Genomic DNA, 57,671 nt, shown 5'->3' with positions numbered 1-57,671 from the left:
TTATTCATTATTCCAAAAATTTATGAGAAACCTAATTTGGGCGACCCTGTCGGCCCTTTGTATCATTAGTTATGGCTGTACTTCAAACGGCGAACGTCTCAGCGATACCCAAGACAGTATCCGGACAATCCCGGTTCTTCAACTATCTCCCTCAAAGACAGACCTTCACCGAGAGTACGTAGCCGATATCCAGGCAGTCCGCAACGTGGAGATATATGCCCGCGTGCGTGGTTACCTGGAAAAAGTGTATGTAGATGAAGGGAAGGAAGTGAGAAAAGGTCAGGTCCTTTTTCGTATTAACAATGAGGAATATGAGGCACAGCTGGCCAAAGCAAAAGCCAATCTTCAGAATGCGATCGCCGACGCAAAAGGCGCAGAGCTGGAACTGAAAAGGGTGAAGCTGCTGGTAGAGAAAAACGTGATCTCGAAGACGGAAGTGGAAGTGGCCGACGCCAAACTGGCCGCCGCCAATGCGAAGATTGAAGAAGCCCGTTCCGAAAAATCCAATGCGGCCATTCAGCTGGCCAGGACCGAGATCAAAGCGCCTTTTGATGGCATGATCGACCGGATTCCGCACCGGATGGGAAGCCTTATCAATGATGGGACGCTGCTCACTACCATTTCCGATACCAAGTCCGTATACGCTTACTTCAATGTTTCCGAAAATGAATATCTCGAGTATGTAAAAACAAGGGGTAAAGCGCACAACGAAAAGGCCATCGTAGAGCTGGAACTTGCGGACGGCTCTTTTTTCAAACAAAAAGGCGTCATCGAAACCATGGAAGGTGCATTCGACGAAGGCACCGGCTCCATCGCGTTCAGGGCGCGTTTTACAAACCCGCAAAAGCTGCTTAAACATGGTTCAACCGGCACGATACGGCTGACCAATACCATTGAAAATGCGATCCTGATACCCCAGAAAGCTGCATTCGAGATTCAGGATAAAAATTTCGTATACGTACTGGGTAAGGACAATAAGATCAAAACGCGCAGTTTCGTGCCTCAATCCCGGTTATCAGGATATTATGTAGTGAGCTCTGGTTTGGAGCCAGGCGAAACCATTGTGTGTGAGGGACTTCAGGGACTGAAAGACGGCGCTACAATTAAGCCGAAATTAACGGCTCCCGGTCATTTCAAAGTGCCTGCCGCCAAAGCTGCTTTGACTGTGCGATAGGATTTTCTTCAACCTGAACTTAACATCATGTTTCAAAAATTTATAGAGCGCCCGGTACTATCACTGGTGATCTCCATTTTTATCACATTACTGGGGCTACTGGCTGTCGTTGATCTCCCGGTGTCCCAGTTCCCCGATATCGTACCTCCTTCAGTAGTGGTTACCGCCACCTACACGGGGGCCAATTCCGAAGTTTGCGTGGACGCCGTCGCCGTGCCTTTGGAAAAAGCCATCAATGGTGTTCCCGGCATGACTTACATGACATCGGTTTCCGGCAATGACGGGGTTACCACCATCACCATTTCCTTCAATGTGGGTGTCGATCCTGACCTGGCGGCCGTGAATGTGCAAAACCGCGTGCAAACTGTGATTGACGAGCTTCCCGAGGAAGTGATCAAGGCTGGGGTGACCACCGAAAAGGAGGTTAACAGCATGCTGATGTACCTGGATATCATGAGCTCGGATTCGTCGGTGGCAGAAGATTTCGTTTACAACTTTGCGGATATCAATGTCCTGAAAGAACTCAAAAGGATCGATGGCGTCGGACGGGCGCAGATCATGGGCAGCAAGGATTATTCCATGCGGGTTTGGCTCAAACCCGACCGTATGAACAGTTACAATGTCTCCGCCGATGAAGTAGTGCAAGCAATCCGCGGCCAGAACGTAGTAGCTGCGCCGGGCAAAACTGGTGTTAGCTCAGGACGTGAAGTACAGGCATTACAATATGTTTTAAAGTACACCGGAAAACTCTTCGAACCGGCGCAATATGAAAACATTGTGCTGCGCTCGAATCCAGACGGTTCCATGCTGAAACTGAAAGATGTGGCGGATGTAGAATTTGGGACCCTTGATTACGATGTCGCTTCCAAGTCTAACGGCAAGCCCTCGGCATCCATCATGATCAAGCAGAGGCCGGGATCTAATGCACAAGAGGTTATCGAAAATATCAAGACGAAAGTAGCAGAGCTGAAAGCCACCAGTTTCCCGCCGGGCATGGACTACTTTGTCTCCTATGACGTTTCGCGTTTCCTGGATGCGTCAATCCATGAAGTCATACGCACCCTGATCGAGGCATTTATCCTGGTAATCATTATTGTTTATCTGTTCCTTCAGGATTTCCGGTCAACGGTTATACCGGCGCTGGCGGTACCGGTTGCATTGGTCGGCACCTTCGCATTTATGCAGCTTTTCGGCTTTTCAATCAACCTCCTGACCCTTTTTGCGCTGGTGCTGGCCATTGGTATCGTCGTCGATAATGCGATTGTGGTGGTGGAAGCCGTGCACGCAAAAATGGCGGAGAAACATCTAAATGCCAGGGAAGCTACGACGGAAGCGATGAAGGAAATGAGTGGGGCAATTATCGCAATTACACTGGTCATGTCCGCCGTATTTGTTCCGGTAGCGTTTATGTCCGGTCCGGTCGGGATTTTTTACCGGCAGTTCTCGATCACCCTGGCTATCTCGATTGTGATTTCCGGTATCAATGCCTTGACATTGACACCCGCGCTCTGCGCTTTGATGCTGAAAAATTCACATGGAAAGCCGGCAAAAAATACGCTGCTAGACCGCTTTTTCAGAGGATTTAATAACGGCTATGATGGGGTTTCAAAAGGATACCGTAAACTGCTCTCCGCTATTGTGAGCAGGAGAGTGATCACAATCGGACTCCTTCTTGCATTCTGCATCGGGACTTATGGCATCAACACGGTCTTACCCACGGGCTTTATTCCAACGGAGGACCAGGGTGTCATCAATGTAAATGTCACTACGCCGGTAGCTTCCACGGTGGAGCGAACAGAGGCTGTACTCGATGAGATCCAGAAGGTAGCACAATCCCTTGGACCAGTTGAGTCTGTCTCGACATTGTCGGGCTATAGCCTGATCACCGAATCGTCCGGGTCTTCTTACGGCATGGCGATGATCAATCTAAAACCGTGGGACCAAAGAAAAGCCTCCGTGAAGGATATTATTGCCGAGCTTCAAACAAAAACAAGGTATATAACCGACGCCGACATTCAGTTCTTCCCGCCGCCGACCGTGCCGGGTTTCGGTAATTCCAGCGGATTCGAGCTGCGGGTGCAAGACCGCACTGGAAGTGATGATCTGCAGAAAACGGCAGAAATCACCAATCAATTTGTAAAAGACCTGATGGCCTCACCAGAGATTTCACTCGCCTTTAGCAGTTTCGACGCCAGCTTTCCGCAATATATGATCCATGTCGATGCGGATATCGCCGCCAAAAAGGGGGTGTCGGTCGATGTTGCCATGAGCACGCTGCAAACCCTGATCGGGAGTTTTTACGCCTCCAACTTTATCCGGTTTGGCCAGATGTACAAGGTAATGGTGCAGGCCGACCCGAGTTTTCGCAGAAACCCGGAAGACATATTAAAACTATATGTAAAAAATAACCGCGGGGAAATGGTGCCGTTTTCGACCTTCATCCGATTGGAGCGGGTTTACGGGCCGGAGCTGCTGACGAGGTACAATATGTACACCTCTGCAATGATCAATGGCGATGCCGCACCGGGATACAGCAGCGGCGACGCGATCAACGCAGTAGAGCGCATTGCGGCGACCAGTCTACCCAGAGGCTTTACCTATGATTGGTCGGGGATGACGCGCGAGGAGATCTTGTCCGGCAACCAGGCGATCTATATTTTCGGTATCTGTCTGATTTTCGTTTATCTGCTTCTTGCAGCGCAATATGAAAGCTTTCTGCTGCCTTTACCTGTGATCCTCTCGCTTCCGACCGGTGTTTTCGGTGCATTTCTAGCATTGAAGTTATTGGGTCTGGAAAACAACATTTATGCTCAGGTGTCTCTGGTCATGCTAATTGGTTTGCTGGGAAAAAATGCGATCCTGATTGTCGAGTACGCGATCATTCGCCAAAAGGAAGGCCGCTCCGTGATCGAAGCCGTACTGGAAGGGGCCACTGAAAGATTACGTCCGATTTTAATGACTTCTTTCGCTTTCGTCGCAGGACTGATCCCGCTGGTGATGGCCTCAGGGGCAGGTGCCGTGGGCAACCGTTCGATTGGAACTGCTGCAGCCGGAGGGATGCTGATCGGGACGCTCTTTGGGGTTATCATTATCCCTGGCTTATACGTGCTTTTTGCCAGAAACGCCAAAAGGAAACCCGTTATCCAACCTGTCACGGAAGAAGAAGAAATAAGCCTGAACTAATCGATTATTACAAAAGCAGCCTGGACTTCGGGGAAAGGCTGCTTTATTCAAAATATTCAAATGAGACATTTCAAAAAAATTGTAACCCTGCTTTCTGTCAGTATTTTCTTGCTGACTACCGGCTGCAAACTTACCCAGCCGGTAGTTCGGCATGCTGCCACACGCACGCCTGAAACTTTTGCCGGTGAAACAGATTCTACCGGAATTGGACACCTGGCCTGGAGATCCCTTTTCACGGATAGTTTGTTGAGCGCATTGATTGACACGGCATTGCAAAATAATCCCGATCTGAAAATAGCTGCACAAAGAATCGAAATGGCTCGTTCCGGTGTGCAGTTCGCCCAGGGCGCATTACTACCGAATGTCGGCGCCGAGATATCCGGGGGCGGCAGAAAATTCGGGGATTATACGATGGACGGCGTAGGGAATTATGACACTAATTTTTCGGAAAACCTCAATAGTGACCGCAAACTGCCCGCCCCATTCCTCCCTGATTATTTCGTGGGCCTGAGGAGTTCCTGGGAAATCGATATTTGGGGTAAACTAAAATCAAGAAAAAAAGCCGCTTACAATCGACTGCTAGCCTCTGAAAAAGGGAGACACACCATCATTACCGGTCTGATTGCGCAGGTCGCCAGCGAATATTACCGGTTGGTGGCCCTGGACAATGAGCTGGCTATCATCCGAAAAAACATTGTATTGCAGGAATCAGCCGTTGAAACGATTAAAATACAAAAAGAAGGCGGACGGGCAAATGAGCTGGCAGTACGGCAATTTCTTGCACAATTAATAAATACCCAAAGCCTGGAAGTTGAAACGCAGCAAAAGATCATTGCCGCTGAAAACAGCCTGAACCTGATGCTGGGCCGCTTTCCACAGCCCATTTCAAGGATTAAGCTGACCGACCAGGCTTTCCCGGACCGGATCAGCGCAGGTATTCCTGCCACGATGCTGAAACGAAGACCGGATGTGCAGCAAGCCAGGCTGGAATTGCAGGCATTTTACTCCGACCAGCAATCGGCGCAGCTCGCGTTTCTGCCATCGCTGAATATCACCGCACTGCTTGGTTTCAACGCTTTCAAAAGCAGCTTGCTCTTCGCGCCCGCTTCGCTGGCCTATGGCGCAGCCGCGGGACTTGCTGCTCCACTGATCAACCGGAAAGCTTTGAAGGCAAACCAAAAAAGAGCGGAAGCCGAAAGTCAGGCAGCATTGTTCAACTACAACAAAACCATTATCACAGGCTTTCAGGAGGTTAGCACCAGCCTGAAAAGGCTTGAAAACACCAGAAAAATCCTTGGGCTAAAATCAACCGAAGTCGAGGTTTTGCAGCAGGGCGTGTCGATTTCAAAAGACCTTTTCCTGACCGGCTATGCCTCCTATCTGGAAGTGATCATCGCCCAGCGAAATGTCCTGGATGCCGAACTTACGCTGACGGAAGTCAAAAGAAATCAATTCCTGGCCCTGATCGAGCTTTACCGTTCGCTTGGAGGCGGCTGGGAACAGGATCGATAATGCGTTTTTGCATTGTCTTTTTTAAACAAACCGCAGTTGAATAAGGGCTGCAAAAAAGTATGCGTATAGAACAAAAAGAAAATTCAAGAAGATTAATTATTGTAGCGTACCGACTGCCATTTAAGATTATAAACGAAAACGGCCAGAGCGAATTTCAGCAAAACTCGGGAGGCCTGGTTTCGGCGGTACTCTCGCTGGTCGACAGACAAAAAGAATCCTTTTTTGATGATGACCAGAAAATCCAGTGGATCGGCTTTTCCCAGAATTCACGGGAAGAATTAGAGGGTCAAAACCTTGCCAACGAATCCTTTGAGGCCCATCCGGTTTTTATTCCGGAGCAGATCCATGATAATTACTACGAAGGTTTTTGCAACAACCTGATCTGGCCGTTATGCCATTATTTCCCCTCTCTGGCGCGATTTGATGATGCCTACTTTCATGCATATCAGACAGCCAATGAACTTTTCTTCGCCAAACTGGCGCAGATCATCAGGCCGGGCGATGTCGTCTGGGTACAGGATTATCAGCTGATGCTCCTGCCGTCGATGATCAGGGCCAAATATCCCGGTAACCAGGTCGGCTTCTTTTTCCATATTCCTTTTCCGTCTTTCGAGCTGTTCAGGCTGCTGCCGGTTCAATGGCGTAAAGCACTCATGGATGGCATTCTTGGTGCCGATGTGGTTGGTTTTCACACCAACGATTATGTGGAGTACTTCCTCAAAGCTGCCAAGCTGGTCACGGGCTTCGGGAACAGGCTTCATTATATTAACATGGGAAGTAGGATCGTCAAGGTGGATTCCTTTCCGATCAGCATTGATTTTGAAAAATTCAATACTTCATTTGATGACCCTGCGGTGATCAGATCACGGGTCAGGGCCAGGTTATCATTGAGTGATAAAATCATATTCTCGGTGGATCGCCTTGACTATTCAAAGGGCATCCGCCACCGACTACTTGGCTTCACCCGGTTTTTGGACCAACATCCCGAGTGGCATGGGAAAGTCACCCTGGTAATGGTCGTGGTACCCTCCCGCGACACCATCGAGCATTACCAGAACATGAAGATGGAGATAGACCAGACCGTCGGCAGGATCAATTCAGACTATGGAAACATCGGCTGGCAACCTGTCATTTATCAGTACCGTTCCATGTCCTACGCCGAGCTGGTAGGCATGTACACCGCCAGTGATGTGGCTTTGATCACCCCTATTCGTGATGGCATGAACCTGGTCTGTAAGGAATATGTCGCAAGCCGGAAAGACACACAAGGTGTGCTCATACTGAGTGAAATGGCGGGCGCAGCCGCTGAGCTCGGTGAGGCGCTGATCATCAACCCGCTGGATGTTCAGGACATCTCGGATGCAATCCTGACGGCCTTCCAAATGCCTGTCGAAGAACAAACCAAAAGAATGACTGCCATGCGCGAGCGTATCCGGGAATACGATGTTTTCGCATGGACCAATGACTTTTTTACACAAATGAATATGCTGGAATTAGAACACGAAAGACTAAAACAGGTTTTCCTGACAAACAAGGGTATTGATAATGTCAGAATTGCATATCAGAACAGTGCCAGGCGGATCCTGTTCTTCGATTATGATGGTACGCTGGCGCCCATCGTGCCCGATCCTGCAAAAGCAATACTATCTCATGAAATCAAAACACTGATCCTGGAAATTGCCAGGCATAATACCGTCGTAATCATCAGCGGCAGGGACCGGCAATTCCTTGACCGGCATTTTGGGGAACTACCTGTCCACATCGTCGCCGAGCACGGTGCATTGTCGAAAACAAAAGAGGAAAACCGCTGGGTACTCAATGATAACTATGAGGAAAACTGGAAGGAAAGTATCCGCCCCATTCTTGAAATGTATGCAAAAAGATGCCCGGGCGCCTTTGTCGAAGAAAAGGAAACTTCGCTTGCATGGCACTATCGCGTCGCCGACGACGCAGACTATGCAGACCGTAGGGCAAGGGAATTATTATGGCAGCTCAAAAATTACATTCAGCCTGAGCTGAACCTACAGGTCATCGATGGCAGTAAAGTAGTAGAAGTAAAGAAAACTGCTTTTAATAAAGGAACGGCAGCGAAAAGTTTTGTCGACGGCGGCGACTATGACTTCATACTGGCAATCGGGGACGATACTACGGATGAAGATATGTTTGAGGCCTTGCCGGAGACATCATTTACCATCAAGATCGGGGACGCGCTTTCTGCAGCCAGAAATCATCTCAAAAGCCAGGAAGAGGTTTTCGACTTTTTGACTTTCATCAGTTCTCCGGTTGCCGAATAACGATGAGCTGTATAGAAATGATTGGAAATATTCAGGAAATAGAAGGGTACAATTTTGGTAAACGGTTTATTTTGAAACCGAACTTTTATGCATCATCAAAAAAAATTGAATGAGCTGGCCGCGACTGCAATTTGCGGAAATGACATTACCTCCTCCTGTTTGTATGTTTCTTCCCTGACCATCATTTACGCCGGCCAGTACGCCTGGCTGGCACTGCTGATCGTAGCCTTGGTCCTGTTTTTATTCAGAAAGATTTACGGCGAGGTAGTGGGCGCACTTCCGCTGAACGGGGGGGCCTACAATGTTCTTTTGAACACGACCAGTAAAAGCAATGCCTCCATCGCTGCCTGCCTGACCATCCTGTCTTACATGGCAACGGCAGTGATTTCAGCCAGCGAAGCCATGCACTATCTGCATGGTATCCTTCCATCCGTTCCAGTACTATTGGCGACTGGCGGGCTGATTACGGTCTTTCTTTTTCTGGTGATGTCCGGGATCAGTGAATCTTCAATTGTGGCCATTGTCATTTTCATATTGCACATCATGGCCATGATCACCCTCATCGTCAGTGCGGTATGGTATGTGAAGGTCAATGGACTGGATGTTGCTTCAATGAATTTCAAAATGCCTGCTCATGGAAGTTTTGCTACCGCATTGTTTCTAGGGTTCAGCACGGCGATGCTTGGCATATCAGGTTTTGAAAGCTCGGCCAATTTCGTGGAAGAACAAGAAATTGGTGTTTTCAGGAAAACCCTTCGAAATATGTGGGTGGCCGTCTCGGTGATCAATCCCCTGATGGCCCTGGCCGCAATAGCTGTACTGCCGCTCCCCGAAGTTGCCGTCAACCAGGAAGCTTTGCTGTCGCACATGGGGGGTATCACTGCCGGTCCCTGGCTCAGGACATTTATTTCTATCGATGCTGTGCTCGTTTTGAGCGGCGCGTTGCTAACTTCTTATGTGGGGGTGAATGGTCTGATCAAGCGAATGACGCTGGACCGGATTTTGCCCCAATTTCTTTTAAAGGAAAATTCCAAAGGAAGCTCTCCCAGGATATTAATCCTCTTTTATCTGCTTTGCTTATCTGTTTTAATCATCACCCGGGGACAGCTTGGCCCGCTTGCGGGTGTGTATACCATCTCCTTTCTGTTAGTGATGATTTATTTCGGCTTCGGCAATTTCCTGTTAAAAATTAAAAGGAGCAGATTACCAAGACCTGAACGTGCTTCGATTCCATCTGTGGCACTGGCGGTACTGGCTGTAATGATCGCCCTTTATGGGAATGTGACCCTTCATGCAGATTATCTCATCGTCTTTCTGCAATACTTCCTGCCTTCCATTATTGTGATTTCGCTCCTGCTTAACCGAAATGAGCTGTTACAATACATGCTGGTTTTCGTAGACAGCTTTTTCACCTCGATAAGAAGAATGGCTGCATTGAGCAAATTGCATTTAACCCGTGCCTTGAAGAGGCTGACAGAACAGGAATTCATCTATTTCACAAAAGGTGACGACATTTCAATTCTTAACAAGGTGATGATTTACGTGCAGGAAAATGAAATTACCAAAAAGCTTAAAATTGTAACGGTGCTACCGGATGGCAGCCATGTTTCAGAAGATTTTTTAAGGGATCTCGAAGTCCTTGACCGCGCATATCCCGAGATCAAGATCGAATACGTTAAGATACACGGGATATTTGGGCCGGAGATCATTGAAAAGCTTAGCAAGGAATGGAATATTCCCATCAACTTTATGTTCATCAGTTCGCCCAGTGACAGGTTTTCACACCGCGTTTCAGATCTTGGCGGGGTAAGACTGATTATTTAGCGATATTTGACAATTCAGTTGGCTTGCCGCCTGAGATAGTCCAGGGTTGTCGCAAGCTCCTCATGCAAAACCAGCTCAGGTGTCTCAATCGAGATCATGCGCGCCATTGGGAAGAACTCGCCTTTCATCTCTCTCATTATTATTCCATCAAACTTGCATGGCTCAACAGTTGACGGCAGGCCCAACTGGCTTTCGGCAACAACCGGCTTGCACATTCCAATAAAGTCTTCGGCCTGTTTCATCAGCTGCTCAGCATCTTCTCTTTTCATATCTTTGCTTTATTGAAAAAACACTGGCGAGTCCGTTTTTACTTCCCGAAACATATTAAAATTGGATTATTCATCAAACGCAAACACATTATTTTTGCGGCAAAAAAATCCGACCTTATACCGCCATCTACTGATTGGTTACGTCTGGAAATAGACTTGAATGTAGTGCTGACTAATAATGATGACCATATTGCCGGGGATGATGAACTGATGAGTCGGTTGGTTTTTCAAAAATCAATTATTTACTTCCGAAAAATTATTGGCAACTTTCTTGAATCCTCCGCCAGATTTGCTTACTGAAGGGGCGGAACAGGAAAAATGCGAGTCAAGGGGCTTGGACAATTGCCGGCATTGAATGACAATTTATCTAAGCCGACTCATCTTTTTACCCAGTCGCGGACGTACATCATCCAGACTTAACACTTAGCGTCCTGATCATGAAAACCACACACAATTTGTTCGACCGATTCGACCAGCTCGATACTTCAATTAACAAGTGGCTGGTGGCCAATAGCATTAACCTGCTCCGCTTTTCGATGGGCCTGGTATTTTTCGGTTTTGGTGTTCTTAAATTTTTCAGCGGCATAAGCCCAATCGAGTCGCTGGCAACACGTACGACAACAACACTCACTTTGGGCGTGTTTTCGGGGCATAACGCTATGCTGTTTGTTGCCGCCCTTGAATGCATTATTGGCGTCTGCTTTTTGACTGGAATGCTGTTACGTGTCGGCGTATGGTTATTGGCTCTTCAAATGATCGGTGCGATGTCCCCAATCCTACTATACACTTCAGAGCTTTTCCCCGGTCCCACACATGCTCCAACCCTGGAAGCACAGTATATTATCAAGGACATCATTCTTATTGCCGCAGGAATGGTCATCGCTTCTACCTGGACTGGTGCAAGGATTGTCGCAAAACCACAAACTCTAAGAAGCACTTTGACCAGGCGTGTTCCAGGTGTCTATCAGGATGTTGCCAGTGCACCTTTTGTAAGGTAAGGATTGGATGTATTGATTTCTGTATAAGAATACTTGTGCCTAGATTTCGACACTATTTGAAATGATGATTGCTAAAAAATTATCCAGGATTATAGGATGCAATATCACTTATTGATTTTTTACCACGTTCAGCACCGCAGGCTTCACAAATAGCAGCACAGATGCGACAAATTCCTTTTGCTTTTCCGCCTCCAAACATCATCAATTGGGCCACAGAGTAACAAATAGCAGCACGTTCCATGCGCCATTGAATACACATGTTTACATCTTCTTGCTGCGTGCAGGATGAAGCGCAGTGGTTACAATGGCTGCGCATTGCAGACAGGCATCCATGCAGGTGTTATTCCTGTAAATCAGCGTCTGTTCACAGTTATTTTCCTAGAATGTGGATTTGACAACCCGCATAAGTCTTCCTCTTGCCTAAGTCCCAAGGGAAAGCTCAAAGACCACCTTGGATCCATCAGGTGCAATTGCAAAAATCCGCACAAGGCCACTTTCTGCACTTAAAAGCACTGCATCAATATCCGCTGGACTATCAATAGACTTTCCGTTTATATAAGCGATAACAGTTCCAGCAGGTATGCCTATCTGATCAAAAAAGCCCCCTCTTCGGACATTTGTTACCTGTACCCCAGCTTTCAAGCCAAACTTTTGCTTCATTTCATCGGTAAGCGTGGCAAAGCCAGCCCCTAACTTGCTTCTTAATTCGAGCGGTCGGTTCACTTTGGCGACAGGCTTTGCGGCACCTTCCCCTTTCAAGGTAACCGACAAATTCCCTGTTTCATCCTTTCGAAGATAACCCAGCTTGACCACATCACCTGGTTTGTGCCTGGCTATGCGTTCAGAAAATTCTGTCGACGAGTTCAATGAGAAACCATCTATGCTTTGGATGATATCCCCTTCCCGCAGGCCCGCATCCGAAGCTGCGCTTCCAGGCTGCACCCCGGTCAAATACACCCCATTTATACGGGCAGGGTTAAGGCCCTGCTGGATTATATACTGATCCTCAGCAGATGGAGCGGGAAATGAAACGCCAAGCACACCACGTTTGACCAATCCGTACGTCTTTAAATCGTCCAAAATCTGGGACTACGGCAAAAATGACAGGCTCGTCTGTCGGGAGCTTTATCTGATCTGTTTGCAATTAAGGGCGTTAACGGCAACTACTATCTTTGATCGGCTCATCAGTGAAACAGCTACAAGGCAGCTTGCATTTATCTCTCCACAGAAGTAATTCCTGAGATTTTGACAATTTACAAAGCCTTGTTCATCTTCCTTAACCGTGCTGCCGTTTTGAGAAAAAAAGTCTTCACCTGCTCTGCTTATTGGCATCACCACTTTCACGTCAATTCCCCAGCTGGCGCATTTCTAAGTCAAATGCTTCACCGGACAAATCAATTCAGGCTGTTTTTTGAACCTTGTAAAGAGCCTTGGATACCAGCTCAGCCTATTTTTGCGAATCGTTTGTATGGGAAGCGGCGGCTGTATTTTTTCAGAATGGAAGCAGAAGAGAAAATATTAACATGGTATACGTAAAAATGACGGATCGGAAAAGTAAGCCAACGTTACATCTTCAAATATGAACTCTAGCAACACACTTAAACATGCGCAGTGAGCCCGGCTGACAATCACCATCGCTTGTTTTCCTTGTCCGTCTTGATTTCTGATATTTGAGTGTGCCGTCAACCACATTTTTCAGGTAAACATCCCTTATCAAAATGGGGCCTTCCTATCGGCGGCGCCCATAGAATTAATCTTTGTCCCTGGTAAGTATGATTTAAAGAGAGCTAACTCTTAATCCATAATAAGAGTGGCTTCCGGCAAGTATTTCCGACAGATAAATAGGCAATCACTTTATAATTATTAACTATGTTAAACGCGATCAATTGGTTTGAAATCCCGGTCAAAGATTTTGACAGGGCCAAAGCTTTCTATGAAACGATCCTGGGTGCAGCCATTACAGAAATGCCCAGCAACGAGTATCGGTACGGAATGTTGCCAGCAGATATGCAAAATGGCGGTGTCGGTGGTGGCATTGTTTATGGAGAAGGGTTCGAACCATCGATGTCTGGCTCCTTGGTTTATCTCAACGGCGGGGACGATCTGAATGTCCCCCTTTCAAAGGTCGAAGGCGCTGGTGGCAAAATTATCCTTGCCAAAACTTCGATCGGCGAAAATGGATTTGTAGCTTATTTTGCTGACACAGAGGGAAACAAAGTTGCGTTCCATTCAATGGGATAATTTTACCACCTGCCGTCAAGTAATACTGACGCAGATGGAAAGTTACCGAAACAAAACAAATAATTCCTACGCGCAGAACGGCCAAACCGGGCACCGTAGGAATTTTTATTATTCAAGAATAACCACTTTTCTCACCAATTGCTGTCCTAAGACATTTCATAATTTCCTCATGAAAGCCGGTACCGGCAGCATGCAGGGGGTCGATTGATTTTACCAGCAGCATTCGTAGCGTAAAAAGCCGCTCCCGGTTATATTTCTTTGAAGCTTTTACCAATTCCAGTTTCTTGACTTCTTCCTGCTGATTTTGTTTAGGATTAAATATTTCGTTGATGTGGCTGCACCGGTAGCAAACTCCGTTTCTGTTGATCAGCGCGCACCGGTGCTCGAAAATATCCGTCATCGTATTCCTGGCATCGTTTAAAAGGTGTTTGATGACAGCATCCGTCTTGTTCAGAATAAGAGCTATTTCTTTTATCGGAAAATCATAGATATTCATGAGAAAAAGCGCAATCCGGTTTTCTATAGGTAAGGTCTTTGAGATGCATGTAAAGCAGTAGTCGATATGCTCTTTCATCTCGTAAGCCCCTTCCGGCGACGTGTCGTGAACCTTCCAAAAAACCTGTCTGATCTCCTCTGAACCTATTGCCCGATCGGCAGCCCTGTCCTGAGCTTCGGGCTGCCATCTTTTTGATTTCCGCTAATGATCATAGGCACGGTTGGTGGTTATTTTAAATTCGCTTCACAAATCCCTGATTTGCTTGGTCAACCTGGTCATTATCTCAATTAACAAGGATTTATCCCGCTCCTCAACCGAATAACTTTTCGCTCTCAAACTACTTTGGGAAATGTCTGTGCGGTGTGGGGTTGACAGATAGGGAGCCACCGACTGAAAATTGTCGATAAGGAGCGCCCGGATATAATATTGGACAGGTCGGCGGCTTTAAAAAAGAGCGAAAGCTGATCAACGGTCATCTATCCCAAGCAGCACATTTTTGATTGATTCCACGGTTACTTCCCTGCCAGAATCAATCAGTTTCCGATGAGCTTCATACACCTTGGTCTGCAGAGTGTCGAGATATGCATTAGCGCTTCGAACGTCAGGTTTCGTCCCGGCCATCCTTCCTGATGCCGGATTCCATTTATCCGGTTCACAATCCCTTTTTGCAGCCATTTCAAAACGGCCGCCATCCGTTGTAATGCGTAAGTAAATGGGCATCTTGCCATTTACATAGTTCTTGGGCTTCTTTAAATAAAAGAGCAGATTAAATGTTTTACTAAGCATACCATACTTTTTTTATGTGAATAAAAGTAGGTTTGCAGTACAAAAAAATCAAGATATTTACGAGGTAAACTAGCTGTCATACAATACATTACGCCACTTCTGGTGAGTCAATACTCCCATTTGAGCCGACTCTCGAATTACTCACCAGAATTTTGCTAACAATTGCATGTTTTGACACTTTTTCAAAAAACAAAAACCCCACAAATCATTGATTTGCAGGGTTTTGATTGATTTTGATGAGCTATCTAGTGCACCCAACGAGATTCGAACTCATATCGTCGGTACCGGAAACCGAAATTCTATCCATTGAACTATGGGTGCTTTGTGCAGGCCGTATGCCTGTAACGGGGTGCAAATATAGGCCCTAATTTAATTTTTGACCAAAGGGATTCGTAATTACTTTGGATATTTTTGAAAGAAACGGGCGCTATAACTTCTTCAGCATAGCCCAGTCTTCCACATTTTTGAGGTAAAGGTAATCCAGTAAAATACCATTCACATTGGTAATCAGGCGATGTCCTTCGGCAAACGGCACGACAAAAGTATTGATATATTCATGGTCCGAAATAAGGCCCTGAGCCTTGTTATGGTAGGATTTAATGTCATCGGTTGTCAGTTCCAGTTCGCAATAGAACATATACATGGCCTCGTCACTCGTTCCCGTCGATGGAAAGAACGGCTCTTCGTTTACCTTTACCAATTGGGAAACTTCTACAGCAATCCCCGTCTCTTCGAACACTTCCCGGGCGGCCACAACAGCTGCGTCACACTCGCTGTCCAGCATCCCCGCGGGGTGCTCGTAAGTCATAGAACCATCACAAATCCTCCGCTGCTGAACCAGAAGGAGGTACTTATCCTTTGTGAGCGAATCGATAAAGCAAATCAGGACGCTCACTACTTCGCCTTTTAAAAAGCATATGGGCGGAATCTTATTTCCTTCCGGAGTGGTGGCATCTGTATAAACCAGGGAAAATAATACCTCGCCCTCCCCATTGTGTCGGGTGTAGAGTTCGTCTATCCGATGGACATCCAGTCCATTTTTCTCCAGGTTCTTCTTCCACAGGTTGTACTTGTGAGAGTCAATCAATTTTTCGGTATGCATTGATCGGCAGTTCAGTTGTAAAGTGGAAAAGAGATGGCTGCGTAGGGGATATTATAGTTGGTGGAGAACCGGTTCTGCCCGTTGTCCAGCTTTACATTCGTGGTGTAGGTTGTCCTTCCATGCACATAGGCAACTTTGAGACCGATACGATCGGTAATCCAGAAGCGTACATATATTTCAGACTGCCCGTTTTGCTTATCTACCGCTAAAGGGAGGAAATTCAAGGCACTAGGTCCGCTCGAAACATAATCGTTGTAGTAGTCAGCCCCTTGCCCCTCAAAGAGCGTCGATTTGGTATAAAGTCCTCGTCTCTTCACTCCGAATGCCAACCCCACCAGGTCTGTATTCGCTCCGATATCTAATTTCCATAGCCTGAAATTAGCACCCATTAAAAAGCTGACACCATTGGTCGTGATCTTGCCAAATTTCAGTGTATCATCGGAAAACGCAGTATTTTGCGGAACGAGGTTAGTCCTGCCGGCATAGTAGCCCCATGTCCTTACCCCCCAGCCCACGCGAAACCACGAAAAATTACTGAGACTTAACTCCTGATGATATGTAACGGATGGCACCCAAACCTTGTCCTGGTATCCGAGGCCCAGGTCGACGCCTGCTGTAACTCTTGAAAGACTTTGTGAAAATGCGGTAAATGAACTCAAAAAAACAAAAAATACTACGAATTGGATGCTCCTCATCTGTTTCTTAATAATGTGATAGGCAAAGGTAAAGAAATGTGTAAAAAATAAGGCAGAGATTCTATTCCCTGCCTTTTGATATGAGCAAATTAAGTAAACTACCAGCGTACTTTACGCTATTTGTCAAGTAATCATCCTTTGAATTTCTCTTTTTTCAAAACGATTGCACCCATTGGCGGTAGATCAAGGATCAATGAATTAGCCCTTCCATGCCACTGATGGTCTTCGGACTTGATAGCATCGTAGTTGATTACCCCGCTTCCTCCAAACACTTTCGAATCAGAGTTAAATATTTCCTTCCAACTGCCATCAGAGATAACCCCTACCCGATATCCCGTACGCGGAATAGGCGTCAAGTTGAGTACGACCACCAGATTTTGAGCGGAATCGGATGATTTTCTCGCGTAAACCAGCACCGAATTTTCCCTGTCCTGCGTATCGATCCACTCAAATCCTTCGTGGGCAAAAGAGAAATCAAACATCGCAGGCTCTGTTTTGTACAGGTGATTGAGGGCCTTAACGCACTCCTTCATGCCGATATGCGGCGCAAAGTTCAATAAATGCCAGTCCAGGCTTTGCTGGAAATTCCATTCGGAAGTTTGCCCGAATTCACCGCCCATAAAGATCAGTTTTGTTCCCGGATGCGTAAACATATAGGCAAACATCAGTCTGAGATTGGCAAATCTCTGCCACTCGTCGCCCGGCATTTTGTTGATCAGCGATTTCTTTCCATACACCACCTCATCGTGCGAAAACGGCAGCATGAAATTTTCAGAGAATGCATAAACGAGACTGAATGTCAGCTGATCCTGGTGCCATCTTCTGAATGCAGAATCCTTTTCGAAATATTTCAGGGTGTCGTTCATCCAGCCCATCATCCATTTCATTCCGAACCCTAAACCGCCGACAAAAACGGGGCGCGAAACACCCGGAAAGGCTGTTGATTCCTCTGCAATGGTTTGTATATCCGGAAACTCCGTATAGGCAGCTACATTCATTTCACGTAGCAACGAAATAGCTTCCAGGTTTTCCCGTCCACCGAATTCATTGGGTATCCATTCGCCGTGCTTTCTGGAATAATCCAGGTACAGCATGGAGGCCACCGCATCGACACGAAGTCCGTCGGTATGGTAACGATCCAGCCAAAAAATGGCATTACTGATCAGGAACGAGCGGACCTCGTTCCTTCCGTAATTGAAAATATAGCTTTTCCAATCTGGATGATATCCTTTTCTGGGATCCTCATGTTCGTAAAGGGCTGTACCGTCGAAGCGGAACAAGCCGTGTGCGTCACCCGGAAAGTGGGATGGCACCCAGTCCATATAAACGCCTATTCCAGCCTGATGCAGCTGATCGATCAGGTACATCAATTCCTGGGGAGTGCCCATCCGGGAAGCGACCGAAAAATAACCGGTGATCTGGTAACCCCAAGAAGGCGGATAAGGATGCTCCATGATCGGCATCAATTCCACGTGTGTAAAGCCCATTTCCTTTACATAAGGAACGAGGCCTACGGCTATCTCTTTATAAGTAAGATATCTCTCAGGATCGCTGGGGTCGCGTTGCCAGGAACCCAGGTGAACTTCATATACGGAGATCGGTGCATTGAGCTTATTTTTTTCCTTCCTCAGCTTCATCCAATCCGAATCCTGCCACTCGTACCAGGTATCCCATACAATGGATGCGGTCCGTGGCGCCACCTCGCACCACAATGCGAAGGGATCGGATTTTTCCAGATGCTGCCCATTCTGGGAGACAACATAATATTTATATACTTCCCCTACCCCTACATGCGGAATCCAGCCCTCCCAAATCCCCGAGCTGTCCCAGCGCGCCGCCAGAGGATGACTGCTGTGGTTCCAGCCGTTAAAATTACCTGTCACCGAGATATAGCTCGCGTTCGGAGCCCATACGGCGAAATAGGTACCTACGACACCTTTGAATTCCATCACATGGGAACCCAGCTTTTCATAAAGTTTGTAATGTTTTCCCTGACGAAAAAGATGAATATCAAAATCTGTAAAACGACTTACTGCCTCTACCGCATTTAATGCCTGATCCGGGATTTGTTCCGCATTGCTTCCAGCCGAGCTGCCAGCCGGACTTTCTGCTGGTTCCTGTGCCGAGTTTGTTTTTACTTTCCCCGTTGACTTAGCCATTTATTATATTTCGATGAATGATACGCTTAAAGAGATGTAAGATTTGCAATTTTATTAAACTATTTCTTAAAATGTATCTATTTTTTTTGCCTTTTCTTTCGACCAGCAATTTAAAATAGAATAGTTACAAGGTCCCGGCCGACTTTTCTACCTGATCCAGTACCCTCATGATATTACCTCCCCAAATCTTCTCAATGTCTTTACCGGAATATCCTCTTTTTACCAATTCCTCGGTAATCGCGCCGATTTGGCTTACATCCGTCAGCCCAATCACTTCTCCTCCTCCGTCCAAATCCATACCAATCCCGACATGGTCGACGCTGGTGAGCTTGATGACGTGCTCAATATGGTCTACCGCATCCTGAATCGTGGGCATATCCGACTTGTATTTTTCGTCAATAGCCTTCATTTCGTCGCGCAAGGCCTTTTTGTCGGCGTCTGAAAGATCGGTCTGGCGAATTTTCAGACGCAGCGCTTTCATGGACATTTCATGGGGTTGAGAAGGCTTTTTAACAAAACCAGGCACAAAATTGATTTGTATCACACCGCCGTTTTTGGCGAGCATTTGAATCATTTCATCGGTCATATTACGAGGAACATCGCAAAGTGCACGACACGAAGAATGGGAAGCAATAACCGGTACTTTGGTCAGTCTGATCACGTCGTAAAAAGTCGAATCGGAAACATGGGAAATATCGACCATGATCCCCAATCTGTTCATTTCCTTAACCACCTGTTCCCCAAAAGCGCTCAACCCGTTATGTTCGGGGCCGTCGCCATCTCCGGATGAATCACAAATATCGTTGTTCAACGCGTGCGAAAGTGTGATGTACCGCAAACCCAGATCATAATACAGCTTGATATTAGAAAGGTCCTTACCGATTGGCCAGCCGTTTTCCATTCCTATGAATATGGCCCTTTTTCCTTCTTTCTGAAGGCGGTAAGCATCTTTTGAAGTAGTTGCTATGGCCGCGAGTTCCGGGTGCATTCTCGCGGTTTCGTGGATTTTGTCAAAAATGGCCAGCGCTTTCTGTTTAGCTTCCGCGTTTCCTTCCTCGGTACGCTTGCCCTGACCGAGGTACACGGCAAAAAACATCCCGTCCATCCCGCCTTTGACCATCCTCGGAAAATCGATCTGCGACTTATCCTTCTCATAACTGTGCTCCACAGTAATATCGAAACCCGGCTGCATCATGTTAATAGGCACGTCGGCATGTGTATCAATCGTCAATGCCCTCGCGTGAATTTTTGCGGCTTTGGGGGACATGATCGTCGTCCCTGACTGCGCGAAGGCAACGATGGGGAACGACAGCAGAAACAGGATCTTTTTCATCGGCTTAGTCAGTCATGCGTGGTTGGTGAAAGAAATGCAGAGGTTTTAAGTTGACCTTTTTTTTCTGGAAAATCAACTGGGGTGCGGGATTACTTGGGATACTGATAAATATTGATGCCTATATTCAATTCACGGTTCAGCTTATCGTATTTTAAAGAAATCTTCCTCTATTTGTATTGTTTTCGCTCACATTAAAATCCTCATACGAGAATGGCCCCTACCTTCTTTGCCGACCAGACCGACTTCCGCCAATGGCTGGAAAAACATCATCAGACGGAAAAAGAACTGTTGGTGGGTTTTTACAAAGTAGGCAGCGGCAAGCCCAGCATGTCCTGGTCCGAATCGGTTGACCAGGCGTTATGCTTTGGCTGGATCGACGGCGTGAGAAAATCGATCGATCGCGAAAGTTACAGCATCCGTTTTACACCAAGAAAATCTGGCAGTATCTGGAGCAAGATCAACATTAAAAAAATTGAAGACCTGACGGAAAAAGGGTTAATGCGGCCCGCCGGAACTGCCAGCTTTGAAAAGCGCACAGAGGCAAAATCGAGCGTTTACTCCTATGAAAAAGAACCCGCCATACTCTCCGAGGAATTCGAAAAGCGGTTTAAGGAAAATGAAAAAGCCTGGGAGTTCTTCAAGAAACAAGGTCCAAGTTATCAAAATACGGCAATCCATATCGTCATGAGCGCCAAAAGAGAGGAAACCAGAAAGAGCAGACTCGAAGCTTTGATCAGGGACAGTGAGAATGGAAATAAGTTAAAACAACTTAGTTACTAGCCTAGCCACCCTTTGGGACCCTTATGAAACGTCTTTCTTTCCAATCGCTCCTTTTATGGGCATGCATCCCGGTACTGACCACCATGACCGGATGCAGATCCATACAGACCACCTCTTTCGTAACAGCGGGCAACGGCGCTGACCAGGATTTCATGTATCAGTATTCAATCATTGACGCCCTCATGGCCGGTGTATTCGACGGCGATATGACCATCGGCAAACTCAAAACGAAAGGCGATTTCGGCATTGGCACCTTCAATAGAGTGGACGGCGAACTGATGATGGACCAGGGGCATGTTTATAAAATCAGCTACGACGGTTCTGTAAAAGAAGTCCCCGAATCGGACAGCACCTCCGCAGCATTCGTCAAATTTTTCAAAGCGGATACGGTCATTCACCTGGCGGGCAAGGATTTAAGCTATGAGAAAGTCCAGGAATATTTGGTTGAGAAGCTCAATGCGAATGCTATTTATGCACTAAGGATCAGGGGTAAATTTGCAACCATGACAACCCGTGCGGAAAAGCCTGCAAAACAGCCCTACACGACTCTACCTGAGCATCTCAAAGTAAATCAAACCGTTTTTAACCTGCAAAATTCCGAAGGTATCTGCAATGGGTTCCTGCTTCCGCCTTATCTGGCGAGAACAAATGTCCCCGGGTTTCATTTGCATTATCTGGCCAATGATCACAAATCAGGCGGACATATTTTTAATTTCACAACAGATTCGGTCATCATTGAAATCGATATGGCGAAGGGCTTTATGATCGAAAACAATACCAATGCGGAGTTCAAAAAAGTAAACCTCCGGCCTGACCGCGGTGCGGAACTGAAGAAAATTGAATAACATCCTTTGTCGGCAAAGCCATACTATTGTTATATTTATATTTCTTTCAGGTTTGCCGAAAATGAAAACCATCATACACTGCATCTTCTTCCTGCTATTGTCCTCCGCTTATAGTATTGGGCAAGTCACTTATTTTGCAGATATTCTTGGAAAAGGCTTCAAACAGGCCACTATCGTACAGGCCCCGGACTATGAGGGCAGTGTGACATGCACCATCATCAAAAAACCGGCTGCTGAAAAAAGTACAAAAGCAGTTTTATATGTCCACGGCTTTAACGACTATTTCTTTCAGGAAGAAATGGCGGAGCGGTTTATCAAAGAGGGCTTCAACTTTTATGCCGTCGACTTGCGGAAATACGGGCGTTCGTGGCTCCCTAATCAGAAATTCAATAACGTCCGTGATCTTTCCGAATATTTTGCGGACCTGGACACCACTTTGGCAATCATAAAAAACGAGGGGTCGGATAAAGTCTTGTTGAGCGGGCATTCGTTGGGGGGACTGGTTATTTCGCTGTACGCCGATGCGCGCAATGGAAGGGAATTATTCAATGCTATTTTGCTGAACAGCCCCCTTTTTGATTTGCCTACCAAATCCGGTTTAAAGAAAACAGCCCTTCCTTTAATTGTCAAAAGAGCCGAAAAACATCCCGAAACGGGTATTGACGCCGGTCTGAGCCCTCTTTACGGTGAAAGTTTGCACAAAGATGCACACGGCGAATGGTCTTATAGTCTGGGTTTCAAGCCCCATATTGCTCCTCCCGTCAATTTCGGCTGGATCAGGGCAGTTCATTTAGGTCACGAAAAACTGGCGCAGGGGCTACAGATTAACAAACCTGTTCTGGTACTGCATTCGGCGAAATCCATTGATGAAAAGAAATGGAGCGATGTCATGTTTACCGGAGATGCCGTACTAGACGTCGCTCAAATAGATCTTCAGGCTCGCAATATCATTGGCCAATACAGCATCCAGGCCGTTCCAGGCGGCATGCATGACCTGATTCTTTCCAAACAACCCGTCCGGGATGAGGTGTACTCGACTATTTTCAATTGGGCAAAAAGGACGGTAAAATAGCGCAAACAGCGCTGGCGCGAACCTCCAGGTTCGTCCCGCCTATTCCCAGGCCTCCGGCCGAAAAAATTCCTGACAAAATGCGTTACTTACCGGTACCCTACACGTCAAAAGTAGAAAACGCAAGCTATGTCCCAAAAATACAGATTCCACAAAGACGGCCTTTTCTTTGTCACTATGACCGTAGTCGGTTGGATTGACGTTTTCACGAGAAAAAATACGCCGATGAAATCATCAAAAACCTAAACTACTGCATCGAACACAAAGGCCTGGAAATTTATGAATTCTGCATCATGCCCAATCATTTGCATATGATTTGTGCTGCAAAGGATGGCGAAGTTGGAAAGCTGATAAGAGATTTCAAAAGCTTTACCGCCAAGGAAATCATTCGGTTAATTGATGAAAATCCTCAGGAAAGTCGCAAGGAATGGCTATTGTATATGTTCCGGTATTTCGCCAAAGGATCGAGTCCGAAGTGCGAATTTCAGTTCTGGCAACATCATAATCACCCGATTTCTCTCGTTTCCCGCCGATTTATAATACAAAGGACCAGGTATATCTGGAACAATCCCGTCAAGGCGGGGATTGTAAGCGAACCGCAGCATTACATATATAGCAGCGCTAATCCGGATACTGGGCTGAACTCTGCTGACAACGCAGAAGGGGCTACTTGACCACAGGAAAGGCGACAATACGCACTTTCGTAAAGCCATAAGGCACCAACGTGATTTTCTCCACCTCAGGACTTACTTCACCTTTGTAAATTCCCTCGCGATCCGTTACCGGCTGTCGCGCCAGGCCATCCACGATTTTCCAATTCGGTATCTTTTTGGCAGAAGCTGTTATCTCAATAGGCGCGTGCGCCAGATTCCAAACGAAGTTTGAGTTAACAGGTTTTACAACATTGACAGTAAGATTGCCAACAGGATCTTTAACCGTCTGCTGGACAAGTCCAAAATTCCAATCGGATTTCGGATAGACGCTGAAGTATTCCCCCTCCTCTTTTTGCGTGTCCTTTTCCCATTTTTCTTCCAATTTCAAAGCATAAACCAGCGGCCCGCGCTCGATGCTCCTCGAATTTTTCCCCCAATTGGATGTAAAAACTTCCATCGGCAGTTGCAAAGAAAGCTTGTCATTATTTTTCCAAACGCGGTTCACAATTGCAATCTGCCCGCCCCTCTCTCTTTTCAACTCCTTACCATTCAGCGAAATGACTGCTTCTCTACACCACGAAGGAATTCTTAATTGCAGTGGAAAAGAGACATCCTTAGCAGTCTCCAGCTCAAATTGAATGTTATCTTCAAAAGGATAATTAGTTGTTTCATTGATAATCACTTCGGTTCCCGCAGATCCAACTTTTGCTTTGAGTTCATTGGGACTATATTCCAGCGCCGCCAAACCCTTATCGGGAGTCAGGTACCACAAGTGGCTCGCAAATTTCGTCCAACTCTGATGCATATTGGCCAGGCAGCAGGTATAACCGCTTCTCATTCCTAGCACATTGTTCATTTCCCGATCAAAAGGCAATGAAAAATCAAAAACGCCGCGGCTGATCTGAACCTGGTTGGCGATCTGGAAATACTGCTTCCCGTTATAATCGTCAGTGGTCTGCGTCGGCAATGCATTGAAAGTCATCCTTTCCAACGCATCCATATATTGAATATCGCCGGTGATCGCAATGATTTCTTCCAGGGAGTACATCGCCTCGGCGATCGCGCAGAGTTCTACTCCTTGTGTCGGGGCATTGCCATGCAAATCTTCGTCACCTGAGAAAATGCCCATTGGTAACCCATGCAAGTGCATCAGGTCAGTGAAGCCTGTTTTCAGGGATTTCAGGTATTTTTCATCCTTCGTCCGCTGATAATTGATCGCCGGAGATTTGAGCGCCATCCCAACGTTTACGGCATGCCGTTGCATCCACTTATCGCTGTTTTGCTGTGCCGCTGCATTCATGACCCAATTCTGGCCGCCCAGCAAGTCGCTCCATGGAAACGCTTGTGACTCAATCTGCGCGGCCAATTCCAACAGTGACTTGTCTTTCGTTATCCCGTAAAGCCATTGCGCCATCATCACATTGTCGGCACCACGCGACTCCGCCCAATCGGTCCATTTCCCAAGCGGGCAATTTTTCAATGCAGCCGATTGGTATTTGAAATATTTAGTCATAAAAGGAATGACCCGCTTGTCATTGGTAGCCTGATAATACTGGCGTATTGCTTTCAGCATCACCATTTTAGGCCACCAGTCTTCCCCGGATGCACAGGTTTCGGGAGTGATTTGCACATTCTTTTCGCGCTCATCTTTTGTAATCGGACCAAAATAACCGGACGGACGCTGATTGTCGATCGTCCAGTTGATGTATTTCAATACCTTTTCCTTCATCTCCTGATCATCCAGCAAATAAGCCAGAGGTACCGCGCCATCCAGCCAATAAGGAGTCTCTTCCCAGCCGTCGCCCTTTCCGCCGAGCCAGCCATTGTCATTTTTTACTTTGGCATAAACCTCATCCAAATGCCCGGTAGTACCATTTTTCATGATCACCAATTGGTCACGCAGCCAGCCTTTTGGTTTGATTGAACCTAGTGGCGCTTCCGTGTAAGGCTGAACAGATTTTGCCTGCGCAGTAGCAGGTGAAATCTGAAAAGTTGACAAGATTAGAAGGAGAAACAAAACGAATGTCCAAGAGAATTCTGAATGATTGAATCTTTCGCGCATTGGATTTTCCAGGTTAGGCTAGTACTGTTTAGGCTTAATATATCCTGAAAACGAAAGATTGTGATTAGCCTTTTTTACTTGGGAAACTCCTGTTCAAGAGTTTCTACCAAATGCATGGCCGTTTTCATCGATAGCATCATTCTACCAGTGTCCGACAACGCCACAAAGCCATAGACCGAATAGAATTTTTGCGCTTTCTCATCTATTGGATCTACAACAATCGCTATTGAACCTACACTTTTGGAAATTTTCAGACATCGTTTTAATGCATTTGCAATTAGGTCGCGCCCGATCCCTTTACCCTGCATTTTCTTGTCAACGGCGAATCGCCCCAACAAAATAGCCGGAAGAGATTCATACGAAGCCGGTAGTTTTCTTCGCATCTCATCCGGAAAATCACTGATTCTGATCGAACTTGCTGAAAGCGTATAGTAACCATGCACAACATTGGATTCATTCACTAAGACGAAACAAGCCGACAAATCACGTTTTACATCCTGTTTTGCCTGAGTTCTGATATAATTATTCAACATTGGTGCCCCGCAGTCAAAATCTTTCTTTTCATGCTTACTCTCTAAAATTTCAACTTTCAACATCATCCGAATCAATAATGTTATGTTGATTTAAAAAGGCAGCCTTTAACTTTTCGTTTGGTGCGGGAGGGTTCAATATTAGATCTAGGAAAATTCTTTTGTCTTCCAAGGACTTTAAAACAATCTCATTTTCCTGAATAATCTTGTTCGCCTCATTGCTTACGCAAAACACGACGAATTCTGACAAGCTTTTGAAACCCTTTAATTCTGACGCGTATTTTATTAATTCCTTTTGCTCTCTGCTGATCCTGATATCAATTCGGTCGTTTATCACAGTGGCCATATTTTGCATTAATTGTCGTGTAACCATATTGTTCTGATTAAATGTACGAATAATTACCGTACAAGACGATGAATGAAAGTTTTTTACAAGTATATGTTTTATAAAATGCAGGTCTATAACCGTTAGTTAACCCATTCCTGCCGATAAAGAATCCGCGACTCAAATTGCCGCACAAAAGACAATATCATTCCTAACTTTCAAATGCGATTACCATTCCGGCATCTAGCATGCCAACTACGTTTTGTTTCACAATATACCCGACAGAGAGCAGGTGTAAGTCCTGTACTTCAAGGCCGGTCCTGGTTGATCGCAGCACTGTCGGGTTTCACTTTAAACATTAAAAAAATGCGATCAACTAAGAAATCAAAAACCGCCCCCAACACAAAAACCACCCTCAAACCCATCAAACCAAAACGCCCCGAAGTCCGCAGCCTCAAAATCCAACCCAAAGTCAGGCAGAGTTTTTACAAAGAAACATTCGTCCCGGAGATCAAGCTTTGCGGGGAATGGCTTCGAAATCTGGGTTTTGAATCCGGGAATAAGGTCACCGTTACCACGATGCAGCAACTTTTGATCATTACTCCTTATGAATAAATGAAGAGACCGTTTCAGATAATGAATCGGTCTTTTTTCTTCCATATAGATTAAAAGCTTTAATTTTCCTTCACAACCGAGCCCTATCCTTGCATGCCAAAAAAAGTACCAATCCCTCCAATGGCTTTTATTGCTCCGCTTGTCTACGCGCTCTTCATGCAGAGACTATTTACAATGGTTACCTGGCGGGACCTTCTTAGCGTCATGACCGTTTCGTTCCTGTTTTTCATACCCGTGGCAGTGGGCGCGATCACCATTTATTTTTCCTCAGAAACCAACGCGCGCAATTGGGCTTATAGGATCATTGTGCCCTGGATACCTCTTTTCGCATTTGTCGTTGTTACGCTTGTTACCTACACCGAGGGGTGGGCATGCTGGATCATGGTTTTGCCGTTATTTATGGTCGCGTGTTCTATTGGAGGATTGATTGGCGGATATCTCAAAATTCGCAGAATTGAGCGCAACAGTAACATTCAGATATCCTTGATTGCGCTGCTACCTCTCTTTTTGGCCCCTCTGGAAAGTTTTGCCGGAAACATTCCCGGCACTTATAAAGCTTACACAGCTATTGATATTCATGCACCAGCTGCAATGATCTGGAACAATGTAACCAGAGTGCCTGAGATTCCGGAAAGTCAGGATAAGGGTTATTTAACAGATTTTTTGGGCTTTCCCCGACCGGTAAAAGCCGAGCTGAATTACGAGGGCGTGGGCGCTTATCGTGAAGCGATTTTTACAAACGGGCTCGTATTTCACGAAACCGTATCCCAATATACGCACCAGAAGAAAATGGTTTTTTCAATTAAGGCTTACCCATATGAGATACCTTCGGCGACTTTGGATGAACACGTAGTAATTGGCGGTAAGTTTTTTGATGTGCTAAACGGTACTTATGAGTTGCAAAAGCTTGATAATGAAACTTACAGACTTCATTTATACAGTCATTTCAAGCTGAACACCACTTTCAACTTCTATGCAAGCTGGTGGGCAAAATGGATTATGAAGGATATTCAGAACAACATTTTGCAGGTTGTGAAACAACGTGCAGAAGGTAATCTCACTAACAAGAGCCAGTTATGATAAAAGAAATCATTGAAAAACTCAAACAAACCGAGCACGGCTTCAAACACATCGTAGAGGCTGGTGACGGGATTTTAAAAGATTCCAGCGCAGATCATTTTAAAATTGCTGTTGACTTACTGGCAGACGAAAGTTACCAGGCCCGAATGCTTGCGACGCATATCCTGGGCCGACTCGCAACAACACAGGAAAAGGCCCTTCATACATTGATTGAGACGGTAGCCAAAGACGAAAACTGGCGCGTTCAGGAAATGCTGGCGAAGGCATTGGATTACTATTGCAGCGTAAAAGGTTATGAAAAATCGCTTCCTGAAATCAGAAAATGGCTTTCTGACGATGATCCCAATGTCAGAAGAGCGATTACGGAAGGTTTACGGATTTGGACGAACAGGCCTTTTTTTAAACAAAATCCGGAAGTTGCCATCCAGCTGATCAGCGTTAACAAGAGCGAAGAGAGTGAGTATCTGAGAAAGTCGGTCGGAAATGCTTTGCGGGATACTGGCAGGAAGCATGGGGAGCTTGTAAAAAGTGAATTGGCCCAATGGAATTTATCTAATTCAAAAATCGCGTTTACACACAAATTGGCTTCAGGTAAATAGTTTTTCAAACTGAATATGCATTATCTTGGCTTGCAGTTTATGTTAAAAATTAACTGATAAAATATGCAAGTCAACGACCTCAAAATCCTGTTTTTCGACATTGGCGGTGTACTGCTGAGTAATGGCTGGGGACACGAGTCCCGGATACTGGCAGCCGAAAAATTTGGCCTGGATTACAAGGAAATGGACCAGTTGCACAACTTCATTTTCAATGTGTACGAAATTGGCAGCATTACCCTTGATCAGTATCTGGATACCGTGATATTTAACCACCCAAGAGATTTTGTTCGGGAAGACTTCAAGGAATTTATGTATTCACAGTCGGTAGAACTACCGGGTATGCTGGCCTGGCTGAAAGAGTGGAAACGGGACTGTGGCTTCCGGGTCATTTCTATCAACAATGAAGGGAAGGAGTTGAATGACTACCGGGTACAAAAATTCAAGTTACATACCTGCTTTGATGCATTTATCTCATCTTGCGAAGTAAAAATGCGCAAGCCTGACCCGCGCATTTTCGAATTGGCTATGGGTATAGCCCAGGCGACTCCAAGTCAATGCGTTTATTTCGATGACCGGATTATGTTCGCCAATCTTGCCAAAGGATTGGGATTGCGGGCGTTCCAGCATAAAGACTTCGAATCAACCAGGGAAATCCTGGAAGACCTGAAAAAAGAACAGTTCGCCAGATTCGGGCCGTCAAACTGAATTTAGAACGTTCTGTCATCCGCAGAAGGGCCATAAATGCTTGGGACAGGTATTTCGCTGATCCGCATGTACACCGTCAGCTGCCCGCGATGGTGTACCCAGTGATTGATCGTCGAGCCTATCCCATCCATTTTGGATTGCGTGAAAAGGACTTCCCCATTTCTTTTCAAATGAAATTCACCTTTTAAATCTTCATCTGTAATCCCCTTCAGTGCGTCTATTGCCCCCTTGAAACATTCGTCGTAATGGGCAACCAACTCTTCCTTTGTTTTCCATTCAAAACGTTTGTAAGTCGCGAAATCTACTTCGCCATCCCGAATCATAAAGGTGATCCATAAAGGAATTTCGGCTGTCAATAAAGTCAGATACTTCATGTCCATGGAAGTAGGATGCGGCTTAAAACCGTAGACTGTCTCGGGAATTCTTTCCAGACATTTTCTGGAAGACGTATATTCCGCTTCCAATTCCTTAATGTAGGCGTTTACAAATGCTGAATTGTCCATAAGCGATTATTTTTTTGTTTAAATTACCTAAAAAATAGTGCCTGCCTCAACCTTCGATCATGGAAACCTCCACTCTGATTCAGCCTGTTAAGTCGTCCGAACGTATCCATGTGTTAGACGCCGTCCGCGGTTTTGCGCTCCTGGGGATTCTTTTGATGAACATTCCCTATTTTGCTTTTCCAGAAGAAACGGTATCCAATCTGAACATCCGAAATGAATATTCCGGACCGAACTATTACGCGTGGTGGATCATCAATATGTTCTTTGAAGGATCCATGCGGGGGCTTTTTTCCATGATGTTTGGTGCCGGGATGGTGTTGCTCACAACGCGCCTGTCCCATAATATCCATGTAGACAGTGCTGCCGAAATATACTATCGTAGGTTGATCTGGATGCTTTTGTTTGGCTTGATAGACGCTTATATTATCCTCTGGCCAGGCGACATCCTATATTCCTATGCGATTTGCGGGTTATTTTTATTTCCGTTAAAAAACATAAAACCAAGACATTTACTCCTTATTGCGGGTATTTTGATGCTATTTTTAGTCGCTAAAACTACCTACCAGCGGGGCGAACCCCTCAGGAATAAGATCGCAGCTGAGGCCATCCTGAAAAAGAAATTACCCCCCGGAAAACAAACACTGGCAGAGAAGGAATTGGTCGAAAAATGGAAAGGATTTCAGGAAAGGCAAAAGCTCGAAAACAAGAAAAAACAGGTACAGACCGAAATCAGAAAGACCAAAGGTTCTTACACGACACTCTGGTCTCATTATGCCGACATCAATACCTACCTCGAAGCCAATGATTTTTATCAATCAGGGTTTCTGGATTGTCTCATTTTCATGATCATCGGCATCGCATTCTATCAACTTAAAATCATGACCGGCGAGAGGACACCGATCTTCTACCTCCTTTTTGCGATTGCCGGGTATCTGGTCGCTTTTCCATTGATTTATTTTCAATTGAAATTTTCAACTGTTATCAGGTTCGACGTGATCAAATACTTGGAACAGTTCAGTATCCAAACCTATGAAATCCGTCGGCTTGGACTTACAATCGGGCATTTAGGTATGCTGATGCTGCTTTACAAGTCAGGTTTATTCAAATGGATCTTCGACATTTGGGCGAAGGTCGGCCAGATGGCTTTCAGTAACTACCTGCTTCAAAACATCACTTGCGGGCTGATTTTCTACGGGTTCGGGTTCAATTATTTCAACGAACTCGAACGATATCAGCTCTATCTCGTCGTTCCCTGCGTCTGGACATTGAATATTATTTTCAGCTTTGTTTGGCTGCGTTTCTTCCGGATCGGGCCTTTTGAGTGGATTTGGCGCAGTTTAACATATTGGAATATTCAGCCAATCCGCAAATAACAGTCTGACGAATACCTGTTTCGGGCCAGTACAACAAATCGAATATCCCGGCAATCGGGACCGGCAGAAAATGAACCGGAGAATGTCATTTATCGTGCGTGACCTTTTTAATTTTCACCGCCCTTTTCAACATGTCGGTTTCCTGCAAAATCTTATTTTTTAAAAAGTAAGGATAGTCCGGATGCTCATTTAGGAAAGCCTGTGCAATTACTGCTGCTTCTTTGGATGAATGCCCGGCAAAAGTTTGATGCAGCCAGCGTGTGGGAAAAAAGATGTCTCCAGTGAGCTGAATTTCCTGCAACAGGTCGAGTGACGGTCGCAAATACTTTATTGCGGATTGTTGCCTGAGCGGATGGTGCAGATAGGATAACGCCTCCAGCACCCAAGCTTCCTTTTCACGGTTTTCCTCTTTTTTTAATGTCTCAAAAAAAGCGTCACGTTTTGCACCATCGGGATGCAGCGCCGGTATAACGAACTGCATTCTGCTCTTCCTGTCAGGATTCTTTGTGTTTTTAAGCTGCTCGTCAAGGATGGACTTGGAGCCATCGTCGCTTTTGAGTGCGAGTTCACAAGCGAGCGATATTTTGTCGTCTTCCGAAAGTACCAGGTCCTTCATCGCCAGTTTGCCATTCCATAGCGCTTCCATTTTCTTCCAGCCATCATCGCTTACAGCAAGGTTTTTGAATGCCCGGAAATACGAAGTCTTCACGCCCTTGTCCTTTGTTCTGTCCAAAAGCCGCCAAAGAGTTGCCTCCACATTGGCCTGATCAGCTTCCCTCTGTTCCGGCGTCAGGAAAGTCCACCAGGCACTTTGCAGGTTGCCCAGCAAATAATCGAGCAGCAAAGGATTATCTTCTGTTGGCAAGGTTGTCAAAATATGGGTTACAAGGTCCCGTGGTTTGGGATTGCCGCTTCTGAGCAGTCCTTCCCAGATATTTACAAGCATTGCGCCGCGAAAAACCGGGTTTGCGAACATCGAATCCTTGCTTGCATAATGCTGAATGAAATAGGCTTTACTGGCACTGTCCATTCCGAAATAACCATAACCCGTTCCATCGGAATTTGGAAAAATCACCTTCCCTGAGCCCGCCTGCAACGCCTCAAAAACCAGTGATTGGCCCCATACCCTTCCCGAAACCGAGTCTTTAACTTGCGTCAGTGATACTTTTCCGTTATCGGTTATCCGGTACTCCGGCATATCGGGCGTTTTTACCCAAACGTCGCTCCAAGTTGCGATATCCTCGGGCGTATTTTTATCGATGATGCCAATCAGGTCATCCCAGCGCGCATTTTTAAAGGAATAGGTTTTCAGATACTCCCGCAGGCTTTTTTGCATGAGGTCCTCCCCGATCATTTTCTCCAGCTTGCGCATCACGATCGGCGCTTTCATGTAAATGATCGCCCCGTAAAGCGTACCGGCATTTTTGAGGTTTCCAAGATTTTGTAAAATCGGGTTGGTACCTGCCGTACGATCGATATCATACGCATTGGGATAATGCGCCAGCAAGAACCGCAGGTTGTGGTTGATTTCGGGAAAGCTTGGATGGACGATTTTGGCAGCCATGAAATTGGCGAAAACTTCTTTCAGCCAGACGTCGTTGAACCAGTCCATCGTCACCAGATCGCCAAACCACATGTGCGCAGATTCGTGTGCAATCACACTTGCCCTGGAAAGCAGGCGATTGACCGACGGATTTTCATCCAGAAACAAAGCCGACTCATTGTAAAAAACAGCCCCCGGATGCTCCATCCCCCCGTATTGAAATGAAGGCACGAGCACAAAATCGAACTTTCCGAAAGGATAATCGATGCCCGTATATTTTTCCAGCCAGGTCAGCGATTGGGCATGCAGGCTGAAAACTTCGTCGCGATTCCGGTTTACTTTGGCAGTATCCGTCTCGCGGTAATACATAGTCATTTCCCGGCCTTCTATATTTTTTGTCGCCTTGAAAAACTTGCCCGCCGCAAATGCGAACAAATAAGAGCTGACAGGCTTGGTAGGAGCAAAATGGTACGTCAGCTGATCTCCTTCTTCCTTCCTGGACGCCAATTTGCCATTCGAAACCGCTTCCCACGCTTTGGGGGTTTTCAGAGTGAGTTGGTAAACTGCTTTCAGATTAGGCTGGTCGAAAAGCGGGAAACAGGTCGACGCACGATCCGGCACGAAAAGCGTATACAAATATTCGTCACTGCGGTTAAGCGAAAGGTTTCCTGCTACAAATGAAATGCGGACCTGATTTGTGCCCTTCTTCAAATCCGCAGGCCCAATCACAATGTGCTCATTAACAAACTCGTAGGAAACTTCCTTGTCCCCAACCCTCACTTCCCGGATATGCGAACCATCGACATTGAAATCGATCACCAGTGCCGAATCCAGGGCATTCAGCTGAAATGTGATTGTCTCCTTCCCTTGTATCGCCTCACTTTTTTGAGCCGGAATATCCAGCTCAATGTCGTAGCGAACACTGTCTATGGTTTTCTTACGATATTCATTGAGGGCGAAGGAAACGCCCTTTACGGGCGGGGAAGATTTGGGTTGGCAGGAAGCAAAAGTGACGATCAAGGCGAAAACGCAGAGTAAAATCTTCATCAGGCTGGTTCTGTTTTTTTCAAAAGTAATATTTCGGTTGATTTCAGGCGGCATAAAGCGTTTTCAATTCGTTACGTTTCGTAACAGATTTTATTTACATTTACATTAACACGTACTCATGGATGAATGAAATTTGATCTGAGAATGAGATTGATGGCACTACGCCACTATTTAAGATACAATTAGTAGATACTTACTTCTGAACAAGTTGCTGAAATTCTGGATGTGATCGCTAAAATTCTGGAAGTTTCAAAAGAATTGGATAGTAAGAAGATAGAACCATGAAAACAATCGGAAAGCCAAAAGACGAATTGCAGGCATTATTGACGGATGCCCGTGATTCACTTGCTGAGGGGCAAAATTACCTTGCGAAGGACGGGAAAAAATATGAATTGCACGACTGGATCACAATCGCGGAATATTGCAAGCGCTTCCATATCCCCAATACCCAAACTGTTAGCAACTGGATCAAACGGGGGATTATATCAAAAGAAAATACAGTGGTCATTGAAGAATACAACCATATCAGACTTGTTAAAGCCATACCTTACCAGGATAAAAACGGTCCTGTACATTGACCTATAAAATACTCACTCCTTGTTGCGAAATATGAAATATTCTATCTGCTTCATTATTTTCATCTTACTGATTAATGCCAACCCGTTAAAAGCCCAATCCCTCGCTCCCCTTTCCGTCGAAAAAATCATGAGGGACCCGAAGGTTTGGATTGGGACTTCCCCGAGCGACATTAACTGGGCCGACGACTCCAAAACCATTTATTTCAACTGGAACCCGGACAAGAATTTTTCCGATTCGCTTTATGGCTACTCGCTGGCAGACAAGAAGATCAGCAAAGTTGAGATTGCCGACCGCAAGAAAATGGCAGGCAGAAATGGGGCGTATAACCGGTTGCATACAGCAAGGCTTTATGAGAAGAATGGGGACATTTTTATGATTGGTTATCCGGATTTTGCGATCCGCCAAATCACCAATACCGTTGAGCGTGAGAGCAATCCAACGTTCAGCGGCGATGAGAAAAATATCGTTTTCGAGCGTGCTGATAACTTGTACAGCGTATCCCTGGAAACCGGCCTGCTGACCCAGCTAACCGATTTTAAAACTGGCTCAAAAAAACCCGATTCAAAACCTGGCATACAGGAAGAGCATCTTAAAAAAGATCAGCTTGCTATGTTCGAAATCCTGAAAGAGCGAAAAGAGAAAAAAGACGCAGGAAAGAAGGTAACCGATGCTGAGAAGCCGACGCGCCCCAAAGAAATTTATCTGAGCGAGAAAACGGTATCCAATCAGCAGCTAAGTCCCGATGGCAGCTTTATCACTTACCGGCTTACCCAAACCGACAAAACGTCAAAATCAACTATTGTGCCCAATTACGTCACCGAGTCTGGTTTTACCGAGGATTTGCCTGCCAGGACCAAAGTGGGTGCACCCGCGTCGGGGTACGAGTTTTGGGTTTATGATATCAAGAAAGACACCACCAGAAAAGTTCTCGTAAAAGACGTCCCCGGCATCCACGACAAGCCCGACTACCTCAAAGACTATCCCCAGCAGGATTCCGCCTGGAAAAACAAAGAAAGGGAAACGATTATCCACGGACCCTACTGGTCGGACGACGGAAAACATGCCGTTGTGGTGATCCGCTCACTGGACAATAAAGACCGCTGGATCATGTCGTTCGATCCCGGGTCGCTTACATTGAAACCATTGGACCTCCAGCGGGATGAAGCATGGATTGGCGGGCCGGGAATAGGCGGTTATGCCATGAGTGCCGGGGAAACGGGCTGGATCGACCATCAGACTTTCTATTTTCAAAGCGAAGAGACCGGTTATTCCCATTTGTATTCTATAGATGTGATCTCAGGAAAGAAAACGGCATTGACATCCGGCAGGTTTGAGGTTCAAAATGTGACACTTTCGAAAGACAAAAAGACCTTTTACCTGGTTACCAACGAATTACACCCTGGCGAGCAGCATCTGTACCGCATGGCGGCCTCCGGCGGCCAACGGGAGCGCATCACGCAAATGCCTGGGGCGCACGAAGTAACCTTATCGCCCGACGAAACAAAATTTGCCATTCGCTATTCCAAAAGCGACGCACCTTGGGAACTGTACCTCATGGATAACCCCTCGGCACAATCCAAAAACACAGTTCCTGAACGCATTACTGAATCCGTCAGCAAGGAGTTTAAGTCATACAAGTGGCGTGAGGCAAAAATTGTAACCATTAAGGCAACCGACGGTCAGCTCGTTTATGCCCGCGTTTACGAACCCAAAAAATCAAATGGAAAAGCAGTTGTATTTGTCCACGGGGCCGGGTATCTTCAAAATGCGCACAAATGGTGGAGCCAGTATTTCCGTGAATACATGTTCCATAACCTGCTCACTGATAAAGGCTACACCGTGTTGGATATGGACTATCGAGCAAGTTCCGGTTATGGAAGGGACTGGCGGACCGGCATTTACCGGTTTATGGGAGGTAAAGATCTGACAGACAACATTGACGGCGCCAAATGGCTTGTCAAGAACTACAAGATCAATTCCAGGAAGATCGGTATTTACGGCGGTTCTTATGGAGGTTTTATCACTTTGATGAGCCTGTTTACGACACCCGACGTATTTACAGCCGGGGCTGCGCTTCGCCCGGTAACCGACTGGGCCGCCTACAATCAACCCTATACTGCAAATATTTTGAACGAACCGCAATCGGACAGCCTGGCCTACAGGAAAAGCTCGCCGATCTACTACGCGTCGGGATTGAAGAACCATTTGCTGATCTGCCATGGCATGGTAGACGTGAACGTGCATTACCAGGATGTAGTCCGTCTGTCCCAGCGCCTCATAGAATTGGGAAAAGACAATTGGGAGCTTGCTTCCTACCCTATGGAAGACCACGGTTTTGTAGAAGCTTCTTCCTGGACGGACGAGTACAAGAGGATACTCAAGCTTTTTGAGGAAAAGCTTTGAGACAATAATTTGTTTCAAAACACCTATCCCATAATCGACGGAATGATTTTTGTTAAAGGATAGAACCGGGGCGTCTGATCTTGTTTCGAATGCCCGGGAAAATTTATCCAACAAATTAAGAAATCATGAAAAAAGTATTTGTTCTGGCTGCATTAGTGATAGGATTGTCATCAGCGGCGTTTGCCCAGGATACCACACAGACAAAAGGTGAAAAAGCGGTAGCTGAAACCAAATCTGCTGGAAGGAAAGCAGGAAAAGAAATCAAAAAGGATGCAAAAGTCGTTGGAGAAAAAACCAAAGAGGGGGCCGAAAAAGTAGGTGACGGCGCAAAAAAGGGAGCGGAAAAAGTAGCAGACGGCACAGAAAAAGCCTATGACGCGACTAAAAAAGGAACCAAGAAAGCCTACAAAGCAACAAAAAAAGAAGCCAAAGAATTGAAAGATGATATCAAAGATAAGACTGACAATAAATAGTCTGACCTGATATATCAAAAAATCCCGGCCATAAGCAGCCGGGATTTTTCGTTTATCATAGGTTAGCTCAATTTCTTTTTCAGATAGTCGAGAGACAATTTGTAAGCGTCTGCTGCAGCGGCAGCATCATATTTGGGATTGCTTGGGTTTGCAAACGCATGCACTGCGTCGTACATTTTAATGGTCACCTTCTTGCCGGCAGCTTTCATATCTTCTTCAAACTTGCTGACGGTCGCCGGAGGAATGCCGGTATCCTGGCTCCCAAAAATGCCCAGTACGTCTGTGTTAAGCGTCATTAGCTTTTCAATGTCGCTTTCCGGGCGGCCATAGTACATCACGCAGCCTACGATTTGCTTACCACCGGCGATCGCGTTCTGCAAAGATAGCATGCCCCCGAAACACCAGCCAATGCTGGCAATTTTTGCGCTCTTGCCCGCATATTGAATCCCGCCTTTTGTAATTGCCGACAATCTGGCCGCATCGGCCTCCTGCATCAGCTTGCCCGCTTCTTCGCGCGTAGCACCTACTTTCCCGTCATACATATCCAGCGCAAGCACATTCACGTCGCCCAGATCCTTATGTAGCTTGGCCGCTTCCTGTTTAATGTAGTCATTAAGACCCCACCACTCCTGGTACACAAAAAGCCATTTGTCTGATTTTTTAGAAGATTTCAGAAGAAATCCGGAGGCAGTTTTACCATCGGGCGTCGGGAAAGTAACTGTTTCCCCAGCCCCCTGGTAATGAAAAGGGACCGGATTTTCATGGAGCATTCCGAAAGCCGGATTCGCAGCCAAATCCGACATGCCATTTGCAGACGCCACCGCCGGGGCGTAACAAACCGGGATCGGTTTATGCTCTTGCTCCAGTTCCGGCAGGAACATTTTAAAGATGTAAATAGTCAGTAGAACGAAAATAGTCCCCATAGGTCTGTTGCTTGGAATAATGATTAATAGATACCTGAATATATGCAAAAAACAAGCCGGGTTCGTAGCCAGCCGGCATATTCTTTATACGGACAGGAGTCTTAAAGGATGCGTCCACTATGGATGATAGGGGAAACTATTGGACTTATTGGCCAGCAGGAACTTAATCGCGATTACGCCCCGTTAAGAAAAAAGAAATTGCACAAGCCATGAATCACAAGCAGTATTTTTTTTTAATCCTCATTTTGGGTTCGCTGGCAACAGTCAGCCCGTTCTCAATTGACATGTACCTCCCCGGCTTTCCACGTATCGCCGAGGACCTTCACACAACGATCGACAAAGTTCAGCTTTCGCTCACCAGTTATTTTATCGGGATTTGTATCGGGCAAATGTTATACGGCCCCTTGGTAGATCGCTTTGGCCGCAAAAAACCGCTGTATACGGGACTGATGATCTATATCATCGCGTCTTTTGGCTGTTCGCTTACCTCCTCAGTCGATGCTCTGATCGGGATGCGTTTTCTGCAGGCGATGGGCGGATGTGCCGGGTTGGTGGCTTCACAGGCCCTTGTGAGTGATATTTTTCCGATCGAGCGCAGGGCAGAAGCCTTTTCGTTTATCACGCTGGTCATTGCCGTCTCTCCTATGATCGCCCCTACGGTAGGCGGTTATGTTACTTCAAATATAGCCTGGCAATGGATATTTATTATTTTGGCCGGCATCGTCAGTCTCATTGTGATGTGCGTTTATTTCTTCTTACCTACCGGAAAAGCGCCCGATACTTCTCTCTCCCTGAGGCCCAAGGCGGTGCTGTCCAGTTATGCGACCGTGATCAGACAGCCGCAGTTTTCGATTTACACCGCAGCAGGCGGCCTGGCCAACGCGGCGACCTTTGCATACATTGCGGGTTCATCGGATGTTTTTATGAATATATACCATGTAACCGAACAGCAATACGGCTGGATCTTTGCGTTTCTCGCGTTCGCTATGATCGGTTCTACTCAATTGAACCATTTACTGCTCAGAAAATTCACCAGTGAGCAGATCATCAAGGTTACCTTGCTTTACCAAAGTTTTTTAGGATTGATTCTAGTCTTTGGCGTGTACAATCACTGGTTTGGGTTATCGGGTTTGATCGGAATGATGTTTCTCTTTCTGACAGGCCAGGGACTGACAGGGCCTAACACGTCGGCTTTGTCGCTGGCACCGTTCAGAAAACATACGGGCAGTGCCTCTGCCCTGCTGGGAAGCTGGCGTATGGGCGCCGGGGCGCTTATTTCAGCGGTTGTAAGCTTTCTTCATAATCACACAGCGATGCCAATGGTGGGCATGATGGTGTTTTGCGCGGTGGGAGGCCTGATCATATTGCTTGCAGGAAATGCAGTGGTCAAATATCAGGCAAGACATCAGGATGTGGAAGACGAAGTTTCTGTTCTGCTCTGACCGTCTAAGGCAGGTTCTTCAAAGCATTAAAAAGCATATCCATGAATGCGTCACGGTCGAGATCATACGCCACAGTGGCATTGGGCTCTCTTTTCAAAACATTGTAAAAATCCACAACCGTTGCCCCCGTCGTCAATTCGCCCTTAGTCTCGACGTCTACATAGCACGATTTTGTTTTAAAAATCGCCGGGTTTATCAGCCACGCGATTGCACAGGGATCGTGGAGGGCTGCTCCACCGTCCAGTTCAAGCCGGTGTTCTTTGTAAAAAATTGAAAAGAAATCCATTAAGTCTGCGGCAACGGCACCCGACTTATTTCCAAGTGACCTGAACAAGCCGATATCTCTCTCGAAAACCAGTGCTTTGTGTGTCACATCCAAACCGCACATGGTAATGGGCACACCAGAATGGAATACCATGGCGGCCGCTTCGGGGTCGGCATACATGTTGAACTCGGCAAGTGGGGTCATATTGCCACGGAATATCCCGCCCCCCATCAGCGATATCCGCTCAATTTTGTCTTTTAACTGGGGATAACTTTGCAGGAAGCCCGCTATGTTGGTGAGAGGGCCGGTCGGGACAATTGTTACTGGTTCCGATGCCCCTGCAAGTACCTTTGCGATTCCTTCGATTGCCATTTCCGGTTGCGCGGAAAAAGCAGGCTGAGGTAAAGACGGCCCGTCGAGCCCTGTTTCACCGTGGACGTAATCTGCCGTAATGAGGTCACGGAACAATGGTTTTTCTGCACCACGATAAACCGGTACCCGGACTCCGACGAGCGTGAGTATCTTCAATGCATTGGAAAGAGTCCTATCCTGTGTTTGATTGCCTGCGGAAATTGTAACAGCCTTCACGTCAAACCGGTCACTTCCAAAGGCCAGCATGAGCATCAGGGCATCGTCGTGCCCGGGATCGCAATCTATGATAACCGGAATTTTACGGATCATCTCTTGGCGGCTTGTCTTCTGAAAATCGACTTTTTATCAACCAGAATCCCCAGACCGTAGTGCTGGGGAAAGTTGTAAAGCTCCTGGCCCGTCACTTTTGCAATATCCTTAACGGCGTTTCTTACGGCCGGAAAGCTCTCTGTATCATGAAAAATAGTGCAATCGCTATGCCTGGCGGCCCAGAGCCCGCATTCGAACGTCTCCGCGTAATGATGTACGATGTCGACATGCGCCAGATCGTACCGCTGCTTATCTCTTGCAATCCAGTCTTTATAGTCCGATTTAAACAACTGTATACCCGGGTAAGGTGCAAGCCTGGCGCTGGTTTCTTCGTAATGCTCATTTTTGTTGACCGTATGCTCGTCCCCTTCAAATGTATCGATGCCTGTGACGGAATGGAAATAATTGGAAAAAGCGACAGCAGAATAGCCAAACTCCACGCCAAATTCTATGCAGCGGTTTCGTTCCAGTCCAAATTGTTCAATGATATCCTCAATAATCATTTCCAATCCTTTCCAGGCGGAAACAATTTCCAGAAGGTGGTTGGGCTGGCGTAGGTTTTTAGGCTTATAAGGCCTGATGTCCAGTATAAAATTTTCCCTGATGTAGGTCCTCAATCCCATGGCTTGTTGAAAATGGTAATGCACAAAATTACCGTACCTGCACGTACATTTCCAACCTGCCTATTTCTTCCCCTGTACGATTCGGACCTGGGTGACTTTTGCCTCCTCTGCAACATCCGGATTATGTGAGCAAATAAAGAGGCCCACCAATACTTTGTCCCCTAAATTTTTCATTTCGTGGGACCCTACCTCTTGTAAATCCGCCCCTTTTGCGGCCGCGAACATGGTATAGGTGTTTCCCTTCCGCTCAATGCGGATTGTACGGGTCTTTTTTTCCTTACTAAAAATCTCGTCTTCGGGGTCCCGCATTTTCTCCCCTTTCGCGACCCGCCATTGCAGAACCGTCAGACCGTCGCCGTGCACCACCGCGCTGACGTGCGAAGCGTCGTCAGCCAATGATTCCCGGACCATCCAGCCTACTTTCCGGTGGCCATCTGTCCCTTTCCCCTCCAGCTCAAAATCTGCGGTAACTGTAAAGTCGCCCCTCAGTTCCCGAAAAAGATATTGAAATTCATCACGGTCAAACCAGATATTGTAGCCCGAGCCCTTCAGATAATAAGTTTTGCCCGCCGTATCGTACCGCGATGCCCCCGCCAGCTTGGGATTACCAATGTCCGCGTTCGTTTCAAAAACACCAATTTGGGCGGGTGCAAAGCTTACCAGCACGATAACTGTCAGCAACAGAGATAGAAGTAATGGTCGTTTCATCAGAAAAATATTATTGTAACAGTGAGGAACAGTATACAGCAGGATAGTTGACCCGCAGGAAATATGCATTATTGTATCAATAAATTTACATTTTTTTAGTTAGTTTATTGATCTTAGCGAGAAAGTGTAAACGGAATCCTGAACCTGTATTATGAATTTTAAGTCAAGATTAGTTTTTACCGTGCTGTCAGCGTGGGCTGCATTGATTTTTCAATCGTGTAATCAGGCCCCCTCAGGTCAGCCCAGGGAAGAGAAAATACCCGAACTTGTAAGCTACAATTTTGATATCCGTCCCATTCTTTCGGATAAATGTCTGGCCTGCCATGGGCCTGACGCCAACAAACGGGAAGCCGGTTTGAGATTGGACGTGGCCGAAAGCGCATTCAGGGCATTACAGGAAAATCCAAAAGCCCACGCGCTTGTTGCGGGCAAGCCGGAGCTTTCACAGGCATATCTCCGGATCACTACCACAGATACTTCACTTCGTATGCCGCCCGTAGGCTCCAACCTCAAACTGACCCAGCGTGAGATAGACCTGATCGAAAAATGGATCAGGCAGGGAGCTAAATACGAAAAACACTGGGCCTTCGTAGCCCCCAAGAAACCCGCCATCCCCGAAGTAGACGATAAAGATTGGCCAAGAAATGAAATTGACCATTTTATTCTGCAAAAACAGGAGCAAAAGGGCCTCGAACCCAATGAGGAAGCGGATAAGGAACGTTTGCTGAAACGCCTGAGCCTGGATCTGGTCGGGCTGCCTCCTACTTTGAAAATGATGGACGATTTCATGGCGGATAAAAGGCCGGACGCCTATGAAAAAATGGTCGATCAGCTCTTGAAAAATCCTGCTTATGGTGAGAAAATGGCCATTCACTGGCTGGACCTCGCGCGATATGCCGATTCACATGGTTATCAGGACGATGGTTACCGCACCCAATGGCCCTGGCGGGACTGGGTTATTCATGCATTTAATGAGAACATGCATTACAATGACTTCGTAACCTGGCAGCTGGCCGGCGATTTATTGCCCAATTCAACCAAGGAGCAATTACTTGCAACAGGCTTCAACCGCAACCACAAGATAACGGAAGAAGGCGGGGTCATTCCGGAGGAATACCGGATTATGTATGTGACAGATCGTAACGACCTGTTTGGCAAGGGCTTATTGGGTGTAACGCTGGAATGCGCGCACTGTCACGATCACAAATACGACCCGTTCTCGCAAAAAGAATACTACCAGATGTTCGCCTTCTTTAACAATGTGAAAGAGGTCGGAATAGAATCTGTGATTGGCGGGCCCGAGACCTATGCCAAAAAACCGCTGATGGAGATCAGCAACGACGACGTCAAAAAGATACTGACATTTGTCAACAAGCCGGATACCAACAGACTGATTGTATCCGTCATGGGCGACCTGGATACGACGAGGAAGACCTATATCCTGAAAAGAGGCGTTTATGATGCGCCCGGCGATGAAGTACAGCCCGGAACACCTTCGTCGATCCTTCCCTTTGATAGTAAGTATCCCAAAAACAGGCTCGGCCTAGCCCAATGGCTTTTCGACAAGCGAAATCCTTTGACCGCCCGCGTATATGTCAATATTCTATGGCAGGAATTCTTTGGGAAAGGCATTGTAAAAACCTCCGGCGACTTCGGAATGCAGGGAGAATTACCAAGCCACCCTGCCCTGCTTGACTGGCTGGCCGTTGATTTTATGGAGCACAACTGGGATATCAAGCGGCTTGTCAAACAAATGGTCACGTCATCCACCTATCGGCAATCGGCGGTTGTAACGAAGGAAAAGCTGGCTGTCGATCCCGACAATATCCTGCTGGCGCGCGGCCCTCGCTACAGGATTCACGCCGAATTCATCAAAGACCTTGTCCTTGCCAGCAGCGGCCTACTCAATAAAACAATCGGAGGACCGAGTGTCAAACCTTATCAGCCGGCCGGCTTATGGGAAGGCGCGACTTCCGGAAGAGGCTTGCTGTCTGTCTACAACCAGGATCATGGCGCGAGCCTTTACCGGAGAGGAATGTACACGCTGATCAAGAGGACTGTTCCGCCGCCGACAATGAGCATTTTTGATGCGAGTAACAGAGATCTGTGCGAGGTAAAAAGGTTGAAAACCAATACTCCGCTGCAAGCACTCGTGATGATGAACGACCCTGCCGTCCTGGAAGCATCCAGAGTGCTGGCCACCAAGCTTTTGCAGGAAAAAACAGACAGTAAGGCGAAGCTGATCAAAGCATTCAGGCTGATCGTTTGCCGTACCCCCAATGAAAAAGAGCTGGAAGTGCTCACTAATTATTACGATCAGCAGTTGAAAACGATCAAACCGCAAACGGCCGAAAAAATGATTGCCATCGGCGAATATCCTTTGATGAAAAACCTGGATAAGAAAACATTGGCATCGCTAATGCGCGTCATCACGACGATTTACAATCTGGAAGAAACCATAACAAAGTCCTAAGGCCAACAGCCGATAGCTACCCGCGAGACCATGGAAAAAGAAATCTTAGAACACGGATTCAATTTTAACAGACGACGCTTCCTTTCCAGCATGAGCCTCGGAATTGGTGGAGTGGCATTGGGCTCGTTGCTCATGCCCAATCTATTGAACGGAGGCGGGGTTGAAGAAGAAGGCTTTACACCCGGCATACCCCACTTTGCACCCAAAGCAAAAAGGGTTATCTATATGTTTCAAAACGGGGCACCTTCCCAGCAGGAACTGTTTGACTATAAGCCAAAACTGCGGGAAATGCTCGGACAGGAGATTCCGCCGTCGGTAAGAGGTACGCAGCGCCTGACCGGGATGACGGCCAATCAGGCTTCATTCCCGCTGGTCGGGTCCTTTGTGGATTTCAAACAATACGGACAATCGCAGGCTTGGATAAGCAACCTGTTGCCTTATACTTCCAAAATCGTGGATGACATTTGCATCGTCCGGTCCATGTATACGGAGGCTATCAACCACGACCCCGCTCTGACCTTCCTACAAACCGGCTCGCAACAAGGAAACAGACCCAGCATGGGCTCCTGGCTGAGTTATGGCTTGGGTAATGAGAACAAAAACCTGCCCAACTTCACCGTATTGCTTTCCAGAGGTGTGGGTAACGGACAAGGTGTTTATTCCAAATTATGGTCAAATGGTTTTTTAGACTCTGTTCACCAGGGTGTTCAATTCAGCAAAGGCGAAGACCCTGTTTTGTACTTACGTGATCCGGAAGGTATGGACCGTCACGACCGCCGGGACATGCTCGATAATTTGTCCCAGTTAAATGAACTGTCTTACCAGGAATTTGGCGACCCGGAAATTACGGCCAAAATAAAACAGTATGAAATGGCCTACCGGATGCAGACTGCCGTGCCGGAAGTAATGGATCTCTCGAAAGAATCGGACGATATCATTAAATTATATGGTCCGGAATGTCTTGTTCCGGGTACTTATGCTGCAAACTGTCTGCTGGCGCGCAAGCTTTCGGAAAACGGTGTGCGGTTTGTCCAGCTTTATCACCAGGGCTGGGACCAGCACGGTAACCTGCCTTTTGAAATTGCCAAACAGGCCATGGACGTCGATCAGGCCTCTGCTGCATTGGTCACAGATTTGAAACAGCGTGGATTGCTGGACGAGACGCTGGTAATCTGGGGAGGTGAATTCGGTCGCACCAGCTATACGCAGGGAAAACTTACCGCCGACAACTATGGCCGCGACCATCACCCAAGGTGTTTTACAGTCTGGATGGCTGGCGGAGGTATCAAACCGGGAATGGTTTACGGAGAGACTGATGAGCTTGGGTATAATATCGCCAAAGATCCTGTTCATGTGCATGATTTTCAGGCCACTATCCTGCATCAGCTTGGTTTGAACCATGAGAAGCTTATTTTCAAACATTTGGGAAGAAGGTACCGGCTAACCGACGTTTCCGGCAAAGTGGTGAGGGATATTATCAGCTGATCCCTGCGCGTCTTATTTATTGATCAAATATTTGGTAAATTTTAAATGCATTTGAGATTCAGGGGGTTTGCGGAACAAGTTTTAGTTGCGTCCAATATTTTCATTCTATTTCTGCTGCTTTTCGAGAGCAAACTGGTTATTCCGCCATGGCTGCAAACAATAGGCCGCATGCACCCGCTGATCCTGCATTTCCCAATCGTCATCCTCCTGCTGGCGATGTTGCTGGAATTTTTCCGTTTCAAGCCCGAATATGCAACCAACCAGTTTTACAGGAATTTTTTACAGGGCCTTTTGCTGGTAGGTGCCCTTTTTGCGGCGGTGACAGTCATCATGGGCTTGTTCCTATCCCGGGAAGACGGTTATGAAGGCCCCACTCTCACGTATCACAAATGGACAGGCGCCGGTATTTTCTTCATTGCTTCGATCATTTATTGGATACGAAATACGAATTGGTACAAAGCGCCCCTGGCGAAGGCAGGCGCTTTCATTACGGTAGCTGGTTTGGTAATGACCGGCCACTATGGCGCCGCACTGACCCACGGGAGCAATTTTATTTGGGAACCGGTCTCGATTGAAAAGGAAATGGCGGCCGTACCATTGGACCAGGCGGTCGTTTATATGAACGTGATCAAACCGATTTTCGACCAGAAATGTACCAGCTGTCACAACCCCGATAAATTGAAAGGCGAATTGATCCTGACCGACCCGACATCGATATTAAAGGGAGGGAAGTCGGGGAAATTGCTGGTCCCCGGAAATCCTCAGATTAGTTTGCTCCTGCAAAGGGTTCATCTGCCTCAGGAGGAAAAAAAGCACATGCCGCCTGCCGGAAAAACCCAATTGACTTTGCAGGAAATTTCCTTACTGACCTTGTGGGTTAAACAAAAGGCCGATTTCAGGAAAAAGCTGATTGATCTGCCCGAAAATGATTCGTTAAGAATACTGGCATCTGCATACCTTTTGCCAGCCCAGCAGGAGGAAGAATTCGACTTCCCTGCTGTGGACGAAGAGGAAGTTGCCAAATTGAATACCGATTACCGTACCATTCTCCCGCTTGCGAGGGAATCTCCCGCGTTGGCAGTAAATATTTATAACAGCGCCGCATACAATGTGAAGCAACTGGATGAATTGAGCGGGATTAAGAAACAGGTTATAGCATTGAACCTCAACAAAATGCCAGTAAAAGACTCTGATATAAAAAGCATCAGCCAATTCGAAAACCTGCGAAAACTGGATCTGAACTTTACTGATGTGACCGCAGCCGGATTGAAAGAATTATCGTCGTTGAAACATCTGCAAAACCTGACGCTTTCGGGCACAAAACTAAACTTCGGAGATCTGAAAGGCCTTTTGCCAAATTTGAAAAGCTTGAAAACAATCGCGGTATGGGATACGAAGCTCTCGGCAGCGGATGTAGCGCAATTACAAAAAACACACAAAAACCTGAATATCATTGGTGGCTTTAAGGACGACGGCAAAAATCCTTTGCAATTGAACCCTCCGCAGGTGAAAAACAGCTCGACTATTTTCGCACAATCTATTAACGTGGATCTGAAACATCCTATCAAAGGTGTGGATATCCGCTTTACAACGGACGGGACCGAGCCCGACAGCATCAAATCACCGCTTTTTAATCACAACACGGTTTTTACCAAAAGCGAAACCGTCAAGGCAAAGGCGTACAAGGCAGGATGGTACGGCAGCGAAATCGCAACATTTGATTTCTTCAAAAGCGCTTATAATCCCGACAGTGTGAATTTATTGGCCCCGCTGAACAGGGTTCACCAGGCCGAAGGCGCGAAGACCTTTTTCGATCATAAACTGGGTGTTATCGGTGCTAACAATCCCGCCTGGGCTAACAACTGGGCGGGCGTTAGAGACAATGACATGGCTTTTGTGTCAGAATTCAAGAAGCCAATCCTGCTATCCTCCGTCGGCCTGCATTATATGGTAGAAGAAGATACAGGCATTTTCCCTCCCGAACTGGTAGAAGTTTGGGGCGGGCCTGATGCCGCGAATTTAAAATTAATGACAAAATTTAAAGCTGCTATGCCTTCCAAAGGCGATAAGCCTTCACTGAAAAGAGTCGAGGGAACATTCAAACCTCAGCGTGTTTCCTACCTGAAAATTGTGGCAAAACCATTGGCTAAGATCCCGGAATGGCATCGCAGCAAAGGCAACAAGGCGTTGCTCCTGGTTGACGAGATGTTCCTAAATTGATCGGAAGTCTGATTATGCTTTTGAAACTCTTCGCCACATTTCGGCGCATGCACGGGCATTGTGGTAAGGGCATTTCCAGAAGTTGATCTTATCGCCTTTCACAGGTGTACCGTCCTCCTTCACCGTGCCAAACCACTCGCCCCTGTCTTGATCGACAAACTCATTGACAATGTAATCCCAGCTTTTCTCAGCCTTGGCCCTGAACTGCGCGTCACGGGTGAGCTGATAGGCATTGTAGAACCCTACCAGCTGTTCCGCTGCAACCCACCAGCTGCGGTCGGTTTGCAGGTGTTTGGTTTCGGGGTCATACTCATAATTAAGGGCCCCGTCGGGACTGAGACCTTTGGTTGCCGCAGTTGCCATTAAAATGGATTTCTTCTTCATTTTCCCAATCAGCTTCTCATCGTGAAGAATTTCCGCCGTTTCAAAGAGCAGCCACGAAGCCTCAATGTCGTGCCCGTACGAAATGATGTTATCCTTTGCTTTCCATTGCTCGTCGAAGAACAATTGCATGCTGTTGGTTTCCGGGTTCACGATATGGGTGATGATAGCTTCCAGCATATTGGCAGTCTGTTTCTTTAGTTTGCTGTCGGGCCAAACGCTGTACAGATTTGTATAAGCCTCCACCAAATGTAAATGCGTGTTCATGCTCTTGATCCAAGGGCTTTTACTCAGGATGTAATCGTCGGTTGGGGACCAGTCGCGCGCGAATGCTTCACGATAACCACCATTTACGGCGTCAAATGCATATTTTTCGATGATATTGAAAAGATCTTTGGCTTGCTCGAGCGCAGGTTTGTGGTGGGTGACGCGGTAATATTCGCTGAGTCCGTACATGGCAAATGCATTGCCGTAAATCTGCTTTTTGGTTTCAAGCGGCGTGCCATCTGCTTTCACGGACCAGTAAACGCCGCCATATTCTGTATCAAAGAAATACTTCACGAGTTGGTGATAAGCGCGATCTGCCAGGGTTAAGTATTTGGCTTCTTTGAGCAGGCGGTGTGCCAGTGAAAAAGTCCAGAGAATCCGGCCGGTAAGTACTACCGAGCGGTCTGAATCTTTAATGGGCTGGTTTTCGTAGTTTACCCTTCCATAAAAGCCGCCTTTCTCCGGATCAGGCCCGTATTTTTCCCAATAATCGAGAATTGCGATCAGTTCTTTTTTGAATGCTTCGGGAGTAAATGCGGCCATTTTGTAATGTCGTTTTACAAAAAAGCAACGAGATTATTTTTCTTACTTGCCGGTCCGGCTACCTGATCGCACTCGAACTTTGTGAAAGAACTGCGTTCAACCTGTCGCCAAGTTGGTCGTAGTTCCTTAAATACGATCCGGCGACGCTGGTCTCCAGACCGGAAGCTCAACTACCTCCCAACCGGCACCGCTAGCTCCTCTACATTCCATCCCTCAAGCGAAATAAGTGGCGCTACCTTTTCTGAAGATTTGTAGTCCAATACTACCTTTCTACTCTCACCAGGTAAGACCGAAATATAATTATCATCATAAAAAACCGGCAGGATGCGCTTCTTAGTGGCCGGATCCAGCAATGCAATGCGGTTGAAAAATGCGATCGGCGCTCCGGCGGGATTTGAAATCGTCACTTCAATTTTGCCTCTGGCAACTTCGCGGCTTGTCATTGCTACTTTGGTTTTCGACATACTCTGTAAACCGCTGTATTCACCCTTGGCATCGGGCAGCCAATATAAGTTATCGCTGAGGATTTCTTTTTTGAGGTTTAGCAACCGCAACGAAAGAAAAACGCCCTCCTTCTGAGCAGCCTCCCGGATTTGTTTGGTAATATCCATGATCATGCGCGTTGTTGACGGCCCGATCTCAACGAAAACCTGCCCCATACTTTTCGCATTGCCCTTCATATCATACGTGTTCATCACCAGCATCAGGTCGTACTGATGCTTAAAAGTATTGTTCACGATTGCCACAGCCGTATCAGCTGGGTTGTACATGACGTGCAACGGCTCGCTACCAGTGTGTAAGCCATAAAGACAGGCATTGGGATCGAGGTAATAATCGTACATCTGGCCGCGCATCGCCGTCCATGGGTTTTGGGTTTTCCAGATGATCACACCTGTGTACCAGTCCCACATATGCGCACTGAAACCTTCCATCAAGGCCCGGTACTGGTCAAAATTGACGAGCTGGGCCTTCTTGCCAAAATCCCGGGCGTCTTTCACTTTTCCGTAGGAATCGATGTACTGATCGTAACCGATGTATTTGTGATACTGCCAAACAGAATCGACTTTTTCCCGCCTGGTCTCGGGAGAATAAACCGGCGCCATGAGATTTTCTTTGGGCAAAAACCTTTCAAGCGACTCGTAATCGCCTACACCCACAGAGCCGATTTCAGAATTAAAAGGCCAGGTTTTGTAGTTCCAGAAACGCGCCAGCGGCTGAATACCATAGGGCCCGTCGCCATTTCCTCCCAACGAATTGAACGACATATCATCGGAATTGGAGTAATCTACAAACCAGCGCGTGCCATCGAGTTTTGGCAGGATCGAATCCCTCAACGGGGTCTGGATATCGATGGGGAGCGTGATTTCGTTTCCACCGCACCAGATGGCAAGCGAAGGAAAATTGCGGATCATTTTGATCTGGTCAGCCGCCGATTTCAGAAACAGGTCGTGATCGTCCGGATATTTCCGCCTCGTCCATTGATCGTCCAGTTTCATGGGATCTACCCAGCGTCCATTGCAATCGCCAGAGCCCCAGAAATCCTGCATGACCAATATGCCGTATTTATCGCAGGCCTCGTAAAACTCCGGCCTTTCGGTCAGCGCGCCGCCCCATATCCGCAGCAGGTTCAGGTTCATATCCCGGTGAAAGCGTACTTCCGCGTCATACCTCTCTTCCGAAAAGCGTAACATGGCGTCCGAAATGATCCAATTGCCTCCTTTTATAAAAACCCGCTGTCCGTTCACAGAGATCTGCTTGCTCTTCGTGCTGATGTTCCAGTCTGCCTGGATTTCACGGATACCTACATTCAATTCTTCCTTATCGGATAACTTTCCGTTCAATACAAACTCCATTTTGAACGGATACAGAAACTGGTTACCGTAGCCGTTAGGCCACCAAAGCTTTGGATTGGCAATAACCTGGTCGGGCAACGCTGCTTCAATGGTTTTTCCCGCAGGTACGGTTACTTCCTTCGATATCTTTTTCCCATCGATGAAATACTGCAAAATACCTTTCTGAGCTGTAGCAGACACATTCTCAAGTTCTGCCGTGACTTTGAGAGTAGCCGGCTGCTGCGGCCCCTCCGGATTTCTTTTGCCCGGTACCAATGTGACAATATGTGGATTTTTGATACTTACCTTCCCGGTTTTTTCAATGAAAACTTTGTCCCAGATCCCGGTGTTGCGGTCACGGACAGGTTGTATCCAGTCCCACCCTGCTACATACTGGTGCGCTACATTCCTGGCCACCGTACCGTCGCCACCCTGTCCGCCGTTCGGGTTACCCACTGGGTCGGGAGGATATACGATCACTGCCAGACGGTTTTTCCCGGTTTTACTGATCACGGAAGTGACAAGGTAGGACTGGCGCAGGAACATACCGGAATGCGTCTGTGCGTTTAGCTTCTTACCATTCAAAAAAACGTCGCAGCTATAATTGACACCGCGTAAATGCAGCCACACCTCTTGTCCCGGCAACGCGGTTTCTTCAAAATCCTTTACAAACCAATAGGTATAATAATCCCTTCCGGTATTGAAAATATCGGGAATCAGTTTATTATTCATTCCAAAAAACGGATCAGGTATTTGCTGATTCGCCAGCATGGTCGTGAGCACGGTGCCAGGCACAACCGCGGATTCCCATGATCCCGTGGAAAATGTACTTTGAGAAATGGCCTGGCCTGTTTCTTTGACCTTCGAAACGGGCGCACATTTCCAGCCCGAATTCAGTTCGTATTGTGTCTGTGAAAAGCAGGTCAGGTTTGCGAAAATCAAAACGCCCAGGATCAGGCATGGGAAAATCTTCATAAAATGGAGGAAAGTTGTGTCGTTGCCGACAAATATATCTCAACTCCCCCGGAAGATGCAAGGCAGAAAGGAGCATTCGTTGAAATAGTAACGAAGATTCCTGCAATTATTAAATTATTTTACAAAAGGGTGCTACCACAAAAGGAAAGGCTTGATAATCAACTATCAAGCCTTTGTAAGAAAGCAACTATAAGACCTCAATCTCCCTGATTTTCTTCTTGTGCCTCGTGGTTGTCCCCGCCGAGACTGTAGTAATTATTTTCCTCATCTTCATTGCCAACGATCTCATTCTCGTCATCCAGTTCCGAACCTGGGACATCAAGATCATCCCCCACAAAGTCGGACGCAAACGATTTTTCATTCCATTCTTCCGGATCTGCTTCTGGCGAATCTTTGATACGGTCTATATTCTCGGGATCAATGTCTTCTTCTACAAGGCCTTGCCTGAATATATCCTCTTCGGGCGGATAGTTGCCCGGGAGGTTATCATCATATTGGTCGGCATCATCATCTCTTGGGTTCATATTAATTGAGATTTAAGTTTTATTGACTGGGTTTAAAAAACCATTCCATCCGTTTTCTCCTAAAAATGACCGTATCTTCAAGTAGCAAACTTTCGAATCTTTCTTTTGAAAAAGAACGGGCAAATCGCTCTTCAATTTAATCTTCACAATTCAATTATTCGCTGCATGCAGAAAAATTTAGTGAAAACAACCGGTATGATGCTGGCACTCGCTGCCACAACATGCCTGTTTGCCTATCAAAACATTTCGGGAAACGTTCCTGTCAAAGAACAACCCATTGTCCCGGTTGACGCACAAGACATTAAACTTCCTGCTGGGTTCTCAGCAAAAATCCTGGCCAGCGATCTTGGTGCTACCAGGCATATAGCCGTAGGAAAGAGTGGCGATATTTATGTCAAACTCTCTAAGCTGAAGGACGGAAAAGGCACGTATCTGCTCAGGGATACCAATGGTGACGGTACGATCGACGAGCAAAAACTGTTCGGAGATTTTCCGGGTACTGGTGTCACCATTAAAAACGGATATTTGTACAGCTCGTCAAACAAAGGTGTTTACAGGTACAAGCTGAACGACAAGGAAGAAATCACTGATTTTGAAAATCCTGAGCTGATCGTAGAGGGCCTTGTGGACCACGGACGCGACAACGCCAAACCGCTTGCGCTCGACAACAACGGAAATCTATACGTGACGGTTGGATCATACAATGACAATTGCAGGCAGGCCGGATCGGCCAAAGGCATGTCCCCCTGCACCATACTGGATTCAGCTGGCGGAGTATGGAAATTCAAGGCCGACAAGCTCAACCAAAAGTTTTCCGATGGGACACGTTTTGCAACGGGCGTTAAAAATGCCGTCGGGATTGCCTGGGACACTAAAACGAACGGACTTTATGTGACCTCGCACGGAAGGGGCAAATTCGATGACATGTATCCGCAGTATTATACCCCAAAGCAAAGCTCGGAACTCCCTGCCGAGACATTCTACCGTCTAAAAGAAGGTGATGATGCAGGCTGGCCATACATTTATTACGATCATTTTCAAAACAAGAAAATTCTTGCCCCTGAGTATGGTGGCGACGGCAAGAAAACCTCGGGAGAAAAGGCCATTAACCCATTAGTTGCTTTTCCGGCGCACCTGGGGCCCAATGCGCTGATGTTTTACACAGGTTCTCAATTTCCCGCTCGTTACAAAAACGGGGCTTTCATCGCGTTCCACAGTCAGTCGTCTGAGCTCAAAAAAGGCTATCTGGTGGCATTTGTACCTTTTGTGAATGGCAAGGCAGGGAAGTGGGAAATTTTTGCCGACAATTTTGCAGGTGTTGACCTTGTGAAACCAACGGGTCCTATTCAGCACCGCCCGTGTGGTTTGGCACAGGGTCCAGATGGTTCATTATATGTGACCGACGACCTCAACGGCACGATTTTCAAAATCGATTACAAGAAAAAGTAGCTTAGAGGCTCATTCCGCCATCCACAAAAATATTCTGCCCTGTAATGAACCGTCCTGCTTCCGAACACAGCAGGACGGCCATTGCGGCACAATCCTGTGGATCACCAATCTGTCCGGAAGGTGTCTCCATGCGTTTATTGATACGCTCTTCCACTTCCGGAACTTCCTGGTCCAAACGCGGCGTCCCAATTACTCCGGGGGCCAGATTATTTACAGTAATACCTCTATCCGCCAGTTGCATTGCCATGTTTTTGAACCAGGTTCAGCACTGCTGATTTGGTAGCCGCGTAAACCAGCATGGATGGGTGCGGCTTAACCTGCTGAACACTTCCAATCGTCAGTATCCTACCCCACTTTTTACCTACCATTTCACCTGCAAATGATTGCATCAGAAATAAAGTGGATTTGAAATTGGCATTTACTTGTTGGTCAAAATCGTCGGAACCAATGTCGGCCCAGTTCTTCGGAATCTGGACAGATGCATTCAGAACTACAATATCCGGCGTTTTGCGAAACCTGACTATTTCTTCTATCAAAGACGCCGCGCCCTCCGCAAGTGAAAGATCGGCCTGCACTATGGAGGTTTTGACACCTGATTTTAGTATCTCGCCTGAGACTGCTTCCGCTTCTTCCCTGTCGCCGCGGTAATGCAAAATGATATCAGCCCCGTATTCAGCCAGCGCCAGTGCAATACCTTTGCCAATTCCTTGGCTTGAGCCGGTCACGAGGGCGGTTTTCCCTGCCAAATTGAATTTTTCAGAAATGGTCATGTGAATATCTTTTTGCACAAGACCATTAATTCCATGCCAAGAAGCACCGAACACGCCCACGAAACTGTCAGTTTTAGTTAGGCTAAAGTGGCAAAAGCCCTGACGGGAAATGTCCCTACCCCTTTAAATTTAGGCGGTACCGCACTAAACAAGTAATTGCTCCCGGGTAAAAGGTCCAGATTGCAAAGGTGTTCGACTATGAGGATGTCGGCCCCCAATAAGATCGTGTGTACAGGCCGGCTGGTGCCGCGGGTGTCATCGATGTTGTGACTGTCTATCCCTACCAGCCCCGCGCCTTCATTCTTCAGATATTCGGCTGCCTCCGCAGTCAGAAACGGATGGTTTTCATAATAGGCATCTGTATTCCAATTCGCTGACCAACCCGTCCTGACGATCACAGCCTTATCTCGTACTTCAACATTTTCAAAAAATGAAATGCCTATTTCAATCTGGCCTGTTGCATCAATGGTAATCGCATCCAGGTTCGCAAATGCCTCCAAGCCCACTTCAGACAGGTCCTTTCCATGTTCGTAGCGATGAAACGGGCAATCGATATAGGTGCCGGTGTTGCTCACCATTTCGATCTTTCCGATCTGGAATTCCGTTCCTTTCTCATATTTGCCTTTGGAATCTTCCCGGCTCAGGAAGTCGCAGATAATGGGTGCGGGAAGACCTTTGTAGGTAACCAGGCCATCAAAAATCGTATGGCTCAGATCAATTAATGTCATTTCGTGCAGGATGACTGTTTAAAAATCGGTATCCGGTTTGTCCAGCTGCATTTCTTTGATCCAGATATTTCTGTAATAAACATCGTGACCCTCCGATTGCAGCTTTAATCCGCCGGGCTTATCGGTAATTCCCTTTCCGCCATCATTTCCACCATCGATACCTGAATTAGGCCCGCCCCAAACCTGGCTGATTTTTTGGTTTGAATGGACTTTTTTGCCATTGAAATAAAGTGTCACCATCGGTTGTTCGACCAGCTTGCCGTCTTTGAACCTCGCCGCGCGGAAAAGTATGTCATAAGAATTCCATTTTCCGATCCCATTATAGGCATAATAAGGCGACTTGGACTCATTGATTACCGCAGCCATTCCATGAGAGGTCGTATCTCCGTCCAATACCTGAATTTCATATCTGTTCTGAAGATAAACGCCGCTGTTACCGCCCGGCTTCGTGATCAGGAACTCTACATGTGCACGGAAATCTTTGAATTGCTTTTTAGTCACAATATCAGCCGAACCGTACAGTCCTCCCGCCGATGCCGGGTCATTACAATTAATCACTGTCCCTTTATCGACCGGATCATTTACAACGGTCCATTTAATCGGTGGTTTTGCTGAAAACCTGGGTCCCTCCCAGTAAATCCATTTGTCATCAAGCATTTTTCTGCTGCCATCCAGGTACATTTCTGCTCCCTTTGGCGCTTTGATACCTACGCCTACCTGCGCATAAGACACCGAGACGGTTGAAAATAAAAGTACGGCCTGTAAAATGGCGCTGAATTGTATTTTGATAAAAAGCTGGTGCATTGGAGCAGTCAAGTTTGGTGAGGCACCGGTAACCGGCAAAGGATATAAGCATCCGCGAATTTGTAATTACTGTTTCTCAATTGGTTTTTTAGCTTTTGTGGAACAAATACCTCATATTTTACTGAAGAAATTCTGGTAAAAAAGTGGCTTATTATAGCCATAGGCCCAACGTATGGCTGCAAATGATAGCTCCGGCATGGAATTGGTGAATGTGCGGATCCTGTCGATCTCTAATAGGTCGATACTTTCAAACATTAACACACTGAACTGATATGGAGGCATTACATCAACAAAAAGGCATTAGCACAATAACCGGGGTATTCGCAACGACGGAAGATGCCGAAAATGCGTACCGGACATTATTAGCATTGGGATACGATGCAACGGAAATCGTTCTGATCATGTCGGAAGCTACCTGTGAAAAGGTTTATCAGCACTGTGGAGCAGATTTTTATACAAACCACTTATTAAGCCAAGCAAAAAAGCTACAGGTTACCAGGATCTCGGATGCATTGGATGTGTATGGAAGTTTTGTGGCGATTCCGGGACTGGCACTTGTAGTGGTCGGGAAATTAAATGAAGGAGGGATCAGAGCATTGTCGGGTTCCGTGATGTCCGACGATTATTCCGAGTACTTTCAACGAAGAATCGAGGATGGTGAAATCCTGATCGATTTCGGGCTTCATACCGCAAAAGAAAAGAAGCTGATCCTGGGGCTTTGGGAGAACTATGGAGGATATCCGCTGTTGAGAAGAGTTAGCGACGCCGCTTAAAAGAAAAGCCCGGCTGTCATGAAACAACCGGGCTTTCTTTTTTTCCTAATACTTATTTCAACGCTGTCGCAGGCTTATGGTCAGCTGCGAACAATGCATGGGTTTTCGGCGACTTTTCATTTGTGACCGCAATTGTCACAGCTTTTTCCTTCACATTAAAACCGTGCATTTCAACCTTTTTGACCCCGATATGCGGAGCAATTACGAGGGAAACGATAGACATCAGTTTGATCAGGATGTTCATCGAGGGGCCGGAAGTATCTTTAAACGGATCGCCTACTGTATCCCCGGTTACAGCTGCCTTATGTGGTTCAGACTTTTTATAGAATGTCTCCCCGTTGATAACAGCTCCTTTTTCAAAAGATTTTTTTGCATTGTCCCAGGCACCGCCGGCATTGTTCTGGAATATACCCATCAATACGCCTGAAACAGTTACACCTGCCAGTGTTCCGCCAAGCACTTCAGGGCCAAACAAAAATCCGACAATCACTGGCACGATCAGCGCGATCAGGCCTGGGGCAACCATTTCCTTGATAGATGCCTGTGTGGAAATAG

Annotated in this window: 52 protein-coding genes and 1 tRNA gene (1 of these 53 cut by a window edge); 26 read left to right on the top strand and 27 right to left on the bottom strand. The window is 46.6% G+C overall.

Annotated features, from left to right (window positions below):
• Positions 1-22 precede the first annotated feature (22 nt).
• From AC1XUF_RS27650 to AC1XUF_RS27630, 5 genes are all read left to right on the top strand, one after another.
• Positions 23-1,174, top strand: a complete 1,152-nt coding sequence (locus tag AC1XUF_RS27650; RefSeq protein WP_483345102.1) for an efflux RND transporter periplasmic adaptor subunit — start codon at positions 23-25, stop codon at positions 1,172-1,174.
• A gap of 27 nt (positions 1,175-1,201) precedes the next feature.
• Positions 1,202-4,357 (top strand): efflux RND transporter permease subunit, encoded by a 3,156-nt coding sequence (locus AC1XUF_RS27645; RefSeq protein WP_483345101.1) that lies wholly within the window; start codon positions 1,202-1,204, stop codon positions 4,355-4,357.
• 60 nt (positions 4,358-4,417) lie between these two features.
• Positions 4,418-5,869 (top strand): TolC family protein, encoded by a 1,452-nt coding sequence (locus tag AC1XUF_RS27640; RefSeq protein ID WP_483345100.1) that lies wholly within the window; start codon positions 4,418-4,420, stop codon positions 5,867-5,869.
• Positions 5,870-5,928: 59 nt separating this feature from the next.
• The gene (locus tag AC1XUF_RS27635) at positions 5,929-8,163 is read left to right on the top strand and encodes a bifunctional alpha,alpha-trehalose-phosphate synthase (UDP-forming)/trehalose-phosphatase (RefSeq protein WP_483345099.1); all 2,235 of its coding nucleotides are present in this window, start codon (positions 5,929-5,931) and stop codon (positions 8,161-8,163) included.
• 87 nt (positions 8,164-8,250) lie between these two features.
• On the top strand, positions 8,251-9,987 hold the full coding sequence (locus AC1XUF_RS27630; protein WP_483345098.1) for an APC family permease: 1,737 nt from the start codon (positions 8,251-8,253) through the stop codon (positions 9,985-9,987).
• Between the two features lie 14 nt (positions 9,988-10,001).
• On the opposite strand, the gene AC1XUF_RS27625 is transcribed toward AC1XUF_RS27630, so the two are convergent.
• Positions 10,002-10,256: a hypothetical protein gene (locus AC1XUF_RS27625; protein ID WP_483345097.1), complete on the bottom strand. Its 255-nt coding sequence runs from the start codon at positions 10,254-10,256 to the stop codon at positions 10,002-10,004.
• 12 nt (positions 10,257-10,268) lie between these two features.
• Here AC1XUF_RS27625 and AC1XUF_RS27620 point away from each other — a divergent pair, with 12 nt between their 5' ends.
• Positions 10,269-10,556, top strand: coding sequence for a hypothetical protein (locus tag AC1XUF_RS27620; protein WP_483345096.1), 288 nt, complete (start codon positions 10,269-10,271; stop codon positions 10,554-10,556).
• 137 nt (positions 10,557-10,693) lie between these two features.
• A complete protein-coding gene (locus tag AC1XUF_RS27615; protein WP_483345095.1) occupies positions 10,694-11,254 on the top strand; it encodes a DoxX family membrane protein in 561 nt (186 codons plus the stop codon).
• 79 nt (positions 11,255-11,333) lie between these two features.
• Here AC1XUF_RS27615 and AC1XUF_RS27610 read toward each other — a convergent pair whose 3' ends face one another.
• Together AC1XUF_RS27610 and AC1XUF_RS27605 are read right to left on the bottom strand one after the other, a co-directional pair.
• Positions 11,334-11,570 (bottom strand): four-helix bundle copper-binding protein, encoded by a 237-nt coding sequence (locus AC1XUF_RS27610; protein WP_483345094.1) that lies wholly within the window; start codon positions 11,568-11,570, stop codon positions 11,334-11,336.
• Positions 11,571-11,674: 104 nt separating this feature from the next.
• The gene (locus tag AC1XUF_RS27605; protein WP_483345093.1) at positions 11,675-12,334 is read right to left on the bottom strand and encodes a PDZ domain-containing protein; all 660 of its coding nucleotides are present in this window, start codon (positions 12,332-12,334) and stop codon (positions 11,675-11,677) included.
• 789 nt (positions 12,335-13,123) lie between these two features.
• Between AC1XUF_RS27605 and AC1XUF_RS27600 the strand changes: the two genes are divergently transcribed.
• Positions 13,124-13,495, top strand: a complete 372-nt coding sequence (locus tag AC1XUF_RS27600) for a VOC family protein (RefSeq protein WP_483345092.1) — start codon at positions 13,124-13,126, stop codon at positions 13,493-13,495.
• 112 nt (positions 13,496-13,607) lie between these two features.
• On the opposite strand, the gene AC1XUF_RS27595 is transcribed toward AC1XUF_RS27600, so the two are convergent.
• The 7 genes from AC1XUF_RS27595 to AC1XUF_RS27565 all read right to left on the bottom strand — a co-directional run bounded on the left by AC1XUF_RS27595 (position 13,608) and on the right by AC1XUF_RS27565 (position 20,066).
• Complete coding sequence (locus AC1XUF_RS27595) at positions 13,608-14,069, bottom strand: hypothetical protein (RefSeq protein WP_483345091.1); 462 nt, start codon at positions 14,067-14,069, stop codon at positions 13,608-13,610.
• A 387-nt stretch (positions 14,070-14,456) separates the two neighbouring features.
• Positions 14,457-14,777, bottom strand: a complete 321-nt coding sequence (locus AC1XUF_RS27590) for an Arm DNA-binding domain-containing protein (protein WP_483345090.1) — start codon at positions 14,775-14,777, stop codon at positions 14,457-14,459.
• 249 nt (positions 14,778-15,026) lie between these two features.
• A tRNA-Arg gene (locus AC1XUF_RS27585) sits at positions 15,027-15,098 on the bottom strand.
• A 106-nt stretch (positions 15,099-15,204) separates the two neighbouring features.
• Positions 15,205-15,879, bottom strand: a complete 675-nt coding sequence (locus AC1XUF_RS27580) for an NUDIX hydrolase (protein ID WP_483345089.1) — start codon at positions 15,877-15,879, stop codon at positions 15,205-15,207.
• 11 nt (positions 15,880-15,890) lie between these two features.
• Positions 15,891-16,538: a hypothetical protein gene (locus AC1XUF_RS27575; RefSeq protein WP_483345088.1), complete on the bottom strand. Its 648-nt coding sequence runs from the start codon at positions 16,536-16,538 to the stop codon at positions 15,891-15,893.
• Positions 16,539-16,705: 167 nt separating this feature from the next.
• Complete coding sequence (gene glgB / locus AC1XUF_RS27570; protein WP_483345087.1) at positions 16,706-18,733, bottom strand: 1,4-alpha-glucan branching protein GlgB; 2,028 nt, start codon at positions 18,731-18,733, stop codon at positions 16,706-16,708.
• Positions 18,734-18,857: 124 nt separating this feature from the next.
• Positions 18,858-20,066, bottom strand: coding sequence for a dipeptidase (locus AC1XUF_RS27565; RefSeq protein WP_483345086.1), 1,209 nt, complete (start codon positions 20,064-20,066; stop codon positions 18,858-18,860).
• Between the two features lie 210 nt (positions 20,067-20,276).
• Here AC1XUF_RS27565 and AC1XUF_RS27560 point away from each other — a divergent pair, with 210 nt between their 5' ends.
• The 4 genes from AC1XUF_RS27560 to AC1XUF_RS27545 all read left to right on the top strand — a co-directional run bounded on the left by AC1XUF_RS27560 (position 20,277) and on the right by AC1XUF_RS27545 (position 23,434).
• Complete coding sequence (locus tag AC1XUF_RS27560; protein WP_483345085.1) at positions 20,277-20,846, top strand: YdeI/OmpD-associated family protein; 570 nt, start codon at positions 20,277-20,279, stop codon at positions 20,844-20,846.
• A 23-nt stretch (positions 20,847-20,869) separates the two neighbouring features.
• A complete protein-coding gene (gene budA, locus AC1XUF_RS27555) occupies positions 20,870-21,691 on the top strand; it encodes an acetolactate decarboxylase (RefSeq protein WP_483345084.1) in 822 nt (273 codons plus the stop codon).
• A gap of 61 nt (positions 21,692-21,752) precedes the next feature.
• A complete protein-coding gene (locus AC1XUF_RS27550; RefSeq protein ID WP_483345083.1) occupies positions 21,753-22,763 on the top strand; it encodes an alpha/beta hydrolase in 1,011 nt (336 codons plus the stop codon).
• A gap of 227 nt (positions 22,764-22,990) precedes the next feature.
• Entirely contained in the window at positions 22,991-23,434 is a 444-nt protein-coding gene (locus AC1XUF_RS27545; protein WP_483345124.1) for a transposase, read from the top strand.
• Here the strand turns inward: AC1XUF_RS27545 and AC1XUF_RS27540 are convergent.
• From AC1XUF_RS27540 to AC1XUF_RS27530, 3 genes are all read right to left on the bottom strand, one after another.
• Entirely contained in the window at positions 23,427-25,412 is a 1,986-nt protein-coding gene (locus AC1XUF_RS27540; protein ID WP_483345082.1) for a beta-L-arabinofuranosidase domain-containing protein, read from the bottom strand. The genes AC1XUF_RS27545 and AC1XUF_RS27540 overlap by 8 nt on opposite strands.
• 137 nt (positions 25,413-25,549) lie before the next feature.
• The gene (locus AC1XUF_RS27535) at positions 25,550-26,074 is read right to left on the bottom strand and encodes a GNAT family N-acetyltransferase (RefSeq protein WP_483345081.1); all 525 of its coding nucleotides are present in this window, start codon (positions 26,072-26,074) and stop codon (positions 25,550-25,552) included.
• Complete coding sequence (locus AC1XUF_RS27530) at positions 26,058-26,351, bottom strand: type II toxin-antitoxin system TacA family antitoxin (RefSeq protein ID WP_483345123.1); 294 nt, start codon at positions 26,349-26,351, stop codon at positions 26,058-26,060. The genes AC1XUF_RS27535 and AC1XUF_RS27530 overlap by 17 nt, the downstream gene beginning before the upstream one ends.
• Positions 26,352-26,696: 345 nt before the next feature.
• Between AC1XUF_RS27530 and AC1XUF_RS27525 the strand changes: the two genes are divergently transcribed.
• The 4 genes from AC1XUF_RS27525 (at position 26,697) to AC1XUF_RS27510 (ending at position 29,329) form a co-directional block, all read left to right on the top strand.
• Positions 26,697-26,945, top strand: coding sequence for a SymE family type I addiction module toxin (locus AC1XUF_RS27525; protein WP_483345080.1), 249 nt, complete (start codon positions 26,697-26,699; stop codon positions 26,943-26,945).
• Between the two features lie 120 nt (positions 26,946-27,065).
• Complete coding sequence (locus AC1XUF_RS27520; protein ID WP_483345079.1) at positions 27,066-28,025, top strand: hypothetical protein; 960 nt, start codon at positions 27,066-27,068, stop codon at positions 28,023-28,025.
• A complete protein-coding gene (locus tag AC1XUF_RS27515) occupies positions 28,022-28,624 on the top strand; it encodes a HEAT repeat domain-containing protein (protein ID WP_483345078.1) in 603 nt (200 codons plus the stop codon). Before AC1XUF_RS27520 ends, AC1XUF_RS27515 begins: the two co-directional genes overlap by 4 nt.
• A gap of 63 nt (positions 28,625-28,687) precedes the next feature.
• A complete protein-coding gene (locus AC1XUF_RS27510) occupies positions 28,688-29,329 on the top strand; it encodes an HAD family hydrolase (RefSeq protein ID WP_483345077.1) in 642 nt (213 codons plus the stop codon).
• A gap of 2 nt (positions 29,330-29,331) precedes the next feature.
• Here AC1XUF_RS27510 and AC1XUF_RS27505 read toward each other — a convergent pair whose 3' ends face one another.
• Positions 29,332-29,832: a DinB family protein gene (locus AC1XUF_RS27505; protein WP_483345076.1), complete on the bottom strand. Its 501-nt coding sequence runs from the start codon at positions 29,830-29,832 to the stop codon at positions 29,332-29,334.
• Between the two features lie 59 nt (positions 29,833-29,891).
• Here AC1XUF_RS27505 and AC1XUF_RS27500 point away from each other — a divergent pair, with 59 nt between their 5' ends.
• A complete protein-coding gene (locus AC1XUF_RS27500; RefSeq protein WP_483345075.1) occupies positions 29,892-31,205 on the top strand; it encodes a DUF418 domain-containing protein in 1,314 nt (437 codons plus the stop codon).
• Between the two features lie 85 nt (positions 31,206-31,290).
• On the opposite strand, the gene AC1XUF_RS27495 is transcribed toward AC1XUF_RS27500, so the two are convergent.
• A complete protein-coding gene (locus tag AC1XUF_RS27495; RefSeq protein ID WP_483345074.1) occupies positions 31,291-33,795 on the bottom strand; it encodes a M1 family metallopeptidase in 2,505 nt (834 codons plus the stop codon).
• A 281-nt stretch (positions 33,796-34,076) separates the two neighbouring features.
• Between AC1XUF_RS27495 and AC1XUF_RS27490 the strand changes: the two genes are divergently transcribed.
• The 3 genes from AC1XUF_RS27490 to AC1XUF_RS27480 all read left to right on the top strand — a co-directional run bounded on the left by AC1XUF_RS27490 (position 34,077) and on the right by AC1XUF_RS27480 (position 37,250).
• A complete protein-coding gene (locus AC1XUF_RS27490; RefSeq protein ID WP_483345073.1) occupies positions 34,077-34,373 on the top strand; it encodes a hypothetical protein in 297 nt (98 codons plus the stop codon).
• A gap of 31 nt (positions 34,374-34,404) precedes the next feature.
• Positions 34,405-36,777 (top strand): S9 family peptidase, encoded by a 2,373-nt coding sequence (locus tag AC1XUF_RS27485; RefSeq protein ID WP_483345072.1) that lies wholly within the window; start codon positions 34,405-34,407, stop codon positions 36,775-36,777.
• A 125-nt stretch (positions 36,778-36,902) separates the two neighbouring features.
• Complete coding sequence (locus AC1XUF_RS27480) at positions 36,903-37,250, top strand: hypothetical protein (protein ID WP_483345071.1); 348 nt, start codon at positions 36,903-36,905, stop codon at positions 37,248-37,250.
• Positions 37,251-37,312: 62 nt separating this feature from the next.
• Here AC1XUF_RS27480 and AC1XUF_RS27475 read toward each other — a convergent pair whose 3' ends face one another.
• On the bottom strand, positions 37,313-38,173 hold the full coding sequence (locus tag AC1XUF_RS27475; RefSeq protein ID WP_483345070.1) for a dienelactone hydrolase family protein: 861 nt from the start codon (positions 38,171-38,173) through the stop codon (positions 37,313-37,315).
• Between the two features lie 209 nt (positions 38,174-38,382).
• Between AC1XUF_RS27475 and AC1XUF_RS27470 the strand changes: the two genes are divergently transcribed.
• Positions 38,383-39,615, top strand: a complete 1,233-nt coding sequence (locus tag AC1XUF_RS27470) for a multidrug effflux MFS transporter (RefSeq protein WP_483345069.1) — start codon at positions 38,383-38,385, stop codon at positions 39,613-39,615.
• Positions 39,616-39,619: 4 nt separating this feature from the next.
• Here the strand turns inward: AC1XUF_RS27470 and AC1XUF_RS27465 are convergent, their stop codons facing one another.
• From AC1XUF_RS27465 to AC1XUF_RS27455, 3 genes are read right to left on the bottom strand one after another with little or no spacing between them, the layout of a single operon-like run.
• Positions 39,620-40,561 carry a nucleoside hydrolase gene (locus tag AC1XUF_RS27465; protein ID WP_483345068.1) on the bottom strand — a complete coding sequence of 314 codons (942 nt, stop codon included), beginning with the start codon at positions 40,559-40,561 and terminating at the stop codon, positions 39,620-39,622.
• A complete protein-coding gene (locus AC1XUF_RS27460) occupies positions 40,558-41,184 on the bottom strand; it encodes a class I SAM-dependent methyltransferase (protein WP_483345067.1) in 627 nt (208 codons plus the stop codon). The genes AC1XUF_RS27465 and AC1XUF_RS27460 overlap by 4 nt, the downstream gene beginning before the upstream one ends.
• Positions 41,185-41,244: 60 nt before the next feature.
• Positions 41,245-41,892, bottom strand: a complete 648-nt coding sequence (locus tag AC1XUF_RS27455) for a hypothetical protein (RefSeq protein ID WP_483345066.1) — start codon at positions 41,890-41,892, stop codon at positions 41,245-41,247.
• Between the two features lie 151 nt (positions 41,893-42,043).
• Here AC1XUF_RS27455 and AC1XUF_RS27450 point away from each other — a divergent pair, with 151 nt between their 5' ends.
• From AC1XUF_RS27450 to AC1XUF_RS27440, 3 genes are read left to right on the top strand one after another with little or no spacing between them, the layout of a single operon-like run.
• Entirely contained in the window at positions 42,044-44,365 is a 2,322-nt protein-coding gene (locus AC1XUF_RS27450) for a PSD1 and planctomycete cytochrome C domain-containing protein (protein WP_483345065.1), read from the top strand.
• A gap of 30 nt (positions 44,366-44,395) precedes the next feature.
• Complete coding sequence (locus AC1XUF_RS27445) at positions 44,396-45,850, top strand: DUF1501 domain-containing protein (protein ID WP_483345064.1); 1,455 nt, start codon at positions 44,396-44,398, stop codon at positions 45,848-45,850.
• Positions 45,851-45,895: 45 nt separating this feature from the next.
• Positions 45,896-48,070 (top strand): c-type cytochrome domain-containing protein, encoded by a 2,175-nt coding sequence (locus AC1XUF_RS27440; protein ID WP_483345063.1) that lies wholly within the window; start codon positions 45,896-45,898, stop codon positions 48,068-48,070.
• Positions 48,071-48,082: 12 nt separating this feature from the next.
• Here AC1XUF_RS27440 and AC1XUF_RS27435 read toward each other — a convergent pair whose 3' ends face one another.
• The 3 genes from AC1XUF_RS27435 to AC1XUF_RS27425 form a co-directional block, all read right to left on the bottom strand.
• Positions 48,083-49,261: an AGE family epimerase/isomerase gene (locus AC1XUF_RS27435; RefSeq protein WP_483345062.1), complete on the bottom strand. Its 1,179-nt coding sequence runs from the start codon at positions 49,259-49,261 to the stop codon at positions 48,083-48,085.
• Between the two features lie 170 nt (positions 49,262-49,431).
• Positions 49,432-52,068, bottom strand: a complete 2,637-nt coding sequence (locus tag AC1XUF_RS27430; RefSeq protein ID WP_483345061.1) for a glycoside hydrolase family 2 protein — start codon at positions 52,066-52,068, stop codon at positions 49,432-49,434.
• Between the two features lie 197 nt (positions 52,069-52,265).
• On the bottom strand, positions 52,266-52,592 hold the full coding sequence (locus AC1XUF_RS27425) for a hypothetical protein (RefSeq protein ID WP_483345060.1): 327 nt from the start codon (positions 52,590-52,592) through the stop codon (positions 52,266-52,268).
• Between the two features lie 165 nt (positions 52,593-52,757).
• On the opposite strand from AC1XUF_RS27425, the gene AC1XUF_RS27420 reads away from it, so the two are divergent.
• Positions 52,758-54,041, top strand: a complete 1,284-nt coding sequence (locus AC1XUF_RS27420; protein ID WP_483345059.1) for a PQQ-dependent sugar dehydrogenase — start codon at positions 52,758-52,760, stop codon at positions 54,039-54,041.
• A gap of 1 nt (position 54,042) precedes the next feature.
• On the opposite strand, the gene AC1XUF_RS27415 is transcribed toward AC1XUF_RS27420, so the two are convergent.
• The 4 genes from AC1XUF_RS27415 to AC1XUF_RS27400 form a co-directional block, all read right to left on the bottom strand.
• Positions 54,043-54,288 carry an SDR family NAD(P)-dependent oxidoreductase gene (locus AC1XUF_RS27415; RefSeq protein WP_483345058.1) on the bottom strand — a complete coding sequence of 82 codons (246 nt, stop codon included), beginning with the start codon at positions 54,286-54,288 and terminating at the stop codon, positions 54,043-54,045.
• Complete coding sequence (locus tag AC1XUF_RS27410) at positions 54,266-54,811, bottom strand: SDR family NAD(P)-dependent oxidoreductase (protein WP_483345057.1); 546 nt, start codon at positions 54,809-54,811, stop codon at positions 54,266-54,268. The genes AC1XUF_RS27415 and AC1XUF_RS27410 overlap by 23 nt, the downstream gene beginning before the upstream one ends.
• Positions 54,812-54,888: 77 nt before the next feature.
• Positions 54,889-55,539 (bottom strand): cyclase family protein, encoded by a 651-nt coding sequence (locus tag AC1XUF_RS27405; protein ID WP_483345056.1) that lies wholly within the window; start codon positions 55,537-55,539, stop codon positions 54,889-54,891.
• Positions 55,540-55,557: 18 nt separating this feature from the next.
• The gene (locus AC1XUF_RS27400; protein WP_483345055.1) at positions 55,558-56,343 is read right to left on the bottom strand and encodes a 3-keto-disaccharide hydrolase; all 786 of its coding nucleotides are present in this window, start codon (positions 56,341-56,343) and stop codon (positions 55,558-55,560) included.
• 272 nt (positions 56,344-56,615) lie between these two features.
• Here AC1XUF_RS27400 and AC1XUF_RS27395 point away from each other — a divergent pair, with 272 nt between their 5' ends.
• Positions 56,616-57,116 carry a hypothetical protein gene (locus tag AC1XUF_RS27395; protein WP_483345054.1) on the top strand — a complete coding sequence of 167 codons (501 nt, stop codon included), beginning with the start codon at positions 56,616-56,618 and terminating at the stop codon, positions 57,114-57,116.
• 52 nt (positions 57,117-57,168) lie between these two features.
• On the opposite strand, the gene AC1XUF_RS27390 is transcribed toward AC1XUF_RS27395, so the two are convergent.
• Positions 57,169-57,671, bottom strand: partial view of a sodium-translocating pyrophosphatase gene (locus AC1XUF_RS27390; RefSeq protein WP_483345053.1) — the final stretch only. The gene runs 1,729 nt beyond the window's last position; the window shows 503 of its 2,232 coding nt (coding positions 1,730-2,232); the start codon falls outside the window, past its right edge; the stop codon is at positions 57,169-57,171.

It is taken from the genome of Dyadobacter sp. HNCC25DJ185 (assembly GCF_056895195.1).
Note: the sequence above shows the minus strand (reverse complement) of the source record. Positions and strands in the feature narration are given on the sequence as shown.

Excerpts from the sequence above, each read along its gene's own strand:
- AC1XUF_RS27400 (WP_483345055.1), bottom strand. The coding sequence starts at position 56,343 with ATGCACCAGCTTTTTATCAAAATACAATTCAGCGCCATTTTACAGGCC.
- AC1XUF_RS27590 (WP_483345090.1), bottom strand. The coding sequence starts at position 14,777 with ATGCTTAGTAAAACATTTAATCTGCTCTTTTATTTAAAGAAGCCCAAG.
- AC1XUF_RS27475 (WP_483345070.1), bottom strand. The coding sequence starts at position 38,173 with ATGGGGACTATTTTCGTTCTACTGACTATTTACATCTTTAAAATGTTC.
- AC1XUF_RS27530 (WP_483345123.1), bottom strand. The coding sequence starts at position 26,351 with ATGGCCACTGTGATAAACGACCGAATTGATATCAGGATCAGCAGAGAG.
- AC1XUF_RS27630 (WP_483345098.1), top strand. The coding sequence starts at position 8,251 with ATGCATCATCAAAAAAAATTGAATGAGCTGGCCGCGACTGCAATTTGC.
- glgB (WP_483345087.1), bottom strand. The coding sequence starts at position 18,733 with ATGGCTAAGTCAACGGGGAAAGTAAAAACAAACTCGGCACAGGAACCA.
- AC1XUF_RS27615 (WP_483345095.1), top strand. The coding sequence starts at position 10,694 with ATGAAAACCACACACAATTTGTTCGACCGATTCGACCAGCTCGATACT.
- AC1XUF_RS27455 (WP_483345066.1), bottom strand. The coding sequence starts at position 41,892 with ATGAAACGACCATTACTTCTATCTCTGTTGCTGACAGTTATCGTGCTG.
- AC1XUF_RS27625 (WP_483345097.1), bottom strand. The coding sequence starts at position 10,256 with ATGAAAAGAGAAGATGCTGAGCAGCTGATGAAACAGGCCGAAGACTTT.
- AC1XUF_RS27460 (WP_483345067.1), bottom strand. The coding sequence starts at position 41,184 with ATGGGATTGAGGACCTACATCAGGGAAAATTTTATACTGGACATCAGG.
- AC1XUF_RS27415 (WP_483345058.1), bottom strand. The coding sequence starts at position 54,288 with ATGGCAATGCAACTGGCGGATAGAGGTATTACTGTAAATAATCTGGCC.
- AC1XUF_RS27645 (WP_483345101.1), top strand. The coding sequence starts at position 1,202 with ATGTTTCAAAAATTTATAGAGCGCCCGGTACTATCACTGGTGATCTCC.
- AC1XUF_RS27595 (WP_483345091.1), bottom strand. The coding sequence starts at position 14,069 with ATGAAAGAGCATATCGACTACTGCTTTACATGCATCTCAAAGACCTTA.
- AC1XUF_RS27560 (WP_483345085.1), top strand. The coding sequence starts at position 20,277 with ATGGCCCCTACCTTCTTTGCCGACCAGACCGACTTCCGCCAATGGCTG.
- AC1XUF_RS27430 (WP_483345061.1), bottom strand. The coding sequence starts at position 52,068 with ATGAAGATTTTCCCATGCCTGATCCTGGGCGTTTTGATTTTCGCAAAC.
- AC1XUF_RS27420 (WP_483345059.1), top strand. The coding sequence starts at position 52,758 with ATGCAGAAAAATTTAGTGAAAACAACCGGTATGATGCTGGCACTCGCT.
- AC1XUF_RS27525 (WP_483345080.1), top strand. The coding sequence starts at position 26,697 with ATGCGATCAACTAAGAAATCAAAAACCGCCCCCAACACAAAAACCACC.
- AC1XUF_RS27505 (WP_483345076.1), bottom strand. The coding sequence starts at position 29,832 with ATGGACAATTCAGCATTTGTAAACGCCTACATTAAGGAATTGGAAGCG.
- AC1XUF_RS27495 (WP_483345074.1), bottom strand. The coding sequence starts at position 33,795 with ATGAAGATTTTACTCTGCGTTTTCGCCTTGATCGTCACTTTTGCTTCC.
- AC1XUF_RS27640 (WP_483345100.1), top strand. The coding sequence starts at position 4,418 with ATGAGACATTTCAAAAAAATTGTAACCCTGCTTTCTGTCAGTATTTTC.
- AC1XUF_RS27635 (WP_483345099.1), top strand. The coding sequence starts at position 5,929 with ATGCGTATAGAACAAAAAGAAAATTCAAGAAGATTAATTATTGTAGCG.
- AC1XUF_RS27435 (WP_483345062.1), bottom strand. The coding sequence starts at position 49,261 with ATGGCCGCATTTACTCCCGAAGCATTCAAAAAAGAACTGATCGCAATT.
- AC1XUF_RS27410 (WP_483345057.1), bottom strand. The coding sequence starts at position 54,811 with ATGACCATTTCTGAAAAATTCAATTTGGCAGGGAAAACCGCCCTCGTG.
- AC1XUF_RS27405 (WP_483345056.1), bottom strand. The coding sequence starts at position 55,539 with ATGACATTAATTGATCTGAGCCATACGATTTTTGATGGCCTGGTTACC.
- AC1XUF_RS27480 (WP_483345071.1), top strand. The coding sequence starts at position 36,903 with ATGAAAAAAGTATTTGTTCTGGCTGCATTAGTGATAGGATTGTCATCA.
- AC1XUF_RS27600 (WP_483345092.1), top strand. The coding sequence starts at position 13,124 with ATGTTAAACGCGATCAATTGGTTTGAAATCCCGGTCAAAGATTTTGAC.
- AC1XUF_RS27450 (WP_483345065.1), top strand. The coding sequence starts at position 42,044 with ATGAATTTTAAGTCAAGATTAGTTTTTACCGTGCTGTCAGCGTGGGCT.
- AC1XUF_RS27465 (WP_483345068.1), bottom strand. The coding sequence starts at position 40,561 with ATGATCCGTAAAATTCCGGTTATCATAGATTGCGATCCCGGGCACGAC.
- budA (WP_483345084.1), top strand. The coding sequence starts at position 20,870 with ATGAAACGTCTTTCTTTCCAATCGCTCCTTTTATGGGCATGCATCCCG.
- AC1XUF_RS27470 (WP_483345069.1), top strand. The coding sequence starts at position 38,383 with ATGAATCACAAGCAGTATTTTTTTTTAATCCTCATTTTGGGTTCGCTG.
- AC1XUF_RS27610 (WP_483345094.1), bottom strand. The coding sequence starts at position 11,570 with ATGCGCAGCCATTGTAACCACTGCGCTTCATCCTGCACGCAGCAAGAA.
- AC1XUF_RS27510 (WP_483345077.1), top strand. The coding sequence starts at position 28,688 with ATGCAAGTCAACGACCTCAAAATCCTGTTTTTCGACATTGGCGGTGTA.
- AC1XUF_RS27580 (WP_483345089.1), bottom strand. The coding sequence starts at position 15,879 with ATGCATACCGAAAAATTGATTGACTCTCACAAGTACAACCTGTGGAAG.
- AC1XUF_RS27650 (WP_483345102.1), top strand. The coding sequence starts at position 23 with ATGAGAAACCTAATTTGGGCGACCCTGTCGGCCCTTTGTATCATTAGT.
- AC1XUF_RS27395 (WP_483345054.1), top strand. The coding sequence starts at position 56,616 with ATGGAGGCATTACATCAACAAAAAGGCATTAGCACAATAACCGGGGTA.
- AC1XUF_RS27485 (WP_483345072.1), top strand. The coding sequence starts at position 34,405 with ATGAAATATTCTATCTGCTTCATTATTTTCATCTTACTGATTAATGCC.
- AC1XUF_RS27515 (WP_483345078.1), top strand. The coding sequence starts at position 28,022 with ATGATAAAAGAAATCATTGAAAAACTCAAACAAACCGAGCACGGCTTC.
- AC1XUF_RS27550 (WP_483345083.1), top strand. The coding sequence starts at position 21,753 with ATGAAAACCATCATACACTGCATCTTCTTCCTGCTATTGTCCTCCGCT.
- AC1XUF_RS27500 (WP_483345075.1), top strand. The coding sequence starts at position 29,892 with ATGGAAACCTCCACTCTGATTCAGCCTGTTAAGTCGTCCGAACGTATC.
- AC1XUF_RS27440 (WP_483345063.1), top strand. The coding sequence starts at position 45,896 with ATGCATTTGAGATTCAGGGGGTTTGCGGAACAAGTTTTAGTTGCGTCC.
- AC1XUF_RS27445 (WP_483345064.1), top strand. The coding sequence starts at position 44,396 with ATGGAAAAAGAAATCTTAGAACACGGATTCAATTTTAACAGACGACGC.
- AC1XUF_RS27535 (WP_483345081.1), bottom strand. The coding sequence starts at position 26,074 with ATGATGTTGAAAGTTGAAATTTTAGAGAGTAAGCATGAAAAGAAAGAT.
- AC1XUF_RS27520 (WP_483345079.1), top strand. The coding sequence starts at position 27,066 with ATGGCTTTTATTGCTCCGCTTGTCTACGCGCTCTTCATGCAGAGACTA.
- AC1XUF_RS27565 (WP_483345086.1), bottom strand. The coding sequence starts at position 20,066 with ATGAAAAAGATCCTGTTTCTGCTGTCGTTCCCCATCGTTGCCTTCGCG.
- AC1XUF_RS27425 (WP_483345060.1), bottom strand. The coding sequence starts at position 52,592 with ATGAACCCAAGAGATGATGATGCCGACCAATATGATGATAACCTCCCG.
- AC1XUF_RS27490 (WP_483345073.1), top strand. The coding sequence starts at position 34,077 with ATGAAAACAATCGGAAAGCCAAAAGACGAATTGCAGGCATTATTGACG.